Here is a 57,671-nt window from a genome sequence, read left to right on the forward strand (position 1 = left end):
CATCACCAGTTGCAGCAGTGCCGATGTCGTCGGCGCCAGGCCATGCGGGCAGGCTTCCGGCGCACGCGGCAGCAAAAGCACGACATCGGCGGCGCGCGCCAGCGCCGATGTCTCACCGGACGTGATTGCAATGAGCGGGATGGAGAAGCGCCTGGAATAGGCGACGATGCCCATCATCTCCTTGCTTTCGCCCGACCATGACATGGCGATGATGGCATCGTCCCTGGCGATCATGCCGAGATCGCCGTGATTGGCTTCAGCGGGGTGGACGAAAAAGGCCGGCGTTCCGGTCGAGGCCAGGGTCGCGGCGATCTTCGAGCCGATATGGCCGCTTTTGCCGACGCCGGTGACGATGACCCGGCCTTCGATCCTCGAGATCATGTCGACCGCTTCGGCAAAGGGCTTCGCCAGCCCGTTTTCGAGCGCCTCGGCCAGCGCTGCCACTCCCGCCTGTTCGGTCGCCACCGTTCTTAGCGCCGAAGCGATCGAGGCCTGTCTGTCCAACGGCTTCTTGTCGAGGGATCGCGCATCCATGGCCGATGCGATTAGCGCTTTGTGCCGCGCCTGTCCAACGGAAATGCCTCCCGCGACCGTCTGGGACAGCGGTCCGAATGAACGAAGCGCAAGGTCACGAATGTCGAGGCCTGGAACAATGAGCGCCTGGAAAAGCAATCGCCCTCCGCCTCAACCCTCCGTTAACCATCCCCATTTACGGTTCGGTAAGTATGGCGCGCGCTCGCGCCGCGCAAGCAGTGGTGGCGATGTCCGGGGCCCAGTCAGAAAAGACGAGAAGGCGAAAGAGCAAGGCTGCCTGCGCCTTGCTGCTGGCGACCAGCATCTTCGGCCTGCTGCGACCGACGCTGTCCTTCGCCCAGGAAACGGAGCTGCGCGGCGAGGTCTCGGAATCGGCGATCCTGTCCGACCAGCAGCGCAAGGCGAGACTGGCCGCCATAGCCGGTCAGGGTCAACAGCAGCCGGCCCCCCCCGGTCAGGACGACACGCGGTCGCGCACCTATCTGCCCGCCAGCGCCGGCGCTGCTCCTGACGATAGCGGTGCCGCCTCGCCCACTGGCAGCATCTTCGACCCGCCGGCGGCCGGTGACGACGTGACCGCCGACAATCCGCCTCCGCCCAAACCACGCCGGCCATCGGCCACCGGGCAGGCCAATGCGGACAAGGCCGCCGACAGGGCGAAGACAAAGAAAAAGAACACCACCGCGACGACCGACGCGACCACGACCGCCAGCACGGCCGACGATGCCGACGCCACCGTCACCGGCACCGGCACCGGCACCGGCACCGACCAGGAGACCGCCAACCGCCGCGCCGTCACGATCGACAGCGTCGACCGGCAGCAGCTCGATCCGGGCGCCGAACGCACCGCTTCCATCGAAGGGCAGAAGAAGAAAATCGAGGACGATCCGTTCACCGCTCCAGGCATCAAATGGGGCTCGTTCGTCATAAGGCCGACGCTGGAGCAGGGCCTGACCGCCACCTCGAACGGCGATTCCAGCAGTGCCGGCAAAGCGGCGCTGCTGTCCGAGACGGCACTGCGCTTTTCCGCCGCCTCCGACTGGCGCGAGAACTCCGCGACCATTGATGGTTATGGCCTCTTCCGCGAGACCGTCTCGGGCTACCCGGTTCACAATGAGCAAGGCCGCATCGAAGGCCAGCTCAATGTCGACCTCGACAACGAGCAACGCGCCGTCGCCAAGCTCGGTTACGAGGCCGTGCCGGAATCGGCCTCGTCGCCCGACGCCATTGCAGGCGTCAGCAAGCAACCGCTGCGCCAGACCATCGACGGCAGCCTCGGCATCGAAAAGGACGTCGGCAAGGCGCAATACACTTTGACCGGCGCGGTCTCGCACGACTTCTATGGCGACGCCAAGCTTTCTGACGACACCTCGCTGTCGCAGAAGGATCGTAACTCCACGCTTTATACGGCGACCTTGCGCACCGGCTACGAAATCTCCCCTGCCCTTACGCCTTTCACCGAAATCGAACTCGGGCGCAGGGCCTATGATCAACGCTTCGACAATGAAGGCTTCGAGCGTTCATCAACGCGGCTTGGTGCCCGCGCCGGCCTCGAGCTCGACATGGGCGAGAAGCTCGCCGGCGAGTTCTCGGCCGGCTGGCTGCGGGAAGCGATCGACGACGACCGCCTGGGGGCGATCGCGGGTGCCACCGTGGACGCCGACCTGAAATGGTCGCCCGAACGCGGCACCACGATCGGCCTGACCGGGCGGACCACGGTCGAGCCCACGACCACCGCAGGTGAAAGCGGCGACATCCTCTATTCCGGCCGCCTCACGGCCGAACGCCAGATCCGCGCCAACCTGACCGGCAATGCCGCGCTGGGCCTGGACTGGCGCGATTATATCGGCATAGACGGCCATGACAGGGTGCTGAGCGCCGAAGCCGGGCTGACATGGTGGCTGAACCGCTATGCCGGCCTCACCACCCGCGCCAGGACCGAGAAGCTCACCAGCAACCTGCCTGGCCGCGACTACACCGCCAACAGCATCTATCTCGGCTTGAAGGTGCAGCGGTAAGCGCGGGCCGCTAAGCTGCGTGCCGCATCCGAGACATCGGCCAGACAGCGCCTCCCTTAAAGCGCCGCCACAACGTGCTCCGAAGGCGCCATCTCGTCGAGAAGCCTGCGGATAACGCCGGCCATGCTCTGGTTCATGTCGTTGCGCCAGAGCGCGAAGGCCACATTGGCCTCGACGAACCCTTCCGGCGATCCGCAATCGAAGGTGCGGCCCTGAAAGTGGTAGCCGTAGAAGGGCTGCTGCTTCTCCAGCTTCAGCATTGCGTCCGTGAGCTGGATCTCGTTTCCGGCGCCCTTCTCCTGGCCTTCGAGGATTTTGAAAATCTCGGGCTGCAATATGTAGCGGCCATTGATGTAGAGATTGGAGGGCGCGGTGCCGGTCTTCGGCTTTTCCACCATCTCGGTGATGCGGAAGCCATGATGGGTGGCTTCGCCCCGGCCGACGATGCCGTATTTATGGGTCTCGGCGGGATCGCATTCCTGAACCGCGATGATGTTGTTGCCGGTCTCGGCATAGAGGTCGACCATGTCCCTCATGCAGCTCTTTTCCGACTGCATGATCATGTCGGGCAACAAGAGCGCGAACGGCTCGTCGCCGACCAGTTCGCGCGCGCACCAGACGGCATGGCCAAGTCCGAGCGGCACCTGCTGGCGAGTGAAGCTGGTCTGTCCCGGCCCGGGCTGCAGCCGCTGCAACCTGGCGAGCTGGTCGTCCTTGCCACGCTGGGCGAGCGTGTCATAGAGCTCGAACTGGATATCGAAATGATCCTCGATGACCGCCTTGTTGCGCCCGGTGACGAAGATGAAATGCTCGATGCCTGCCTCGCGCGCCTCGTCCACCACGTATTGGATGACGGGCCGGTCGACGACGGTAAGCATTTCCTTGGGGACGGCCTTGGTGGCCGGGAGAAACCGCGTGCCGAGACCTGCGACCGGGAAAACTGCCTTGCGAACTCTCTTCATGCCTTCAATTATCCGTTTGCAGGCCGGCTCCGCAATCCCGCCCCGCGACATTTTCACGCCGGAATTGAGGATTATCGGGCGGATGAAGGGAAACTTGCACCGGTAGAAGCATCGAGGCGCCTTTTCGTTCCAGGGGCGGCCTATGGTAAACCAATTCCTAACCTGGTTCGGCGATGAATGGTCTTTCCCAAGACGGAGAAGGAGGAAAAGATGTCCGTTCGCAATGCCGCAAAGCGTTTCACCAGCGTCATGACGGCCGCCAGCCTCTCGCTCGCCATGCTGATGCCTGCCGGGCCGGCCTTCGCCGATGCCGGCTTCCGGCAATGGGTCGCCGGCTTCCGCGCCACCGCGGTGCAGGGGGGCGTTTCCGGCGCCGTCTATGACCGCGCCTTCAGGGGCATCGACGAACCCGATCCGGTGGTGCTGGAAAAAGCCCGAACCCAGCCGGAATTCACCGCACCCGCCTGGGATTATTTCGACAACCGCGTCCACGACCAGTCGGTCGCGGTCGGCCAGCAGATGGCCAGGAAATGGAAGCCGTGGCTGGACAGGATCGAGGCGAGGTTCGGCGTTGACCGCAACGTCCTGCTGGCCATCTGGTCGATGGAATCCAACTATGGCGAGATCCTCAAGCGCGACGACATCATGCGCAATGTCGTCCGCTCGCTGGCGACCCTGGCCTATGGCGATCAGAAGCGGTCGAAATATGCCCGCACGCAACTGGTCGCCGCACTGAAGATCCTCCAGACCGGCGACATCGACGAGAGCCACCTCATGGGCTCCTGGGCGGGCGCCATGGGCCAGACCCAGTTCATCCCGACCAGCTACCAGCACTATGCGGTGGACATGGACGGCAACGGCAAGCGCGACATCTGGAATTCCATTCCCGATGCCTTGGCGACATCAGCCAATCTGCTCAAGAAGAATGGCTGGCAGGCCGGCAAGACCTGGGGCTACGAGGTGGCCTTGCCGGCCGGCAAGCTGCCTGCAGGCTCCAGGACGCTGGCGCAATGGCAGGCGCTCGGCGTGGTCAGGGCGAGCGGCAAGCCGTTCAGGAACCTCAGCGACAAGGCGACGTTGAAAGTACCGGATGGCCGCGGCGGTCCCGCCTTCCTGATGATCAGGAATTTCTCGGTCATCAAGGCTTACAACAATGCCGACAAATACGCGCTTGCCGTTGGCCTTCTTGCCGACGAGATCGCCGGTTCCACCGGCCTCGTACAGGACTGGAAACGGCCTTTCACCAAGCTGACGTTCGAGGAAAGGCAGGAATTGCAGAAGCGGCTTTCCCAGCACGGCCTTTATGATGGCAAATTCGACGGCAAGATCGGCGACGGGTCGAAGTCGGCCATCATGGCCTATCAGGCAAAGGTCGGCTTGACCCAGGACGGCTATCCGAGCATGGAAGTGCTCAAATGGCTCAGGCAAAAATAGGGCCTGTCATGAACTGAGGAGGAGCGATTGGCTTGGGCTGCGCGCATCGGGACGTTCATTCCCCGCATGCTGGTGCTGTTCCTGGCCGTCGCCGTGCTCGCCGTCGCCATGGCAGGCGCCTTCCATGCGCCCGCCATGGCGCAGGAGCAGCAAAGCCGCGGCTGGTCATTGCGTGACCTTCTGTTCCCGCGCCGCAGCGAGCGGATCGAGCCGCCGCTGGACATCCAGAAACCAAGGCCCAGGCCCAAGGCAAAAAAGCCGCGCGCGCCGCGTCCGCCCGCGGAACCGGAAATCCCGATCGCCGAAAAGGCGCCGGACGCCCGGGTCGTCCTGGTGGTCGGCGATTTCATGGCGGCCGGGCTCGCCGAAGGTCTAGACACCGCCTTTGCCGAGAATACCGGCGTCAGGATCGTCGTTCGCTCCAATGGCTCGTCGGGCTTCGTGCGCGATGATTTCTACAATTGGCCGGAACAGATCAAATCATTGATAGAGACCGAAAAGCCCGCCGCCGTGGTCGTGATGCTGGGTTCCAACGACCGCCAGCCGATGAAGGTGGGGGATGTGCGCGAGCAGCCCCTTTCCGAGACCTGGACCAAGGAATACGAGCGCCGCACCGAAGCGTTCGGCAAGGCCATCGCCACGGCCAAGGTGCCTTTCCTGTGGGTCGGCATGCCGGCGTTCAGGGTTTCGAAGATGACATCCGACATGCTCGCCTTCAACGACATCTACCGTCAGGCGGCCGAAAGCCATGGCGGCGAATTTGTCGATATCTGGGATGGATTCGTCGATGAGAACGGCGCCTTCGTCACTAGTGGCCCCGACATCAACGGCCAGCCCGTGCGGCTGCGCTCCGATGACGGCATCAACATGTCGAAGGCCGGCAAGCGCAAGCTCGCCTTCTATACCGAAAAGCCGCTGATGAAGGTCCTGGGCCTGGCCGCGCCGGGAAGCGTCGCCCCGACCGCTGCTCCTGCCGGCGCGCCGGTCGAGGCGCCGGCGCCGGCCGCCGCTCCCATCGTCATTGACCGCACCGCGCCGATGCTGCTCAGCGATCCGGCGCTCGACGGCGGCACGGAACTGCTCGGCGCCGGACCGCCCGCGAAGGCCAACCCGGGCCTGCCCGGCGAAAAACTGGTGGTCGAGGGCAAGGCGCCGGTGGCTTCGCCCGGCCGCGCCGACGATTTCGCCTGGCCGCCGAAGACAAATCCGGCAGCCGCGGCCGCCAGGGCTGGCACGACGACGGCCATCACTCCTTAGCAACGCGGAGGGGCCCGAAACCGTTTTCGGAACTCGCTGCTGCGAGTCATATGATGGCGTTTTCGAGAACCGGAGCGGAGCGTACTTTGGGGTACGTGAGCACCGGAAGCGCAGAAACGCCTTCAGATGGCCGCAGGAGTAGAGTTTCCAAACGGTCTCAGCGGGGCAGGACGCTCGAACCCATCAATGCCTCGTCGATCGAACGCGCCGCCTGGCGACCCTCGCGGATGGCCCAGACCACCAGCGACTGGCCGCGGCGCACGTCACCCGCGGCATAGAGCCTGTCGACGCTGGTCCGGTAGTCGCGGTCATTGGCCTCGACATTGCGGGAGCGTCGGCTGTCGGTGACGATCTTCATATCCCCTTCGAGCTCCGACACCACGCCGGCCATGGCCGGCCCGGCAAAGCCGATGGCGATGAAGGCGAGATCGGCGCGGATGACGAACTCGGTGCCGACGATCGGTCGGCGCTTATCGTCGACCTCGCAGCATTTGACACCGGTCAGCTGGCCTTCCTCGCCGATGAATTCGAGTGTCGCCACCTGGAATTCGCGCTCGGCGCCCTCGGCCTGCGAGGAGGAGGTGCGCATCTTGGTCGCCCAGTAGGGCCAGACGGCGAGCTTGTCTTCCTTCTCCGGCGGCTGCGGACGGATGTCGAGCTGCGTGACGCGCACGGCGCCTTGGCGGAAGGCGGTGCCGACGCAGTCGGAAGCGGTATCGCCGCCGCCGACGACGACGACATGCTGGCCGCTGGCGATGATCGGGTGCGACGGCCACGCCACCGACTGGATCGGCTCGCCGCCGACACGCCGGTTCTGCTGCACCAGGTAAGGCATCGCGTCATAGACGCCGCCGAGATCGTCACCGGGGATGTTGGCCGCACGCGGGGTCTCGGATCCGCCGCAATAGAGCACCGCGTCATGCTCGGCGAGCAGTTCGGCCACGGGCTTGTCGATGCCGACATTGACGCCGCAATGGAAGGTCACGCCTTCGCCCTGCATCTGCTCGATGCGGCGATCGATATAGTGCTTCTCGATCTTGAAGTCGGGAATGCCATAGCGCATCAGCCCGCCTGGCCGGCTTTCGCGTTCGTAGACATGGACATCATGGCCGGCGCGGCCGAGCTGCTGGGCGGCGGCCATGCCGGCCGGGCCGGAGCCGATGACGGCGACGCGCTTGCCCGTCTTCCTCTCCGGCGGATAGGGCCTGATATGGCCGGTCTCGTAGGCCTTGTCGGCGATCGCCTGCTCGACCGTCTTGATGGCCACCGGAATGTCCTCGAGGTTCAGCGTGCAGGCTTCCTCGCAAGGCGCGGGGCAGATGCGGCCGGTGAATTCGGGGAAATTGTTGGTCGAATGCAGGTTGCGGATCGCATTGTCCCAGTCCCTGTTATAGACGAGGTCGTTCCAGTCCGGGATCTGGTTGTGGATCGGGCAGCCGGTCGGCCCGTGACAGAACGGGATGCCGCAGTCCATGCAGCGCGCGGCCTGTTTCTCGACCTCCTTGTCCGACATCGGCAGCGTAAACTCGCGGAAATGCCGGATGCGGTCGGAGGCCGGCTGGTACTTGTGCACCTGCCGGTCGATCTCGAGAAAGCCTGTTACCTTGCCCATAGTCCAGTTCCTGCTGTCCAGATGGTGCGGTTTTCGCCGCACCCGTTAACCTCTTCAGGCAGCCGTGGCAACCTTCCGCGAGAGGTCAAATTATCAGTGACATGGAGCCGGGAAGCCTGGGCTTCCCGGCCTTTGCGAAGATCTATTCGGCCGCCACGCTCATGCGCATGCGTTCCATCTCGATCAGCGCGCGGCGGTATTCGACCGGCATGATCTTGCGGAATTTCGGCCGGAACCCCGCCCAATTGTCGAGGATCTCGCGGCCGCGCACCGAACCCGTATAGTGCACGTGGTTCGAGATCAGCTGATAGAGCCGCTCCTCGTCATGGCTGGTCATGTCACCCGAGACGTCGACGCGGCCCTTGTGGTCGAGGTCGCCGCCATGGTGCAGCAGCTTTTCCATCAGGTCGTCTTCTTCCGGCACCGGCTCCAGCTCGACCATGGCCATGTTGCAGCGCTCGGCGAAATCGCCCGCCTCGTCCAGCACATAGGCAACGCCGCCCGACATGCCGGCGGCGAAGTTGCGGCCGGTCTTGCCGATGACGACGACGATGCCGCCGGTCATGTATTCGCAGCCATGGTCGCCGACGCCCTCGACGACGGTGACGACGCCCGAGTTGCGCACCGCGAAGCGCTCGCCGGCGACACCGGCGAAATAGGCCTCGCCATCGGTAGCGCCATAGAGCACCGTGTTCCCGACGATGATGGACTCGGCCGCGACGATCTTGGCTTCATCCGGCGGCCGGATGACGATGCGGCCGCCCGACAGGCCCTTGCCGACATAGTCGTTGCCGGCGCCGACCAGCTCGAAGGAGATGCCGCGCGCCAGGAAGGCGCCGAAGGACTGGCCGGCGGTGCCGGTCAGCTTCACCTGGATCGTATCCTCGCGCAGGCCCTTGTGCCTGAAGCGCTTGGCCACCTCGCCCGACAGCATGGCGCCCGCCGAACGATCGACATTGCGGATGTCGACCTCGATCTTGACCGGCTGCTTGGCCTCCAGTGCCGGCTTGGCCAGCTCGATCAGCTTGCGGTCGAGCACGTCGTCGATCGGGTGCTTCTGCCGCTCGGTCCAGTGCACCGCCTCATGTGGCGCATCGGGCTTGTAGAACATCTTCGAGAAGTCGAGCCCGCGCGCCTTCCAATGCTGGATCACGTCGCGCTTTTCCAGGAGATCGGCGTCGCCGATGATCTGGTCGATATGGGTGAAGCCCATTTCGGCAAGCAGTCCGCGCACCTCTTCAGCGACATAGAAGAAGAAGTTGATGACGTGCTCGGGCGTGCCCTTGAAGCGCTTGCGCAGCACCGGATCCTGCGTCGCCACGCCGACCGGGCAGGTGTTGAGATGGCATTTGCGCATCATGATGCAGCCGGCCGCGATCAACGGCGCGGTCGAGAAGCCGAACTCGTCGGCGCCGAGCAGCGCGCCGATGATGACGTCGCGGCCCGTGCGCAATCCGCCATCGACCTGCAGCGCCACGCGCGACCTGAGACCGTTGAGCACCAGCGTCTGGTGCGTCTCGGCAAGGCCCATCTCCCACGGGCTGCCGGCATGCTTGAGCGACGTCAGCGGCGAGGCACCCGTGCCGCCATCGTAGCCCGAGATGGTGATGTGGTCGGCGCGCGCCTTGGCGACGCCCGCCGCGACCGTGCCGACCCCGACCTCCGACACCAGCTTGACCGAAATGTCGGCCGCCGGGTTGACGTTCTTCAGATCGTAGATCAGCTGCGCCAGATCCTCGATCGAATAGATGTCGTGATGCGGCGGCGGCGAGATCAGGCCGACGCCGGGCGTCGAGTGCCGGACCTTGGCGATGGTGGCGTCGACCTTGTGGCCGGGCAACTGGCCGCCCTCGCCGGGCTTGGCGCCTTGCGCCACCTTGATCTGCATGACGTCGGAGTTGACGAGATATTCGGCCGTCACGCCGAACCGTCCGGAAGCGATCTGCTTGATCGCCGAACGTTCGGGGTTCTTGCCGCCGCCGGGCAGCGGCAGATAGCGGTCTGCCTCTTCGCCGCCCTCGCCAGTGTTCGACTTGCCGCCGATGGCGTTCATGGCGCGCGCCAGCGTCGTATGCGCTTCCCTGGAGATCGAGCCGAACGACATCGCGCCGGTCGAGAAACGCTTGACGATCTCGGCCGCCGGCATGACGTCGTCGAGACGGACCTTCTTGCGGCCGGTATCTTCCGCCAGCTTGATCTTGAACAGGCCACGAATGGTCTGCGCGCGCGCCGTCTCGCTGTCGATCTGCGCGGAATACTCCTTGAAGGTCTCCCAAGACCCCTGACGCACGGCATGCTGCAAGGTGGCGACCGCGTCGGGCGACCACATATGCGCCTCGCCGCGCATGCGGAACAGGTATTCGCCGCCGACATCCAGGCTGTTGCGCAGCACCGGATCGTTGCCGAAACCATCCGTATGACGCCTGAACGTCTCCTCGGCGATCTCGTCCAGCCCGACGCCTTCGATCAGCGTGGCGGTGCCGGTGAAATACTTCTCCACGAAATCGGTCTTCAGCCCGATCGCGTCGAAGATCTGCGCGCCGCAATAGGACTGGTAGGTCGAGATGCCCATCTTCGACATCACCTTGAGGATGCCCTTGCCGATGGACTTGATGTAGCGCGACACGACTTCGTAGGCGTCGACCTCTTCAGGCAGTTCGCCGCGCTTGTGCATGTCGAGCAGCGTGTCGAAGGCGAGATAGGGATTGATCGCTTCGGCGCCGTAACCGGCGAGGCAGCAGAAATGATGCACTTCGCGCGGCTCGCCGGATTCCACGACGAGCCCGACCGAAGTACGCAGCCCCTTGCGGATCAGATGATGATGCACCGCGGCCGTGGCCAGAAGCGCGGGAATGGCGATGCGGTCCGGCCCGAGCTGGCGGTCGGACAGGATGATGATGTTGTAGCCGCCGGCGACCGCCGCTTCCGCCCGCTCGCAGAGGCGATCGATGGCGCCCTGCATGCCGGCCGCGCCCTCGATCGAGGCATAGGTGATGTCGATCGTCTTGGTGTCGAACCGATCCTCGGTGTGGCCGATGGAGCGGATCTTTTCGAGATCGCCATTGGTCAGGATCGGCTGGCGCACTTCCAGCCGCTTGCGGCGCGAACTGCCGACCAGGTCGAAAATGTTGGGCCGCGGGCCGATGAAGGACACCAGGCTCATCACCAGTTCCTCGCGGATCGGATCGATCGGCGGATTGGTGACCTGGGCGAAGTTCTGCTTGAAATAGGTGTAGAGCAGCTTCGATCTGTCCGACATTGCCGAGATCGGCGTGTCGGTGCCCATCGAACCGACGGCTTCCTGGCCTGTGGTGGCCATCGGCGACATCAAGAGCTTGGTGTCTTCCTGGGTGTAGCCGAACGCCTGCTGGCGGTCGAGCAGGCTGACATCCTTGCGCAGCGCGCGCGGCTCGACCGGCTTCAGGTCCTCCAGGATGAGCTGCGTATTGGCGAGCCAGGTCTTGTAGGGATGCCTGGTGGCGATCTCCGACTTGATCTCCTCGTCGGAAACGATGCGGCCCTTGGCAAGATCGATCAAGAGCATGCGGCCGGGCTGCAGCCGCCACTTCTGGACGATCTTTTCCTCCGGCACAGGCAGCGCGCCGGCCTCCGACGCCATGATGACCCGGTCGTCGTCGGTGACGATGTAGCGCGCTGGCCGCAAGCCGTTGCGGTCGAGCGTGGCGCCGATCTGGCGCCCGTCGGTGAAGGCGACCGCGGCGGGCCCGTCCCACGGCTCCATCAGCGCCGCGTGGTATTCGTAGAAGGCCTTGCGGTCGGCGTCCATGAGCTTGTTGCCGGCCCAGGCTTCCGGGATCAGCATCATCATGGCGTGGCTGAGGCTGTATCCGCCCTGGAACAGGAACTCGAGCGCATTGTCGAAACATGCGGTGTCGGACTGGCCCTCATAGGAGATCGGCCAGAGCTTGGAGATGTTGTTGCCGAACAGCTCCGAATCCACCGACGCCTGGCGCGCCGCCATCCAGTTGTTGTTGCCGCGCACGGTGTTGATCTCGCCATTGTGCGCGACCATGCGATAGGGATGCGCCAGCTTCCACGAGGGGAAGGTGTTGGTGGAGAAGCGCTGGTGGACCAGGATCAGCGCCGTTTCGAAGCGCGGATCGGACAGGTCCTTGTAATAGGCTCCGACCTGATAGGCCAGGAACATGCCCTTGTAGACGATGGTGCGCGCCGACAGCGACACGCAGTAGGCGCCGATGTCCTTGTTGTCGTTCTCGGCGTAGATGCGGCCCGATATGACCTTGCGCAGCAGATAGAGCCTGGCCTCGTACTCCTCGTCGTCGGGAATGTCGGCCGTGCGTCCGATGAAGACCTGCCGGTGGAACGGCTCGGATGCCACGATATCCGGGGCCTTGGAGAGCGACGAATTGTCGACCGGCACGTCACGGAAGCCGAGCAGCGGCAGCCCCTCGGACTGCGCCGATTCGGCAATGATGTCCTCGACATGGGCGCGCAGCGCGGCATCCTGCGGCATGAACCAATGGCCGACGCCATACTGCCCCGCCGGCGGCAGCTCGACGCCCTGCGCGGCCATCTCCTCGCGGAAGAAGCCGTCGGGAATCTGCACCAGCACGCCCGCGCCGTCGCCCATCAGCGGATCGGCGCCGACGGCGCCGCGATGCGTCAGGTTTTCGAGCATGGAAAGCCCGTCCTCGACGATCGTGTGCGACTTCGCGCCCTTCATGTTGACGATGAAGCCGACACCGCAGGCATCGTGCTCGTTGCGCGGATCGTAAAGGCCCTGGGCGGTCAAACCGGTGCGGCGGGTATTGGCCAGGGTTTTGACGGCTGCCGCTTTCGTCTGCGCGGCCTTGCCGTTCGTCGCAGCGTGCGTCAATTCCGTCATCGTCCTGTCCTCCATTCCGCGTCCTTGCGGGCGCTGGTTTGCCTCGGGAAGCGCATTGCTTCCCCTTCATCCTTACGGCACGTCTTGCGAAATCCTTGTCGAACCATGCGGCTCGCCGCGCGGTTCGCATCCGGTATCGTACAGGCCAGAGCACGGCCGTCCACCTGTCGCTCGCGGCAAAAGCCGGAGAGGCTTAGAATACGCCAATCCAGCCTGTTTTGCGCGACAAAATAAGACAGCACTACTGTCCTAAATTTTTATGGCAGAAAAGCCGGGCGCATACAAGACCGATTCACAAAAAACTTCGGCGTTCCGCGACACAAAGTTTCGTGAAATACCCGCTAAACGCAAGCTTCCGTCCCTGCCGGTTTTCGGCAGTTCGCTGGCTTTACCCGTTTTCTGGCGTCTGGCCCTTGCGAGCCAGCCATGAAACCGGTCAAGGTTGCAGCGATTTTCCCAGCACAGGCAGATGCATGTTCTTCGCTTCCGACAATTGGGCAGGCGCCCACCCCAACATCGCCTCCGGCCTCTCGGCCCACGCCGGCGGCTTTTCCACTGCCTATGGCGATGGCGCGCTCGACCAGGCCGTCTGCCAGCGCTTCAGCGAAATCTTCGAACGCGAGGTTGCGGTGTTCTTCGTGGCCACCGGCACCGCCGCCAATTCGCTGGCGCTGACCGCCTACAACAAGCCCGGCGGCATTTCCTTCGCTCATCGCGAATCCCATGTCATCGAAGATGAGTGCGGCGCACCGGAATATTTCTCCGGCGGCTCGCGGCTGCATGCCGTCGATGGCGCGCTGGGCCGGATCGATCCGCACAATCTGGAAACGGCGATCGGCCGTTTCGCCGGCGAGGTGGTCCATTGGGGCCGGCCGATGGCGGTCTCGATCACCCAGTCGACGGAGGTCGGCACGGTCTACGGCCTGCATGACATCGCCGCGATCTCGGCCATCGCGCGGCAACATTCCGTGCCATTGCATATGGACGGCGCCCGCTTTGCCAATGCACTGGTCGCGCTCGACACGACGCCCGCCGAAATGACCTGGAAAAGTGGCGTCGACATACTGTCTTTCGGCGGCACCAAGAACGGCTGCTGGTGCGCCGAGGCGATCGTGCTGTTCGATCTCGAGCGTGCCCGGGAATTGGCCTTCCTGCGCAAGCGCGCCGCCCAGCTGTTTTCCAAATCGCGCTTTATCGCGGCACAGTTCGAGGCTTATTTCCGCGACGGCCTGTGGCTCGACACCGCCAGGCACGCCAATGCCATGGCTGCCCGCCTTGCCGCGGCGATCGAGGATTCCGAGACGGCGAAACTGGCTTGGCTGCCGCAAGCGAACGAGGTTTTCGCGGTGATGAAAAAGGCTGAAGCCGACAGGCTGCAGGCGGCGGGTGCTGTTTTCTACGACTGGCACAAGCCGCATGGCTTCGAAGGCCATATCGGCGAGGACGAATTGCTCTATCGCTTCGTCACCAGTTTTGCGACGACGTCAGAGGAAGTCGACCGCTTTGGCCAGTTGATCGCCGGGTAATTGCTGTTCCCGGCAAATAAAAAAGAAGCGGCGCCTTTCGGCGCCGCTTCCGTCTCGGGAGGAGACTTAGGGATTACGCAGCGGTCTTGGCCTCGATCTGCTTGGCCTTGGCCGGAGCCGAAGTGATCGCGATCTTGCGCGGCTTCAGTTCCTCGGGGATGTTGCGCTTCAGGTCGACAAAGAGCAGGCCGTTCTTCAGCGTGGCGCCCACGACCTCGACGTGGTCGGCAAGCTGGAAGCGGCGCTCGAAGGCCCTGGAGGCAATGCCGCGATAGAGCAGTTCGGAACCCTCGCCGGTGCCCTCATCCTTGCGCTCGCCTTTCACGGTCAGCACATTGCGGTGGGCCTCGATCGAGATCTCCTCGTCCGAGAAGCCGGCGACAGCCATCGAGATGCGGTAGGCATCCTCACCGGTGCGCTCGATGTTGTAGGGCGGATAGGTCTGCGCGCCATCGGGCTGCGCAAGGGAATCAAGCATGGTGAAGAGACGGTCGAAGCCGACGGTCGAGCGATAGAGCGGGGAAAAATCAACGTGACGCATGGTGTGTTCTCCTGTTGAGCAACAAGGCTTGCGTTTGGCCGGTGCGAAACCCGTGAGCGGCGTTCCGGTTTGACCAGCGGCCCCGACATTGGCGGCCGCAACCCACATTTGGGGAGCGGGCAAAGCCATTTCAAGATTTTGCCTCCCGGCAAAAATCGAGGATGAACGGCAGATGAACCGGCGCTTTTGCGCGCGTTCAGACAGCCGCCGCTAGACTGCTCTCGACATCAAGGACAAGCGGCGCCGGATTTGCATGGACCGGGCGCCGCGACGAGGCCGAACCGGGTGCAACGTCCCTTCCTCCCGGATCGACAGGGGCCGGAAGCGCGCTCATAGCGGCTTCCGGCCTTCCCTGTTGCCGATCCGACGCCTCCCGGAATTCCTTTGCTTTTGGCCCATGGACGGCTATCAACCTTGGCGAGGCCGGCCACGACAGGCAGGCATGCGAGACGCCGAGCACGAAGCGCCGAATGACGGATCTCCTTTTTCACGAAATTCCCCTTTTTCATGAAACTGAGGGCAACCCGCGACCGGAAAACGCCACCGGCGGCTTTTTTACGGCACGCGACGGCAAGAAGATACGCTATGGCCTGTTCGCCGCGGTCGCCCGCCCGATGAAGGGCACCGTGGTGCTGCTGTCCGGCCGCAACGAGTGCATCGAGAAATATTTCGAAACCATTCGCGATCTTGCGGCGCGCGGTTTTGGCGTCGCCACGCTTGACTGGCGCGGCCAAGGCGGCTCCGACCGGCTGATCCGCGATCGCCAGCGCGGCTATATCAGGTCCTTCCGCGACCACACGGCCGACCTTGAACAGTTCTTCGAGGAGATCGTGCTGCCGGACTGCCGCGGGCCGTACTACATTCTTGCCCATTCGGCCGGCGCCGTGATCACGCTGCTTGCTTCGCCCTCCATGGTCAACCGCGTGCGGCGCATGGTGCTGATCGCGCCGTTCTTCACCTTGCCCGACCTGCCGGTCTCGATCCGGACGGTCCGCCGCGTCTGTTCGCTGTTTTGTGCCCTGGGCCTTGGCCGGCTTTACGCCGCCTGGGGGCCGCGGCCGAAGGTTACCGCTCCCTTCGACACCAACAAGGTAACGACGGATCCGGAACGCTACCGCCGCAACACCAAGATCTACGAGGATCACCCGCAACTGGCGCTTGGCGGCCCGACGATCCGCTGGCTGAGAGCGGCTGCCGAAGCCGCGGAAGCGGTAAGCGATCCCGAATTCATGGCCCGCATCCGGGTCCCCCTGCTGGTCATCGCCGCCGGTGCCGATCAGGTCGTCTCGACCAAGGCCGTGGAAGCCTATGCCAGGCGTCTGCGCCTCGGCTCGCTGCTCATGATCGACGGCGCGCGTCACGAGATCCTGCAGGAGGCCGACATCTACCGCGAGCAATTCCTCGCCGCCTTCGACGCTTTCATTCCCGGCAGCGACGACCCGACGGCCTGATGGCGCGTATTGCCGAGACCGGAGCCGGTCCGGCGCCGGCTCATGCCTGGTTGGCGAAATTCCATAATCCGGTTGGCCCCCCAGGTCGCTCGCTATCCGCTGACAACGCCCGTTCCCAGCGCCCGCGTCTTGCGCGATCAATGTCGGACGATGATCGCGCCGACGCCTCGGCAATTCTAACGGCTACGCCTGCCTCCTGCTCAACCGGAGGCAACTTGACGCCAGTTCCCGTTCGGGGCCCGAGCGCTAGTTACCGTCCGCAGAGGTCAGTCGACGGATCGGGAGGAGCGGCCATGAACGCATCGGACACGCTGCCACGCCAGGGGCATCGCCTGCTGCAGCTCGGCATCGCCCTCCTGCTGTTTTCGTCAGTCGAAGGGTTCGCCATCCCATCCCTCGCCGCACCGCGGCTCGGATTGTCGGTTCACACGCTCGGTGCCTTGCAAGGCGTCCTGCTGCTGGTTTTGGGTCTCGTCTGGTCCAGGCTCAATCTCGGCGTCGCGATGTCGCGGATTGCGTTCTGGTTCCTGATCTATTCAGCCTTGGCCGTCCTGGCAGCCTATGTGATGGCCAGCCTCTGGGGAGCCGGCAACGAGACGATGCCGCTGGCGGCAGGAGCCGCGCATGGAAGCGCCTTTCAGGAGTACGCGATCAAAGCCATCGCCTATTCGTCCGCGCCGACCGGCCTCATCGCTTTCGCGCTCATTCTATGGGGCCTGCGTCTCTCGGACGCCTAAAGCGCATCGCGGCGAAACGGATGCTCAGCCGCGCAGGGCCGCCATCGCCGCCGCATGGAGTTCGGGCGTCGCCGCCGCCAATATGTCGCCGCCATTCTCGGCCGGCCCGCCGTCGAAGGTAGTGACCACGCCGCCCGCCTTCTCGATGATGGGGATCAGCGCCACGATGTCATAGGGCTTCAGTCCGGGATCAGCGACGATGTCGACGCTTCCCGCGGCGACCATGGCGAAGGCATAGCAATCGGTGCCATAGCGGGCGAGTTGTACCTGCTTCTCGAACTGGTCATAGCGCAGGCGTGCCTCGCCCTGGAACAGCGCCGGCGTCGTGGTGAACAGCGTTGCTTCAGCAAGGCTCGTCGTCTTGCGTGTGACCAGTTTGCGCGGCCCGCCCGGCCCCTCATAATGGGAGCCGGAGGCGTTGGCGTAGAAGAGCTCGCCGGTGAAGGGCTGCGACATCAATCCGGCAACGGCATCGCCCTCCACCGTCAATCCGACCAGCGTCCCCCACACCGGCAGGCCGGAGATGAAAGCGCGCGTGCCGTCGATCGGATCGATTACCCAGACATGCCTGCTGGAAATGTTCTCGCTTCCGTGTTCCTCGCCGAGAATGCCATGGTCCGGATATTGCGCCGATATCAGCGCCCGGATGGCGCGCTCGGCTTCGCGATCGGCTTCGGTGACCGGATCGAAGCTGCCCTTTTCCTTGTTGGCGACCGCACCCTGGCTGCGGAAGCGCGGCAAGGTTTCCGCCGCCGCCGCTTGCGCGATGCGGCGCATGAAATCGATGCTGATGTCCAACTGATTCTCCCGCATTGCAGCATGGCCGAGCCCACGTGTGCCGCCAGTTCCGCGCCAAGACAAGGGTGTTCCAGGATTTTTCACCGCGCCGACTGTTGCCAGAATAACACGCCGGCGCCACCGAAGCGCAATTTCCACATCACTCTGAATTAAAAAAGCCGGTAGGTCGCTTGACATTTGTGCAGCGCACCATACCCTTGATCTCGGACAGGGTTTCCTGTCCATGCCCTCCTTGGGCGTTTCCTCCCTAGACTTCGACCGTATCGTGCGAACGATGCGGTCTTTTTTTCGCCGCCAGTTCCAATCCCCGCCAATCCCGATCCATGTCGCCCAGAACTATGCGGCGGTTGTGGATGGCGCCATCTAATGAAACCGGGCTCTGTTCACTCCGCGGCCAGCGGCAGATCCATGAAATGGTGGTCGGGCATGGCCATCAGGTCGGCCGAAAATCGCGCCAGGTCGTCGGCCAGCGCATCGAAGCCCGCCGCTTTCTCGAATGTCCGCTCATTCATGTAGAGCCCGCGATTGACCTCGATCTGCAGCGCATGGAGATGGCGCGCCGGGCGACCGTAGTGTTCGGTGATGAAGCCGCCGGCATAGGGCTTGTTGTGGGCGACGGTATAGCCCATGGTGTTGAGCAGGCCGATTGCGGTCTCGGTCAATGCCGCGGTGGCCGAGATGCCGAAGCGGTCACCAATGATGAAATCGGGCCGCAGGCCGTTGTCGCCGACGCGGATGCTCGCCGGCATCGAGTGACAGTCGATCAGCACGGCAAAGCCGAAACGCGCGTGGGTTCGCGTCAACAGCCGTTTCAGCGTCTCATGATAGGGTTTGTAGACCGCCTCTATGCGGGCAACCGCTTCGGCCAGCGGCAGGCGGCCGGAGTAGATGTCGAGGCCTTCACCGACCAGCTTCGGAACGGTGCCGAGCCCGCCGGCCACGCGTGCGGAACGGATGTTGCAGAAGGATGGCACCGGCTCGGCGAACATGCGCGGATCGAGTTCCCACGGCTCGCGGTTGACGTCGAGATAGGCACGCGGGAAATTAGCCGCGAGCATCGGCGCGCCAAGCGCCACCGCGCCGCCGAACAGCTCGTCGACATAGCAGTCCTCGGACCGGCGAATGGCGTTGCGGTCCAGCCTTGCCATGGCGAGGAAGCGCTCCGGATAATGGCGCCCGCTGTGGGGTGAGTTGAAGAGGAAGGGGACGCGCTGCTCGGCGCCCGACCGGATTTCGAAGGGGGGAACGACCGAAAAATCCTCGGCTGCCGTCTTCAATTTGAACGAACCCGAAAACACCAATGCATCATGGGATGAAAATGCCACCTTGACGGCCGCATGTCCAGCATTTCGGCGCCGGCACCGCCTTTGCGAATGCGGATTATGCCGCGCCTCGTTCACTTGATGTTTACCCTCGCCTCCTCATATACAGGATGGTTAACGGCCCTGCCTTTCGGCAGAGTCCGGGCGGGTGATTCGGACGGGATATCATGGCACGCATTCTTCTGGCGGAAGACGACGACGATATGCGTCGCTTCCTCGTCAAGGCGCTGGAGCGCGCCGGTTACCAGGTCAGCGACTTCGACAACGGCGCCAGTGCCTATGAGCGGCTGCGCGAGGAACCGTTCTCGCTGCTTTTGACCGATATCGTCATGCCGGAGATGGACGGCATCGAGCTGGCCCGCCGCGCCACCGAGATCGATCCCGACCTCAAGGTCATGTTCATCACCGGTTTCGCCGCCGTTGCGCTGAACCCGGATTCCAAGGCGCCGAAAGACGCCAAGGTGCTGTCGAAGCCGTTCCATCTGCGCGACCTCGTCAACGAGGTCGAGAAGATGCTGCAGGCGGCCTGAGCCGTTTTTGCCCAAGGCATCGGCGACTATCGGCCGGTGCGGCAAAACGGAGCCTTCTTTCCCTTTTCCTGCTATTGACGCGCCGGATCAAAAATGGTGTATGCGCGGCTTCGGATGGGCGTGTAGCTCAGCGGGAGAGCACTGCATTGACATTGCAGGGGTCACAGGTTCAATCCCTGTCACGCCCACCATCCTTTCAAAGACTTAGCTTCTTGGGCCGATTGGCACAGAAACGGCACAAAACGCCCACTGAGCTCCTGAATGGTGCCCTTGAGTATTCCGATGCGGCCGATCCGTGACAGCTTGTGTGTTGCGCCCGATATCGCGCGGATCAAGAAAAAGCCGAACGGAACAACCAGCGCCGTGAGAGATTAGGCGGCACGCTTCCCTCCGCCCTCCGTCGGCTCAATAGCCCCGTCTGCGCTCGCGGGGCGGGGTTTCTGCGTTTTGGGCATCTACCTCCAATTGCCGACCGAATCGCTCTTTCGGGTGACTTTCTTAAAGGAGTGAACTGTTCAAATCTGGAGTCTCTCTAAGCGGGAGGAACGGATGGGCAGCGATTTCGAGGCCGCACGACGACACCTGAAGCGCGCGCGTCAGTGCCTTCATGGCGATGATCACGTGAGCAGAGAAACGGTTGAGAGAATCGATGAAATGATCATAGCCCTGGCCGCGGAGGAGTGCTCTTCGTTTGGCTCCCTCTTCCCCTTCGGCCATCGAACGACGCGGAACTCTGAGGCCGCCTCGTCCAAGGCATAGCTCTACCTGCCGAAGGCAAACACTCGCGGTCCGTCGAGGCCCCGCTGGCTCCGGCCGGCCGGCTCTTCTGTAGACTTGATGAAAAGGCCGGAGCCAACAACCGCTCCGGCCCTATTCCGTCGTCAGTCATTGCAGCTGTCGTCGGCCTTTGCCGCCGCGGTCTTGCCGCCATGCTGCTGCGCCTCGATATCCTGCTGCGATGTTGCGAGATTCTTGTCACCGCCGCCTTCCGCCCCTGCCAACGGCATTGTGCTGCCATCCTTGGCGGCCGGTTTGCCGGCACTATCCTTGGCCTTCGGAGTTTCCAAGGGCGCGTGGGTACCATCTTTCGAAATACCGGCTGTCTGTTGGGTGTCGGCGCCCGTGTTGGCAGCCGACTTGTCCGGACATGCCGCGATTGCAGAGCCCGCAGAAAACGACACCGCAAGCGCGATTACTAAAGCCATTTTCATCATGCTCGTCCTTCTGTTTGAGTGCCCTGCGGGTGAAACTAACGGCGCTTTTCTTTGTTCCGGGCCGGGCCGTATGTCGTCATCGACGCACCACAACCGGCACGTTGATGCCACGGCGACGGCGCCAGATACTCCACGGAAGCGTTCGCCGACTCCCTTGTTATGCGGCCGAAGGGATACTCACCAGGAGTGAATGATGAAACGACTTCTTCTCGCTTCCGTCGTAATGATTCTTTCCGGCGGCCTTGCCCTGGCGCAATCGACCAATACGACGTCGAGCGGCTCCTCCTCCACGACGACAACGATGCCGACGGATCAGAACACGGACTCGACCACGACCAAGTCGACCAACTCCAACTCCGCCAAGGATTGCGCACCGGGCCAACAGACAGGCAGCGCCAAGGAGTCAGCTCCCGGTCAGCAGGATACCAGCGCCAAGTCCGCGGCCCCTGGCCAGATGGAAATGACGACGGAAGGTTGCTGACCGCATTGCCGCTGATGTCTCGACTCGCAACCTTGGCCTCCAGGTGCCTCGCGTCAGTTGGAACCACCTGCTGGGCTGATAGCCCGTCGGCTTCGGCCGGCGGGCGTCCAATGAATGCGGCTGTGGACTCGGTGACCCCCTACGCAAACGTGACCAAGTTCTCTGAAAAGTGACTGACGATTGTTCGCCTCGACGCGATAACGTTCCTCGACATCAGGAGGAACGCCTTGAAGCTCAATTCGCAGCAGAAGAAAACCGTCCTTGCCTCATTCCTGGGCTGGACGCTCGACGCTTTCGATTTCTTCCTTCTGACATTCCTGCTCACCGACATTGCGTCTGAATTCCAGACCGACCTCCCGGCGGTGTCAAAGGCGCTTTTCCTGACCCTTGCGACGCGCTTCATTGGCGCGTTCTTCTTCGGCACGTTGGCAGACAAATTCGGGCGCAAGCCCATCCTGATGCTCAACATCGTCAGTTATTCCGTGATCGGCGCTTTGGCCGCCTTCTCGCCCAATCTCGGCATATTCCTGGCGCTGCGCGCACTGTTCGGCATCGCCATGGGCGGCGAATGGGGACTTGGCTCCTCGCTTGCCATGGAATCCATCCCGCCCAGCGCCCGCGGCATGGTCTCGGGCATCCTGCAATGCGGCTATCCGGCCGGCTACCTCCTGGCGGCGGTCGTCTATGGCCTGCTCTATCACCAGACGATCGGCGGCTACACGATCGGCTGGCGCGCCATGTTCCTGCTCAGTTTCATCCCGGCCCTGATCGTCCTTTTCATCCGCTCGCATGTTCCGGAATCGCCGGCCTTCGTCGAGGCGCGGAAGACCGCGAGGCCCGGCATGCTGGAGACACTGCAAAAGCACTGGGGCGTCGCCCTCTATGCGGTCGTGCTGATGATGTTCTTCAACTTCTTCAGCCACGGCACGCAGGATCTCTACCCGACATTCCTGAAGAAGCAGCATGGTTTCGACCCGCACACGGTGAGCTGGATCACCATCGTCGCCAACATCGGCGCCATCGTCGGCGGTCTGGCGTTCGGGGCGCTGTCCGAGAAGATCGGCCGCGTCAATGCGATCACGCTCGCCTGCCTGATTGCCTTGCCGTCCATCCCGCTATGGGCCTACAGCTCGACGCCCTTCATGCTGGCCATCGGCGCCTTCGTCATGCAGGTCGCGGTCCAGGGCGCCTGGGGCGTCATTCCGGTGCACCTCAACGAGCTCTCGCCCGGCGCGGTGCGCGCGACCCTGCCCGGCTTCATCTACCAGGCCGGCAATCTCGCGGCCTCCTATGGCGGTCCCTATCAGGCGGGCATAGCCGAGGCTCCCGGAGGCAGCTATGGCTACGCGTTGGCGCTGTTCGCCGGCGTGGTCGCCGTCTGCATCATCATCGTCATCCGCTTCAGTCCGGAACGGCGCGGCCAGGTGATGACCGTGCTGGACCACGACGTCAGCCGAGTCTGAGCGCCACGACGCCGGCGACTATGCTGAGCGCGGCGGCGCCGCGCCAGCCCGTCATCTTCTCGCCGAGCGCGAACACCGAGATCACCATGGCGAACAGGATGGAGGTCTCGCGCAGCGATGCCACCGAGGCGATCGGCGCCTTGGTCATAGCCCACATGACGATCCAGTAGGCAGCGCCGCTGAGCACGCCGGTGAACAGCCCCGCTTTCCAGTCGCGCGCCAGCACCGGCAAGGCCCGCGGGCCACGGAAGATCAGGCACAGCACCAGCGCTCCAAGCGCATCGCACACGAACAGCCAGGCGGCATAGCTCTGCGCCGTGGCCGCCAGCCGCGCCCCGCTGCCGTCGGACAGTGTGTAGCTGGCGATGAAGATCGAGGTCCCCAGCGCAAAGCCGACCGCGCGCAGGTTCAATCGTTCCAGATGCGCGCCGCCGCGAAACGACATCACCAGCGTGCCGGCCGACAGCAAAAGGATACCCAGAATGGCGAGCGGCGCCGGCACTTCGGCGACCACGAACATACCGCCAAGCGCCGCCAGCAAGGGCGCGGTGCCGCGCGCCAGAGGATAGGTCTGGGCGAAGTCGCCAGCCTGGTAAGCGCCGATCAGGAAGGTCCGGTAGCCCATGTGGAAGACGACGGAGGCAATGATATAGAGCCAGACCTCTGCCCTCGGCACCTCGACGAAGGGAAGTGCGAAAAGCGCGGCAAATCCCATGCCAAGCGTCATCAGGGTGATCGACAGGAAGCGGTCGAGATGGACCTTGACCAGCGCATTCCAGATCGCGTGCATGGCGGCTGCGGCAAGCACCGCGAAGAAGACGAAAAGCGTCATTTGGGGCTCATCCGCCTCCGGGGCCGGCGGGCGTTTCGAGATCGATGTCGATCCTGACCGGAAAATGATCGGAAGCCACTTCGCCAATGTCCGAGCTGACCGAGCGCACACGACCGGCAAACAGGCCGCCGACGAAGCAATGATCGAGCCGGCGCTTTGCCAGCCTGCCGTCGATGATCTTCTCATGCGTGTGGAAGTCATCCGCCGGTTCAATCGCCACGGCAGCGGCATCGACGAACCCATCCAGATAGGCGGCACCGCGATGATAGGGCGTGCCGCCGACGATGCGGCGGTATTCGGCGCTGCCCGGCTCCATGTTGAAATCGCCCATCCAGATCGCCGCCAGCGGGTTCTCCGGCTCTGGCTCGCCATTGCTCCAATTGCGCGCCGGCTCGTCGTCGGCGCCGCTCCACGGCCCGCCATCGGAGGGCGCCCGGCGATGCTCGGCAAGCAGATAGTCGATCTGCTCGAGCCGTTCTTCAGCCGCGACATGGGCGAGATGCAATGAAAGCACCCGCACCGGACCCGCCGGCGTGCGGATCATGCATTCGAGCGCCGCGTTGCGGGTGTTGAGCGGCCGCAGTGTGCGGCGCATCGGCAGCGCATGCAGCCGCGACCAGACGATCGGCAGCTTCGACAGCACCATGGTGCCGAACTGCCGGCGCCGGTTGACGATGCGGCCGTCGCGCTGTTCGCTGGCGTCCATGTCGAAGGCCGGGCCGTAGACCCAGTGATAGTCCGGCAGCAGCCGCGAAAGCAGCTCTGGCTGGTCGTCGAAATTGCTGCGCTGCCAGTGCCGCTCGACCTCCTGCAAGGCGATGACATCGGCGCCGGCAACAATGCGCGCGGCGCGCGCCGGATCGTAGAGGCCGTCGCTGCCGAACCCGTATTGGATATTGTAGCTGACCAGCTTCATTGCTCATCCGGCTCAGTTTGGTGACGGCAGTACCGTTTCGACGGCGACCTTGCAATGGACCGCCGCGGCGGCCCGGCTGGGCCACGACGCAAAAGCCCCTCGCCTCGCCTAGGTCGTCAGCGGCTGGAACCGTCCCGCCGGGGAAGCCGCCAGCTCCGACCAGTCGATTTCTTCCTCCAGCCGGTGATAGGCCTCGTCACCGATCGTCCCGTTGCGGCGAAGTTCTTCCAGCGCGTCGCGCTGGCGCTTGATGGCATAGAGCCGCAGCCGGTCGTACTCGGTTGCTGCCTGGGCGTCGTCGGGGTTCTTGGCGACCTTGCGCTGTGCGGCATACTGCTCGCGCACCGCCGCCGCCGCGGTCGAGGTCTTGCCGCTCAATATGTCGAGGGCCGCCTGCATGATGGCGACACGGGCCTGCGCGACCTCGCGGTCTATGGTCTCGTCCGGTTCGAGACGAAGCAGGCGCAGCAACGGCTTCAGGCTCATGCCTTGCAGGACAAGCGTGCCCAGCACCACGCAAAAGGCGGTGAGCACGATCGGATCGCGGCCGGGGAAGTTCGCCGGCAATGCGAAGGCAGCCGCCAGCGTCACCAGGCCGCGCATGCCGCACCAGCCGATCAGCACCCCGCCGCGAAACGACGGCACCTCTTGCCGCTGCTCCGCATTGCCGAAGCGGGCAAGCCCTCGGATCACGGCGCCGCAGCCCAGCACCCAGGCAAGGCGGGAAACGATGACGACGGCCAGGATCGTCCCTGCAAACAGGAACGCCTCGGACTGTCCCTGCTCGGCCAGGCGACCGACGATCAGCCGCGCCTGCAGGCCCATCAGCACGAAAGCCAGCACGTTGAGCACGAACACCGCCGTCTCCCAGACGGAATAGGAGCTGACGCGCTTTCTGGCCGACATGCGCCGCGGTGCGGTGCGCGCGATAGTCATGGCATAGACGACGATGGTGATGATGGCCGAGAGCCCCAGCCTGTCAGCCAGGATCCAGACGCCGAACGTCCCGGCGAACTGCACGACGGTGCCGCTCGCCGCATCTTCGATGCGTCCAAGCATCGCCTGGGACAGGCGGCCGAGCAGATAGCCCGCGGCCAGGCTGCCGATGGTCGACAGCAGGACCATCGGAACGGCACTGCCCAAAAGAACGGGACCGGCGGCGGCAGTGATCGCGATGCGATAGATCAAAAGCGCGGTGGCGTCATTGAGCAGGCTTTCGCCCTGAAGGATGGCCGTGATGCGGTGCGGCACTTTGAACTGCCCGAGCACGGCGCTCGCGGCAACCGCGTCCGGCGGCGCCACGATGGCGCCGAGGGCTATGGCGGCGGCGATCGGCAGGCCGGCCATTTTCCAGCCGACCAGGGCCACGACGGCGGTCGTGAAAACGACCGCGCCAAGCGCCAACAGCACAAGCGGCAGCCTGTAGCGGTTAAGATCGCGCAGCGATGTGTCGTAGGCCGCGTCGAGCAGCACCGGCGCAATGAACAGCGCAAGCGCCAGTTCCGGATCGATCTCGATCGTCGGCGCGCCGGGCAGGAAGCCAAGGCCGGCACCCGCCAGCGCCAGCAAGGCGGGGTAAGGAACCTGCAGGCGCCGCGACAGCGCCGTCAGCGCAACGGCGATCAGCAGGAGGACAAGGGTGAGCTCAAATAGCGCCATGGCTCATCGTAGCGGCGAAGCAGAGCTCTTGGCAGTGGCAAAGCGGCAAGATGCTGTTGATTGTCCAGCAGGGGAGGATCGTCCGGCAACTGGACCGGTGACCGGATCGGCAGGGCGCTCCGGCCGCGTCAGTGCAGCACCAGCAGGTCGCCCGACGAGAAGGAAATCTCCGCCTTCTCGCCGACGGCCGGCGGTGGCGTCGTCGAACTGTTGAACGTGTCGAGCGAGACGGTGTTGCCGCCGATGCCGACCCGGACCCGGATCACCGAGCCGAGAAAGTGCACTTCGGAAATCTCGCCGGACAGGCTTGAATCGCGACCGGGCTGGCGGCCGAGCGAAATGGCTTCCGGCCGCAGCGCCAATGACAGCGTATCGCCGGACTTCGAGCCGTTGAGCCTGCCCTTGAGCGAGACTTCCTCGGTGTTGACACGAACCTTGCCCGACGCCGCGTCGGTGACGGTGCCTTCCAGCACGTTCAGCGTGCCGACGAAATTGGCGACGAACTTGGTTGCCGGCCGGTTGTAGATCTCGAACGGCGTGCCGACCTGCTCGGCCTTGCCGCCATACATCACCGCGATGCGGTCGGAGATCGACAGCGCCTCTTCCTGGTCATGGGTGACGAAGATGGTGGTGATGCCGAGCTTCTTCTGGATCGAGCGGATTTCCTCGCGCAGCGAGACGCGCACCTTGGCATCAAGCGCCGACAGCGGCTCGTCGAGCAGCAAGAGCTTCGGCTTCGGTGCGATGGCGCGGGCCAGCGCGATGCGCTGCTGCTGGCCGCCCGAGAGCTGATAAGGATAGCGGTCGGCCATCTGCGGCAGCTTGATGATGCCCAGCATTTCGGCGACACGGGCATCGATATCCGCCCTGGACATGCCGGCGACTTTCAGTCCGAAGCCGATGTTCTGCGCCACGGTCAGATTCGGGAACAGGGCATAGGCCTGGAACACCATGCCGACATTGCGCTGGTTCGGCTTCAACCTGGTGATGTCCTTGCTGCCGACGACGATCTTGCCGGCCGACGGCTCCTCGAAGCCGGCGACCATGCGCAGCACCGTCGTCTTGCCGCAGCCTGACGGGCCGAGGAATGAGACGAACTCGCCCGGTTCGACGTCGAGATTGAAATCCTCGACAACGGTGGTGGCGCCGAAGGATTTTCGCACATGCTGGATGGAGAGGAATGGCTCGGCCATGGCTTTTTCTTTCGGGTCAGTTCGGACGATTAGCCGATTTCGGCGCGAAGCGCGACAGGATCTGGATCAGCGACATGCAGCCCCAGGTGATGACGAAGGCGATGATGGCAAGGGCCGCCGGCTCATAGGCGCGGTTGGCCCCGACATTCTGCAGATACGGGCCGAAAGCCGGCCGGTTCAGCAAGCTCGCCATCGTAAACTCGCCGATGACGATGGCGAATGTCAGGAAGGCGCCGGACAACACCGCAATCAGCACATTGGGAAGGATGACGCGGGTGATGATCGTGCCCCAGCCGGCCCCGAGGATCTGGGCCGCTTCCGTCAACGTCCGCACGTCGATGGTTCTGAGCCCCGTATCGACGGCACGATACATATAGGGCAGCGCCAAGGTCGCATAGCCGATGACCAGCAAGGCATTGGTTCCCATATCGGACCCGAGGAACGGCAAGGGTGAATTCGAGCCGTACATCCTGATATAGCCGAAGACGATGACGATGGCCGGAATGACCAACGGCAAAAGCGTGATGAACTCGACGATCGGCCTGAGCTGCGGCAGCCGCAATCGGATCCAGTAGGCTGCCGGCACCACGATCAGCACACCCAGAATGATGGTGAAGATGGCGGCGACCACCGAATACAGGAAGGTCGCCTGGAAACGCGCGTCGCCGAGCACGATCCGATAGGCGTCGAAGGAATAGGCGCCGCGCCGCATGCGCATCGAAAATTCCACCGTCGCGATCAGCGGGATGAAGAAATAGGCCGCGCCGAGGATGAAGACCACCCAGGCCCAGAATTTGCCCGACTTCATTTCAGCCACCTCTCGGAACGGGTCCGGAACCAAATGTAGAAGACATTGGCCAGGCCGGTGATGACGATCATGCCGAAGGCGATCGCGTAGCCGAGATGGGCATTGTGCAGCACGTCGCCGCGGATTTGCGCGTAGAGCAGGATCGGCACGATGTTGAGCGACGAGCCGGTCAGCGCATAGGCGGTGGCGATCGCCCCGAAGGCGTTGGCGAAAAGCAGGATCACGGTGCCGAGAAAACTCGGCCAGATCACAGGGATGACCACGATGCGCCAATATTGCGCGGTGGTCGCGCCAAGCGTGGCGGCAGCTTCACCCCATTCCTTCTTCAAACCATCGATTGCCGGCGTGATGATGACCACCATCAGCGGTATCTGGAAATAGACATAGGTCAGCGTCAGGCCCCAGAAGGACAGGATGTTGAAGCCGTGGGCATAGATGTTGAGGCCGAACACGGTGTTCAGGATCACCGTGGCAAGACCGAGCCGGCCGAGCGTGGCGAGGAAGGCGAAGGCCAGCGGCACGCCGGCGAAATTGGAGGCAACGCCGGAAAAGGTCAGGGTCGCCGAGCGTATCCAGTCCGGCAGCCCGCCGCGCACGATGGCGATGGCGATGGCCAGGCCCGCGAAAGCACCGATCAGCGCCGAGGCCAGGCTAACCTTGATCGATATCCAGTAAGCGGCAACGATCGACGGCTGCGCCAGAGCGACGATGTTTTCGAGCGTGAATTCGCCGGCATCATTCTGGAACGCGCCCAGCATCAGATAGAGCGTGGGCAAAATCAGGAACATGATGGCGAAGATGAAGAACGGTGCGACGCCGAGCCATTGCGTCGGCAATCGCAATGCGCGTGCCTCCGCGGGCGGCGCGGTCTTGCCTGCGGCATCGTGATTGGAAAGCGAGAGATCGGTCATGCGCCGGCTACCGTCTTCGAGGGGGAACCGGGCGGCCGCGAAGCCGCCCGGTGGATTTCAACTGTTACTTGACGTTGGCACCGACAACGGAGTCCCAGTTCTTGGTGACGGCTTCCTTGGCCTTGCCCTGCTCGTCCAGCGTCGGGAACACCGCCGAAGCATAGGCTTCCGCCGGCGGCAGCTTGGCCAGCACGTCCGCCGGGATCTTGCCGTTCTTGGCGAGATCGTTGAAGCGGATCGGGTGGCAATAGCCCTTGAGCCAGCCGATCTGGCCTTCGTCTGAATAGAGGTATTCCATCCAGAGCTTGGCTGCGTTCGGATGCGGCGCATAGGCGCTGATCGCCTGCACGTAGACGCCGGCGACGACGCCGGTCTTCGGCACGACGACGTCGACCGGCGGGTTGCCCTTCAGCGTGTCGCGGCCGGCGAGCGCGTTGTAGTCCCAGTTGATCAGAATCGGGGTCTGACCCTGGGCGAGTGTCGCCGGCTTGCCGATGACCGGTACGAAGTTGCCGGCGGCATTGAGCTTCTTGAAGAAGTCGAGGCCGGCGGTGCCCGCGGCTTCGCCAGCCGCGGCTCCACTCGAAAGACCAGCGGCATAGACCGCCTGGATGGCCTGGTTCGAAGCGCGCGGATCACCGGCGAGAGCCACCGAATTGGCGAATTCCGGCTTCAGCAGATCGGCCCAGTCAACAGGCGATTCCTTGACCAGATCCTTGTTCACCATCATCGCCAGAACGCCGTAGTAATCACCGTACCAGGCGCCGTCGGCATCCTTGGCGCTGTCGGGGATCGAGTCCCAGGTCGACACCTTGTAGGGCATCAGCAGGCCGTCGGCCTTGGCGGTCGGGCCGAAGGACAGGCCGACGTCGATGACGTCGGGCGCCTGCGGGCCCTTATTGTCCTTGTTGGCCTTGATCGCCTCGACCTCGTCGCCCGAACCGGCGTCGGGATTGAGCTCGTTGATGGTGATTTCCGGATATTTCGCCTTGAACCCGGCGATGACGTCGCCGTAACCGCACCAGTCATGCGGCAGCGCGATGGTGGTAAGCTGGCCTTCCGCCTTCGCGGCCTTGACGAGATCGTCCAGCGGAGCCGCGGACGAAATCACCGTCGACGCAAACAGCGCCGCGGCCGAAAGGGAAAGCACTTTCCCCGTGAATTTGAACATGTGTTCTCTCCGTTGAACTGACGCCGTTGGACGCCTGCGATGCGGTATCGTTTTCGTGTGACAGCCAGATGAAAGCTTTATGAAACCCCACCGCTGGCAGCACGAAAGTTAACTCCTTTTAATCGACTGTAGCAATTAGCCACCACTTAATTTTCCGGCTAATTACTTTTGCCTTGCACTTCACCCCTTTCCCCTTGGTTGCCCCTGATTTTCCAGATCAACTTTACCCTGAAAGCGGTATCACACCGTCCCAGCGATTGCATTTTCGAGCAGCGTCAGCGCTGCTTTCTTGGTCAGCTTGACCGGGTTGCCGCCGGCTGTCGGATCGACCACCGCCATATCGGCGATCAAGGCCTTGCGCTTCTTGTCCATGTCGAGCCCCTTGATCAGGCCTGGCAGCGCATGCGGCACCTTCAATTCCTTGCGAAGCTTGATGACAGCCTTGGCGAAGCCGTCGAAGCCGCCTCTTATGCCGCAATAGGCGGCGAGCCGCGCGATGCGGTCCTCGATCGCCTCGCGATTGAAGGCGAGCACATAGGGCATGAAAACCGCATTGGTCATGCCGTGATGGGTGTCGTAGAGCGCCCCGATGGGATGCGACAGCGAATGGATCGCCCCCAGCCCCTTCTGGAAGGCTGCCGCGCCCATCGCCGCGGCGCTCATCATGTTGGCGCGGGCGACCAGATCCCTGCCGTTGGCATAGGCCTTTGGCAGGTTCTCGAAAACAAGCCTGATGCCTTCCACGGCGATGCCGTCGGCCATCGGATGGTAGCCCGGCGCGCAATAAGCCTCGAGGCAATGGGCCAGCGCGTCCATGCCGGTGCCGGCGGTGATGAAGCCCGGCATGCCGACCGACAGTTCCGGATCGGCAATGACGATCGCTGGCAGCAGCTTCGGATGGAAGATGACCTTCTTGGTGTGGGTCGCCTCATTGGTGATGACGCCGGCGCGGCCGACTTCGGAGCCGGTGCCGGCGGTGGTCGGCACCGCTATGATCGGCGCGATCGCGTCCGAGTTGGCGCGTGTCCACCAGTCGCCGATGTCCTCGAAATCCCAGACCGGCCGCGTCTGTCCCGCCTGGAAGGCGATCAGCTTGCCAAGGTCGAGCGCCGAGCCGCCGCCGAAGGCAATGACGCCGTCATGCTTGCCCTTCTTGAACACCGCGATGCCGGCGGTGAGATTGGAATCGACCGGATTCGGCTTCACTTCGGAGAAAACGCCGTAGGGCACTTTTGCGTCATCGAGGATTTTCAGCGTCGAAGCGACGACCGGCAGTTTCGCCAGCCCCGGATCGGTGACGAAGAGCGGCCGCTTGATGCCGGTGGCGGCGAGCACCTCGGGCAATTCCTTGATGCGCCCGGCGCCGAAGCGAACGGTGGTGGGGTAGTTCCATTTGGAGATCAGCTTGGACATGTTTGTCTTTCAAAAAATCAGATGGCTTCGCGCAGGTGGAAGGATTTCGGCCGGGTCAGGTTGTCGTAGCCGATGGCGGACAAGCCGGCCCCCTTGCCGGTGTCCTTGACGCCGGTCCAGACCAGCGCCGGGTCGAGGTAGTCGCAGCGGTTCATGAACACCGTGCCGGTCTCGACGCGGTCGCCGATCGCCACCGCATGCTCGGTGTCGCGCGTCCAGATCGAGGCGGTCAGGCCGTAGGGGCTGTCGTTCATCAGCGCGATCGCCTCCTCGTCGTTGCGCACCTTCATGATGCCGACGATCGGGCCAAAACTTTCCTCGCGCATGACGCTCATCTGATGGTCGACGCCGGTCAGCACCTCCGGCGCGAGATAGGGCGAGCCGGCCTTGTCTTGAGCCACCTTCATGTTGATATGCGCCTTGGCGCCCTTGCGCAGCGCCTCGGCCTTCTGCTCGCGGATCAAGTCGGCGAAACGGGCCTGCGCCATCGGCCCCATCGTCGTCGCCTGTTCGAGCGGGTTGCCGACGACATAGTGTTTCGTCTCGGCGATGAAGCCTGCGACGAATTCGTCATAGACCTTCTCATGCACATAGACGCGCTCGATGCCGCAGCAGCACTGGCCGGAATTGTAGAAGGCGCCATCGACCAGATTGGCGACTGCATGGTCAATCTTGGCGTCGGGCAGCACATAGGCAGGATCCTTGCCGCCAAGCTCCAACCCGAGCGTCATGAAGGTGCCGGCCGCTGCCTTTTCGATGGCGCGGCCGCCGGCGACCGAGCCGGTGAAATTGACGTGGTCGATCTTGCCCGAGCCAAGCAATTTTTCTGTCTGCGCGTGGTTCAGCACGATGTTCTGGAACACGCCCTTGGGCAGGCCGGCTTTGTCGAAAGCCTGTTGGAAACGCTCGCCGACAAGCAGCGTCTGCGCGGCGTGTTTGAGGATGACGGTGTTGCCGGCCATCAGCGCCGGCACGATCGTGTTGACCGCGGTGAGGTAAGGATAGTTCCACGGCGCGATCACCATGACCACGCCGAGCGGATCCTTCTTCACATAGCGGCGGAACCCGTCCTTCGGATTGGAAGCCGGGACCGATTTCAGCGCCGCCTCGGCGATTTCGACCATATGGCTGGTGCGTTCCTTGACGCCGCCGAACTCGCCGCCATAGCGCACCGGACGCCCCATCTGCCAGGCGATCTCCGGCACGATCTCGTCGGTCATGGCAACCAACGCCTCGAGCATCGCCAGCATGTACTTGCCGCGCTCGGCGATCGGAGTCTGCGCCCACTTCTCCTGCGCTGCCTTGGCGCGCTCGACAGCGGCATTGACCGCCTGGTCGGTGGCGATCGGACGCTCGGCATAGACCGAACCATCGATAGGGGATTTGAGTTTCACGATTTCCAAGAAGATATCTCCATATCGAAAGGCAAAGCGTCAGCAGGCAAGGGCGCGAACATGCCCCGCTCTCGCATAATCCAGTATCGACTGATCGCGCGTCACGAGCGTCAGATCGAACGCCCGTGCCGTCGCGATCAATATTCTATCTGCCGGATCGCCGTGAAGCGATCCGGGCAAGAAGGACGATTCAATCAACAAGCCCGGCGAAAGAGCCTCCACCTTGATGCCTGGCGTGGCGATCACTTCCCCAAAAATGCTTGTTGGCGACTTTGCTGCCGCCAACCGGCCCTTGGCGCTCAGCAGGCCCAGTTCCCAGGCCGAAATGGGGGAAACCCGGATCTTCTCGTCAACAGCCGCGGCGGTATTGATCGCAATCTTGGCTTCCGGCCTGATCGGCTCGTTCAGCGCTATCCATATGATCGCGCACGTGTCGAGCAGCAACCTATGCGTCACGGCTGCACATCAGGCTCAAAAGCCGGCCTAGTGTAATCATGCCCTGGGCAAAGCGTAACCTTGCCTGTCCATATGCCGAAGAGCGGATGGTCGATATTTTCCCGTGGAAGTTCGTAGCTAGCCTGCGCTGGCTCCGCCATTCCCGGAGGAGTCTTGTCCATGGTAGCCATGTTCGGCTTTCGATAGCCCTCGGGCCATCCCTCCAGTTTAAAATCCACGCGTTCGTTCGCAAGGTCGACATGGGACGCCCGATAGTTTGCGCGCAACCAGGCGCGTGCCTGGCTGTGCCCGTTCGGGCTGTTCGCCCACCATTCCTGCCGCTGTCGCGCCGACGGCGGCAAGCGGCCGCCTATTATTTGCTCAATCTCCGCGAAGCTCATGGACATATGGCCTTGGCCCGAGAACAGAAGATGCTCGAAAAGCGGATGGTATTTGGTTCCTTCGGTCATCGCATAAATCTAGTTCAATCCGCGTTTCCGATCAAGGTAAGGGTAGTAACTTACTATCTTTCTAGTATCGCTCGAACCCTCTGTGCAGTTCCCAATCCGTAATGCGGCGGTCGTATTCGAACTGCTCCCATTTGGCGGTGTGGACGTAGTGTTCGAGCACGTCCTCGCCGAGCGCCTGTTTCAGCATCTTGGACTTGGCCAGCGTGTCGGTGGCGTCGCGCAGCGTCTTCGGGATCTCCGGCAGGCGCGAGGCCTGATAGGCGTCGCCGACGAAGGGCTTTTGCAGCTCCAGCTTCTCGTCGATGCCGGCAAGGCCGGCGGCGATCAACGCCGCGAAGGCGAGATAGGGGTTCAAGTCGGCGCCGCCGATGCGGCATTCCATCCGGATGCCCTTGGTGCCTTCGCCGCACAGGCGGAAGCCGGCGGTGCGATTGTCTTCGCTCCACATGATCTTGGTCGGCGCGAACGTTCCGGCCTGGAAGCGCTTATAGGAATTGATGTAGGGCGCCAGGAACCAGGTGAACTCCTTGGCGTATTTGAGTTGGCCCGCCGCCCACTGCTGGCCGAGGCTCGACAGCGTCCAGTCGGCTTGTCTGTCGAAGAAAAGCGGCGTCTTGCCGTCGGCGCTCCACAGCGAATTGTGGATGTGGCTGGAATTGCCGGCGAGCCCGTAATTGTACTTGGCCATGAAGGAAATCGCCTTGCCTTCGGATTCGGCGATCTCCTTGGCGCCGTTCTTCAAGATGACGTGCCGATCGGCCATGTCGAGGGCCTCGGCATAGCGCACATTGATCTCTTCCTGCCCCGGCCCCCACTCGCCCTTCGAGTTCTCGATCGGGATGCCTGCCGCTTCCATCTCGTTGCGAAGCCGTCGCATGACGCCTTCTTCCTTGGTGGTGATGCCGATCTGATAGTCGCCGATATAGGGCGAGGCGGTGTCGAGGCCCTGCCAGTGCTTCTTGCGGGCGGAATCGTAGGTCTCGCTGAAGAGGTAGAATTCGAGTTCGGAGGCGAAATAGCCGATATAGCCCCGCTCCGTCAGCCGCTTGACCTGCTTCTTCAGGATGGCGCGCGGGGAATGCGGCAGGTCGTCATGGGTGTGGTGATCGAGCACGTCGCAGATCACGAGCGCTGTCTTTTCCAGCCACGGAATGCGCCGCAGCGTCGCGAGGTCGGGCTTCATGACGAAATCGCCATAGCCCTTCGACCAGCTTGCCGCCTTATAGCCGGGCACCGGCTCCATATCGATGTCGGCGGCCAGGAGATAGTTGCAGCCATGCGTCTCGTCATGCGCGGAATCCACGAAGTACTGGGCCAGGAACCGTTTTCCCGCCAGCCGTCCCTGCATATCGACGATGCAGGCCAGCACCGTGTCGATCTCCCCGCCGGAAACCGCTTTCTTCAACTGATCGAACGAGAAATTTCCGGCCATTCCTTTGGCGCTCCAGTGCTTGTCATTTTGGGCTTGTCGATTTCGAAGGGTCGAAGCCATGGCCGGCGATGCGCCGGCCATGGCTGTGAGATGCTGGCCTCAGTGGCCGGTTTCGCCGACGGCCTGCTCAGCCGCCTTGATCGCCGCTTGGCGCGCCGCGATGATGTCGCCGAGCGGCGGACCCTGGAAGCGGTTGCGCTCGAAGGCAAACCAGACGATCGCGGTCAGGATGAAGAAGCCGACGGTGATGTAGAGCGCCCAGTCGTTCGGCGGCTGGATGCCAATGACGAAGATCAGGATCATCGACACGATCGACAGGACCGCAAACAGCATGAACACGCCGCGCCCCATGTTCCACGGTCCCATCTTGTCCCATTTGGGCGTGCCCCAGGCCAGCATGCCGAGCACGATCGGCACGGTGAAGGACAGGAACAGGAAGATGACGGTGCAGGACACCACGATGGTGTAGGCCGAGGTGCCGGCGACCGAAACCAGCGTCGAACCCCAGACGAACAGCACCGACAGGATCGATGCCGTCCAGATCGCCGCCACCGGCGTGCGGTAGGTCGGACTGACCTTGGCCAGTGCCGACGAACCCGGCAGGCCGCCGTCACGCGAGAAGGCGAAGATCATGCGCGAGGCTGAGGTGACGGTGGCGAGGCCGCACAGCAGCTGAGCGATGAACACGACGAGGTAGACGAACTCCTTGAGGCCAGGGCTGACGCGCTGGTCGAAGGCCCAGAAGAACACGTTCCAGCCTTGCTTGGCGGCATCGTCCATGTTCGGGATCATCAGCACGAACGCGGCCAGGAACAGATAGCCGAACACGGCCGACCAGATCACCGACATGACCATGGCGCGCGGCACCGAGCTGGCCGCCTTGATGGTCTCCTCGGACGTATGCGCCGAGGCGTCGTAACCGGTGATGGTGTAGATCGGCAGCAGGAGGCCGAGCGCGAACACCCAGGCATTCGAAACCGACGGCCAGACGCCGCCTCCGGCATCGCCGGAGTAGTTATGGAAGGTAAACAGCCGGCTGAAATCCCAGGTTTCGGCGGAGAGCAGGCAGACCACCGCGATCAGGATCGAGCCGAAGAAGATGAGATAGCCCGAGAAGTCGGTGAGCTTGGCCGTCAGCTTGATGCCGAGATGGTTGATCAGCGCCTGGGCGCCGGTGATGATGACCAGAAAGATCATCTGGTTGGTCAGCGTGCCTTCGATGCCGAGCGCCGGTCCGAAGGCGCCGATGAAGAACGTCCAGGTGCCGACATTGATGGCGCCGAGCACGGTGATCAGGCCGAGCAGGTTGAGCCAGGCCGTGACCCAGCCGGTGCCGCGGTTGCCCAGGATCGAGCCCCAATGATAGAGCCCGCCGGCCGTCGGATAGGCCGAGCTGATCTGCGACATGGCGACGGCGAACGTCAACGAGACGAAGCAGCCGACCAGCCAGCCGATGCCGATGCCGATGCCGCCGGCGCCCGACGTTGCCTGCGCCAGCGAATTGATGCCGCCCGACAGGATGCAGATGATGGAGAAGGAAACGGCGAAATTCGAAAAGCGGCTGAGGCGCCGCTCCAGTTCCTGGGCGTAGCCCATGCTGTGGAGGACCTTGACGTCCTCCGCCTTGTCAACTTCGGTATATCCAGGTGCTGCCATTTTTAGTCCCCTTGCGTTCTCAGCTGGCCGATTGAACTGACTTTCCCGTTGCGTGTTCCCTGGCGCCCCTGGTCTCCTCGGGTTCCAGATCCGAAAAGATGCCTGTGAGCAAATCCGCCCATTTCCGCTGCCCGGTCTCGCCGGAGATTTCATCGTTGCGGATTTCGATCATCGCGCAGGGCAGCCCGCGCAGGCGCGCATGGCGTTCCAGCGTGAAATAGACGCGGTCGGCCGGCGAATAGGGTTCGTTGACGCCGACGGTGATGCCGGCAAGGTGCCGCAGCGCCGATATCAGCGGCGCTGCCAGCCGGCGGTCGTCATCGTGGATGATGCCGATATGCCAGGGCCGGTCTCGGCCTTTGTAGACCGGCGTGAAGGAATGCACCGATACCAGCCGCGTCTCCTGGCCGCGCGCCAGCCTGTCTTCGACAATATGCTCGATGGCGTTATGAAACGGCTGCCAGGACAGGGCGACCCGCGCCGCGCGCTGCTTTTCCGACAGGCCGGTGTTGCCCGGTATGGCCGTGGTTTCGCTGACCGGCGGCACCAGGTCCGGCGCGTCAAGCGGCCGGTTGCAGTCGATGACGAGACGCGAAATGCAGGTTTCGACCAGCGTCGCATCGAGCGCCTGCGCCATGCGCAGCGCAACGGGCAGCGCGCCCGGGTCCCAGGCGATGTGACGCGACAGGTCCTCGGCGGTGAGGCCGAGCGTGCCGAATTCGGCGGGCAGGAAATTGGAGGCGTGGTCGCAGGTGAGCACGAAGGGACTCGATCCGCCCGGGTTGGTCACCCTTACGGCATCAGGCGATGCAAGGCTGGCGGGCCGTGCTTTCTCCATAGTCTGCGGTCCCCGGGGAGCGCTGTATCGTATGTTACGTATTTTGCCTCATTGCGTCCCTATGGATGATTTCATACAGTTTGCCCGGCTTTGTCAAATGCGATTTGGGGAAAACACCGTCGGCCGGGCCATGGATGGGAAAGATGATTTCCAGTATTGCCGAATTGATCGCCGACCGCATCGGCACAATGCCGGCCGGCGAGCGGCGCGCGGCCCAGACGCTGATAGCGAGCTATCCGATGATCGGTCTGAAGACTGTCGCCGAATTCTCGTCCGCGGCCGGCGTGTCCTCGCCGACGATCCTGCGTTTCGTCGCCAGGCTCGGCTTCCAGAACTATCCGGAGTTCCAGTCGAGCCTGCAGGACGAACTGGCGGCGCAATTGCAGTCCCCTGCGACCCGCACGCTCAATCCGCCCTTGCCCGGCGGCACGGCGTCGCCGATGCTGGAGGCAACGCTCGACAATATGCGCGAGACGTTCCGGCACCTGTCCGACAAGCAGCTTGCCGACATCGCGTCCCGCCTCGCAGAGCGTCGCGGCAAGACATTCCTGATCGGCGGCCGCTTCACCGATCCGCTGGCGCGCTACATGGCCGCCCACCTTGCCATCATCCAGCCTGACGTCATTCACCTCGCCGGTCAGGAAAGCATGTGGCGCGACAGGCTGATCGACATGGGCAAGCGCGACGTGCTGGTCATTTTCGACATCAGGCGCTACCAGGACAGCCTCATCCGCTTCGCCGAGAAGGCGCATCAGCGTGGCGTGCAGATCGTGTTGTTCACCGACCAGTGGCTGTCGCCGATCGCCCGCTTCGCCCGTCACGTCATCGCCGGGCGAACCGCCGTGCCTTCGGCGTGGGACTCCTCGGCGGCGCTCTTCGTCGTCGCCGAAACGCTGATCGGCGCCGTCACAAGGCAACTCGAGGCCGACGGCGCCCGGCGCATCCGCGAGATGGAAGGCCTGCGTTGATGCAGCCCGGGATAAGTCTGGAACGATTTCGGTCCGAAACTGGCGTCGGGGCGGCATAGCCAGCGTTGTAATCTCGAAAGCCCGGCTCGAAGTGAACTAAAAAATCAAAACGGCACGAACACCGGCAACGTTACGCATATTTAATGTGCGCGGACACTGAAGAATTGTCATAAAGGCACGATATCGGGGGCTTGCTTCTTGCCTTAGAATAGCCCCGCTGCGTCTGCTTATTTCGGGAAACCGGTGGACGGAAGGATTGTTTTGCCAACCGGAGTGCCGATGGCCGCCTGGAAACAGATACTTTTCGCCCTTGTGGTGCTGGTGGTGGCGGTTGCCGCCTGGCTGCGCTTTTTCCCGGGCGCGCCGGACGTGCTGGCGCGCTGGGGAATAGACTGGGCCTACGCGGCAACGCCTCCGGCTGAAACCGGCGCCGGCACGAAATCCGCTGGCGGCGAGCGAGCCCGTCAGGTCAACGTCGTCGTCGTGCCCGCTATTTCCGCGACCATAAACGATCGGCTCCAGGCCATCGGCACCGGCCGCGCCAATGCGTCGGTGACGGTCAACCCCTACTCCTCCGGCCGTCTCGCCGAATTGCTGGTTTCGTCCGGCACCCATGTCGACAAGGGACAGGTCATCGCGACCCTTGATTCCGAAACCGAAGTGATCGCCCAGGACCGTGCCCGGCTCGCGCTTCAGGACGCACAGGCCAAGCTCGACCGGGTCAGGTCGCTGCGCGCCTCCAATGCGGCGACACCGGTCGCCGTCGCCGATGCCGAAGTGGTGCTGGCCGGTGCCAAGCTGGCGCTACAGGATGCGGAACTGGCACTGCACCGCCGGTCTGTTCTCGCCCCGATCTCCGGCACGGTCGGGATCCTGCCGATCTCCGCCGGCAATTATGTGACCAACCAGTCGGCGATCGCCACGCTCGACGACCGTTCCTCGATCCTTGTCGATTTCCTGGTGCCGGAACGCTTCGCGGCCGCCGTCAAGATCGGCGCGCAATTGTCGGCGACGCCGATCGCCAATCCCGGCAACAGCTATACCGGCACGGTTTCGGCCATCGACAACCACATCGACGAGAACAGCCGTACGCTTCTGGTCAAGGCGACGATCGCCAACCCGGCCGATTCGCTGCGCGCCGGCATGTCGTTCGCCATCACCATGAAATTCCCCGGCGAGACCTATCCCGCCGTCAGCCCGCTGGCGATCCTGTGGGGCTCGGAGGGCGCTTACGTCTGGGCGGTCGAGAACGGCAAGGCCAAGCGGGTGCCGGTGCGCATCATCCAGCGCAACACCGAAACCGTGTTGATCGACGCGGAACTGGACAGTGGCGACATGGTGGTGACCGAAGGCACCCAGAGCGTCAGCGAGGGAGGCGAAGTCCGCATCGCCCGCGGAGAGCAGCGCGCCGCGAACGCGGCCGAAGGCTCATGACCGGAGCCGTCAACGCCGCCAGCGAGACCGGCTTTACCGCCCTGTTCATCCGCAGGCCGGTCATGGCCTTGGTGCTGAATGTCCTCATCGCGGTCGCCGGCCTCGCCGCCTTCTATGGCGTCGAGATCCGCGAACTGCCTGATGTCGACCGCGCCGTCGTCACCGTTTCCACGACTTTCGAAGGCGCGGCGGCCGAAACGGTCGATCGCGAACTGACCGACACGATCGAGGGAGCTGTTGCCCGCGTTTCCGGCGTCAAGTCGATCTCTTCGACCTCCTCCTTCGGCTCGAGCCGCGTCACCATCGAATTCAACGACGGCGTCGACCTCAATGTCGGGGCCTCGGATGTGCGGGATGCCGTCGGCCGCGTCGCCAACCAGATGCCGGAGACGGCCGATCCGCCGCGCATCGTCAAGGCCGACGCCAACTCCGACCCCGTGATGCGCCTGGCCGTCACCTCCGACACCATGTCGGTGCAGGACATGACCGTCGTGGTCCAGGACCAGATCGAGGACGAACTGGCCGCCGTCCCAGGCGTCGCGGACGTCCAGGTCTATGGCGACCGCGACAAGATCTTCCGCATCGACGTCGATCAGAACAAGCTCGCCAGCCTGGGCTTCACCGTCGCCGACCTCAGGACCGCCCTTGCCTCGGTCGCCTTCGATTCACCCGCCGGCTCGATCACCACGACCAATCAGGACCTGATCGTTCGCACCACGGCCGATGTGACGACGCCGGAAGAATTCGAGAACATCATCATTGGCGGCACGACGCGCATCCGCGATGTCGCCACCGTCACGCTCGGCCCTGACATCGGCCAGACCACGTTGCGTTCGGACGGCAAGACCGGCATCGGCATCGGCATCATCCGCCAGGCGGAATCGAACACGCTGGACATCTCCACCGGCGTCAAGGCCGCGGTCGAGAAATTGCAGGCAAACCTGCCGCAAGGCATGTCGATCAAGGTCACAAGCGACGACGCGGTGTTCGTCAACGGCGCCGTGCACGAGGTGGAGATCGCGCTCGCGCTTTCCGTCTCCATCGTTCTGGTCGTCATCTATGCCTTTCTTCTCGACTGGCGCGCCACGCTCATTCCGGGCCTGTCGATGCCCGTCGCCATGATCGGCACCATTGCCGCAATCTATCTCGCTGGTTTCTCGATCAACATCCTGACGCTGCTGGCCCTGGTGCTGGCGACGGGGCTTGTCGTCGATGACGCGATCGTCGTTTTGGAAAACATCGTGCGGCGGCGCAATCAAGGCATGGGGCCGCGTGCCGCTGCCGTGCTCGGCGCACAGGAGGTGTTCTTCGCCGTCATCGCCACCACGCTGACGCTGGTTGCCGTCTTCGTGCCGATCTCCTTCCTGCCGGGCCAGACCGGCGGCCTGTTCCGCGAATTCGGCTTCGTGCTCGCCATGTCGGTGCTGTTGTCCTGCGTGGTCGCGCTGACGCTTTGCCCCATGCTTGCCTCGCGCATGCTGTCCACTGCTGCCCTCCACCACGAGGGCGGCAACGGCGTCGGCGCACGCATCGGCGGCGCGCTGAACGCGGCCTACCGGCGCAGCCTGCATGTCTGCCTCGACGCGCCGTGGATCGTGGTGCTGGTGGCGCTGCTGTTCGCCGGCACCGCATTCGCGCTGTTCGGCACCATCCGCCAGGAATTGACGCCGACCGAGGATCGCGCGGTCGTGCTGCTTCGCATCAGCGCCCCGCAAGGCGTCAGCCTCGACTACACGACGCAGCAGATGCAGAAGATCGAAAAACTGATCCAGCCGCTGCGTGATTCCGGCGAAATCGTCAGCACTTTCGAGAGCGCCGGCCAGAACGGCGCCTATAATTCAGGCTTCATGGTGATGACGCTGGCGCCCTGGGACGAGCGCAGCCGCAGCCAGCAGGAGATCATGGCCGAGATCAGCCAACTCACCCGCCAGGTGCCCAGTGTGCGTATCTTCCCGGTGCAGCCCAACAGCCTCGGCATCCGTGGCGCCGGCAACGGCCTGCAGTTCGCGCTGGTCGGCAACGACCGCAAGGCGCTCGGCGACGCGGCCGTCAAGATCATCGCCGAGATGCAGAAGGATCCGCGTTTCCAGACACCCCGTCTTTCCATCGACCCGACGCAACCGCAGCTCTCCGTCGCCATCGACCGCGAGCGCGCCTCCGATCTCGGCATCGACATCACCGGGCTGGCCAACACCATGCAGGCCATGCTCGACGGCAACGACGTCGTCGATGTCTACATCGCCGACCGCAGCTACGGGGTGAAGCTGGTTTCGACCACCAACCCGATCAACGATCCGACCGACCTGGAGAACGTCTTCCTAAAGACGGCTGACGGCCGTTTCGTGCCGATGTCGACCATAGCCACGCTGACCGAGCGTGCCGTGCCGCCCTCGCTGTCGCGCGAGCAGCAGCAGCCGTCGGTGGCGATCACGTCCAACCTCGGCGGCGATTTCGCCCTCGGCTCGGCCCTTACGCGCGCCGAGGAGATCGCAACGCCGCTTCTGCCGCCGGGCAGCCGCATCGTGCCGTTGGCCGAGGCGGCGACGCTGGGTGAGACAAACAGCGCCATGGTCACCATCTTCGGTTTTGCCCTGGTCATCATCCTGCTGGTGCTTGCCGCGCAATTCGAGAGCTTCGTCAGCGCCATCATCATCATGGCGACAGTGCCGCTCGGCCTCGCCTGCGCCATCTTCGCGCTTCTGCTCTCGGGCACCAGCCTCAACGCCTACAGCCAGATAGGCTTGGTGCTGCTGGTCGGCGTCATGGCCAAGAACGGCATCCTGATCGTCGAATTCGCAAACCAGCTGCGCGATCGCGGACTGGGGGTGCGCGAGTCGATCGAACAGGCCTCGACCATTCGCTTGCGCCCGGTGATGATGACAATGATCTGCACCGTGCTCGGCGGCGTGCCGCTGGTGCTGGCGGCGGGCGCCGGCGCCGAGGCCCGTATCGCGCTCGGCTGGGTGATCGTCGGCGGACTGGGGCTGGCCACCGTCTCGACGCTGTTCCTGACCCCCGTCGCCTATCTCTTGCTCGGCCGCTTCGTCACGCCGAAGACCCACGAGGAGGCGCGGCTGAAGCGCGAACTCGAGGAAGCCGCCTACACCGATGTGGAGCCGGCTGAATAGGGAAATTCCAGGAGACCGTGTGGCGGGTCCGGAATTTTCGTGGGGAAACAGCCTGCTATTTCAAGAGACGGCCCTCGATCGACCAGCGCGCGGCGAGGAAATTCAGCACCGCCGCCACAACCACCCCGCCGATCTTTGCCGGCCACACGCCGACGACGCCGGCGAACAGCGCGATCGCAAGGCTGGAGACACCAAGCGAAATCAGCGCGCCGAGCGAGGCGAAGCGAAGAAAGGCATGATGCAGCCGGATGGCCGGATCGCGCTCGAACGACCAGAAGCCGTTGGCCGCGAAGGAGAAGGTGACGGCAATGAACCAGGACGCAACGTTGGCGGGCAGCGGCGGCACGTGCAGCTTGAGCAGCAGAAAGAAACCGGCAAGGTCGATGGCCGTGTTCACCAGGCCGACAATGGCGAAGCGGATAATCTTGTTGCCGGTCGAACGCCGGGACTGATCGGCACTCATGCTGTGCCGTCCATGATGCCGACACGCGCGCGAGCCAGGTTTGCGCCGAAATGATCGGAGGCGAGAACCGCGAATTCGACTTCGCGCACATCTTGCATCGGGTCGCGTGCACGCAACGTCTCGTCGACATGCCCGGGATGGCACATGAACAGTCCCTCTTCCGGCAGGCTTTCAACGGCGGTTTGCAGGGCGGGCGCGAACTTTTCCGGCTGCCGCCAGTCATAGATGCCGGCGAGCGGCGCCCTCACGGTGAAGCCGGCGCGCCGCATGGATCGGTTGAAACCAGTTGCCAGGGCGGCGATCGCCGCAATTTTCGATGCCGCCGCTCCGCTGCCGGCCAGTGCCGGCGCGCCGCGCAGCCACGGTCTGCCGGCATCTCCGGCGAAACGCCCCCGCAGCCATTTGCGCACGACAGGCAGGAAATGCACATGCTGGTGGCCGTCGATGAAATCGGGCCGGTGTCCGAGCGCCTCGACGAAGCGGCCAAATTGGGCGTCGAGCTCGGCATGGACGTCGCAGGTCTCGATGCTGCCGCGCAGGATCGGCAATGCCAGCGAGCGGAGCGGCGGCAGCCGGCCTTCCGGCGCCAGGCTCGACGGGCCGGTCACGGCCGGCTGGTCCGTCAAGGTCAGATGCAGGCCGACGGCGACCCGGCCGCACAGCGGCTTGATGCGTTCCGCCTCCCCCGGCCATTCCGCGAAACCGGTCATGCAACCGGTGCCCGTTAGCCGCCCGCGATCGAGCAGGTCGAGGATCGCCGCCGAGACGCCGGGCGCCAGGCCGTAATCGTCGGCGATCAGGCGGATGCCGCGCATCATGCCCCGGAAACGCCCGGCGCCGACCTGGCGGGAACATCGCTGCGCACGATATCGCGCACGATGTAGACCGGGCGGTCCTTGCTTTCGCTGAGCGTGACCCAGACATATTCACCGATCAGCCCGAGAAGTGTCAGGTTGAGGCCGCCGAGCAACACCACGGCGACCAGCAGGCTCGGATAGCCTGGAACGGCAATGCCGTAGAACAGCACCTCGAAGAGCACTTTCGCGCCATAGACCGCGCCGGCAAACGCCGCAAGCAGTCCGCTGAGGCTGATCAGGCGCAGCGGAATCACCGAAAAGGACGTAAACCCCTCTAGCGAAAAGGCGATCAGGTTGAGCCGGCTCCATTTCGACTTGCCGCTGGCGCGGTTTTCCGGCGAATAGGATATGGCCTTCTGGCGGAAGCCGGCCCAGGCGAACAGGCCCTTGTTGAAGCGCCTTTTGTCGCGCAGGCTGGTCAATGCGCGCGCCACGGTGCCGCGCATGACGCGAAAGTCGCCTGCATTCTCGGGAATATCGAACCGCTGGCTGCTGTTGATCAGGCTGTAGAACAGTTTCGCCAACTGGCTGCGCCGCCAGCTTGCCCCGCGCCGGTCGTTCTGCGCGTAGACGACGTCGACGTCCGGATTCTCAGCCAGCTCGACGATCATCTTCAGGCTGGTCTCCAGGGAGTGCTGCAGATCCGCGTCCATGACAAGCACCATGTCGCCCCGCGAGTGGTCGAGGCCGGCGAGCACGGCGACCTCCTTGCCGAAATTGCGGCTGAGGCGCACGATTTCCCAGGATCCCGAAAGTGCCTGCGAAAACCGCCCGGCGCTATCGTCCCGGCTGCCGTCGTCGACCAGGATCTTGTGGACTTGCATGCCGAAGCGGCTCGACACCGCCGCCTCGAGCGCGTCGAGCAATGCCGCGAAAGCCGTCGCCGATTGCGCCTCGTTGAAGAACGGCGCCACGATATCGAGTCTCGGGCGCATCTCAGCCATGGGCGACAGGCTCCACATTCACCAATTTTTGTCGCGCCTTGGCCCAGAACCACCATATCAGGAAGCAGGCGATGAAAGTGACCGTGATCGGCCGAAACCAGGGATAGAGAAAGTCATGCATGTGGCGCTCGACACCGGTCAAACCTGTCAGGAATAAAGTCATGGACAGCACGCAGGCCAGGACGCCACCTTTTTCTTCGCGCCACAACAGGGCAATGGCAAGGCCGGCGGGTACCGCGATCATCGCATAGGTGTTGGGCTCGACGCGCGGGTTGAAGACGCACATGTAGAAGGCGGCCGCCAGGAAGATCGCGAGTCCGGCCGCTCCTTGTTCGAGCTTGCGGTCGAACCAGAGCACGATCGAGAGCGTCAGCAAGCCGATCACGACGCGCACCGCCGTGGCAGCCGAATCCGGAACGGGCAGCCCCATCTCGATAAAGGGCGCGGTGAAATCGGTAGGAACAAAATGGCTGGTCTTGTCGACGGCCATCGACGTCAGCATGCGGGCGAAATCGCCATACTGCTCGTTCAGGTAGCCGGCGGGAGCGAAAGCGTAGGGGATGGCGAGCACGAACAGCACCGCGAGCACCAGCACCGGTATCAGCCGCGGGCGCAACGCCCCCACCAACAGCAGCATGATGATCGCGGTCGGCTTGGCCGTTATGGCAAGCGAGGCCCAGAAAAAGGTCTCCGCACGCCGTCCTTCCAGTGCCGACAGGGTCAAGAGCCAGCAGGCGCCGGTCAGCAGGATTGTCGCCTGGCCGTTGCGAATGGCGCCCAGTGTCATCGGCAAAGCGAGAAAGAGGCCGAAGGAAAGCAGCCAGGTCTGCTCCTGTCCGCCCAGCTTGCGCACCTGCCGCGCCGCGGCAAGGGTGAGAACGGCGAAACCGAGGGCATGCCAGACCAGCCCGCCAAGATGCGGTCCCAGATTCAAGAACGGAATATAGAGCGCGGCGAAGGCGGGCGTGTAAAGGTATCCCATCTCGGACTCGAGGTCGTAGAGCGGCCGGCCGGCGAGAAACTCCACACTGCCATATCTGTAGGCGTGCAATACGGTGCGCGCATCGGGCGACCACAGGACCAGGCCAAGCACGACCGCGAATGCCCCGATCCACAGGCCAAGCCCCAGGCGGTCGAAAACCGGTTTGGAAATCCTCACCAAGCACCCCACACCAATCCGGAACAGGCCCGGTCCGGCACTGTCCCAGCGTTCATTGGCGGCGGCATATCACGGACAAAGCGGGGTGGCATAGGGGGATCGAACGGCGTGGCCGCCGATGACATTGAACGATCGCAGCCAACAAACCACCCTCTTTCCGGCCCTCGAAGGTTATAGCAGCTGTGCTCTCGATGAACCGGAATGCAGCTCAACCGCACACCCCCTGCTTTACGGCCGAATGAACACCTTGCCATTGGGCCTGGCCAGTTCCGCCGGCACGCGCGCCATCGCCTCGGCCAGCGGCACCACAGCCGTCACGTCGGTCGTCCAGCGCCCGTCGGAAAAGCGCTTCTGCGCCTCGAGGATCGCAGGACCGCGGCGATCCTTATGCTGCCGCATCCATTCGCTCAGCCAGAAGCCCTCTATGTGCTTGTGCTGGAAAATCAGCTGGCCGGGTTCGCGGATGATCGTGGCCTCGGGATCGAGCCGTCCATAGATGATCCAGCGCGAGCGCTTCGGCATGGCGTTAAAGATGGCCGAGGCCAGTGGCCCGGTCACCGCATCGAGAAAGATGCGCGGCTGTTCGGCCTTTATCACCTCGCGCAGCGAGGCTTCGAAATCGGGCGACTTCTCGTTGAGCACATGGGCGGCGCCGATTTCCTTCAGCAGCGCGATCTCCTCGTCGCGGCGCACGGTGACGATAGGCCGGAATCCTTCCTCACTGGCCAGCCCGATGATCAGCTTGCAGAGCTGGCTGGCGCCGGCGGTCATGATGAAGGCCCTTTCGCCTTCTCGGCTGACGATGTCGAACATGGCGAGCGCGGTAAGCGGATTGACGATCATGGCAGCCCCATCCTCGTCGCGCACGGTGTCGAGGAGCGGAATGCAGGCGGCGGCTTCGGCAATGGCATAGTCGGCCCATGAGCCCCAATTGGAGAGCCCGGTGGCGAAGGCAACGCGCTTGCCGACGAGGCTCTTGGGATAGGGCTCGTCGCCGCCGGCAACGACCACGCCGACGCCTTCGAAGCCGGCCGGCCGGCCCTTGAGCCGCGGCTGGCCGTATTGGCCCTTGATGAAGGCGACATCGGACGGATTGATCGACGCAAGGCTGACCTTGATCAGCACTTGCGTCGGCCCAGGTGCCGGCACTGCGATACTGCCTGGCTTGAGATAGGGCTCCATCGCCTCCAGCACGCTGCCGCTCGGCGCCCTGGTGTAGCCGTCGCCGACCAGGAGCAGGGCCTTCATTTCGGAGGGTATGGCCATTGGTGGCTGCTCCTTGGTTGTCGACGCAAGACGATGAGATGCCGGCCGGCTCAAACCTTTTCCTGCGTGTATTTCCTCAATTCAGCCCGCGCCACCTGGCGGCGATGCACGGCATCCGGCCCGTCGGCGAGGCGCAGCGTTCTGAGATGCGTCCACGAGCGCGCCAGCGGCGTGTCCTGGCTGATGCCTTGCGCGCCGAACATCTGCACCGCCTCGTCGGTGACCTTCAGAGCCATGCGTGGCGCGACCACCTTGATCTGACTGATCCAGGGCGCGGCGGCGCGCGCGTCGCCCTGGTCGATCATCCACGCCGCCTTGAGGCAGAGCAGGCGGGCCATCTCGATCTCCATCCGGCACTCGGCGATGATATCGAAATTGGCGCCGAGTTTCGCCAGTGGCTGGCCGAACGCTTCACGGCGGACCGAACGCTGGCACAGCAGCTCCAGCGCCATCTCGGCCTGGCCGATGGCCCGCATGCAGTGATGGATGCGGCCGGGGCCGAGGCGGCCTTGCGCGATCTCGAAACCCCTGCCCTCGCCGAGGATCAGGTTCGACGCCGGCACCAGCACATTGTCGAAGCGAAGATGCATGTGGCCGTGCGGCGCGTCGTCGTCGCCGTAGACCTGCATTGGACGCAGCTTGCTGACACCCTTGGTGTCCGCCGGCACGAGGATCATCGAATGCCGCCTGTGCTTCGGCTCTCCATCGGAGGTCTTCACCATGACGATATAGATGGCGCAGCGGGGATCGCCGGCACCAGAGGCCCACCATTTCTCGCCGTTCAGCACATAGCCGTCGCCGCGCCGTTCGCAGCGCATCGAAATGTTGGTGGCATCCGACGAGGCTACGTCCGGCTCGGTCATCAGATAGGCCGAGCGGATCTTTCCGTCGAGAAGCGGCTCCAGCCAGGCGTTCTTGTGCTCCGCCGAGCCGTAGCGCTCCAGCACCTCCATGTTGCCGGTGTCGGGCGCCGAGCAGTTGAAGGTCTCGGCGCCGAGATGCGCCTTGCCCATCTCCTCGGCCAGATAGGCGTATTCGACGGTGGAAAGACCGTAGCCGCGTTCCGAGCCGGTCAGCCAGAAATTCCAAAGGCCGCGCTCTCTTGCGGTCGTCTTCAGCCCTTCGAGGATCTCGGTCTGGCGCCGCGTGTATGTCCAGCGGTCGCCCGCCTTGCCGACTTCGCCGAGGAATTCCTTGTCGAGCGGCATGATCTCGTCGCGCACCATGGCCGCGACGCGCGCGTGGATCGGCCTCAGCCGCTCCGTCATGCCGAGATTCATCTCCGTCATCGGTTGCTAACCCTTCGTTCAGGCCGGGCATTTTGTCAGTGGCAAGGATGACCGTACTTCGGATAGCCTTGTCAACGCGAACGCTTTCCCCGATCCGCCGATGAAAGGCGCAGGAGTTCGATGAGCTATCTCGACGATCTTTTTTCGGTGGCCGGCAAGACCGCGCTGGTCACGGGCGCGGCGACCGGCATCGGCCGCATGGCGGCGACGGGCCTCGTCAAGGCCGGCGCAACGGTGATGATCGCCTCGCGCAAGGGCGAGGACTGCATCAAGGTCGCCGAGGAATTGAACGGGTTTGGCGCGCCGGGCCGGGCGGAAGGCTTTGCCGGAGACGTTTCCAGCGAGGCCGGCATTGCCGCCTTGGTCGGCGAGGTCAAGACGCGGGCCGAACGGCTGCATATCCTGGTCAACAATGCCGGCGTGTCCTGGGGAGCGCCGCTGGAGAGCTTCCCCTATCATGCCTGGGCCAAGGTGTTCGGCGTCAACGTCACCGCCGTCTTCCACCTGACCCGCGAACTGCTGCCGCTGCTCGAAGCCGCCGCCAGCGACGAGGATCCAGCCCGGGTGATCAATCTGGGCTCCGTGATGGGCACGCAGCCGCTGGCCGACGACGCCTACTCCTACACCGCCTCCAAAGCGGCCGTTCATCACCTGACGCGCACCCTGGCGCTGGAATTCGCCGGCCGCCGCATCACCGTCAACGCCTTTGCCCCTGGGCCCTTCCAGAGCCGGATGACGGCGTTTGCCACCGCCACTGAGGAACAGGCCAGGTATGTCGGCAGCCACGTTCCGATCGGCCGTATCGGCGCCCCGGATGACATTGCCGGCGCAACGCTCTATTTGTGCAGCCGTGCAGGCAGCTATGTCACCGGCGCCATCCTGCCGATTGACGGCGGACAGTCGGTGCAGCATGGGCTGACCCTGTTCAAGGAATGACATGTCCGGCCGGGGAAGCCGGGGATGAAACTGGAGGACATCCGCGTGGAACCGATCAGTCTCGATGTGCTTCTGGCCAGCGTCGGCAAGGAGGTGGGCGTCTCGCCATGGCGGGTGGTCACGCAGCGCATGATCGACCAGTTCGCAGACGCCACCGACGACCACCAGTTCATTCATTGCGATCCGGAGCGGGCCAAGCGCGAGACGCCGTTCGGCGGCACCATCGCGCATGGCTTCCTGTCGCTGTCGCTGTTGTCGGCAATGACCTTCGAGACCATGCCGCCGCTGGAAAACGGCAAGATGGGCGTCAACCACGGCTTCGATTCGCTGCGCTTCCTGGCGCCGGTGAAGACCGGCGCGCGCATCCGCACCCGTTTCGTGCTGGCCGACGTCAAGGTCAGACCCTCGGGCTGGGTGCAGACGGCCCATGACGTGACGATCGAGATCGAGGGCTCGAAGAAACCGGCGCTCACCGCCCGCTGGCTGACGCTGACCCTGATCGAACGCCAGCCAGAGACCGCATGAGCGACCCGAACGCGCTCGACCAGGCAGCGCTTTCGCCCTATCTCGAGGCGCGGATCCCCGGTTTTGCCGGACTTTCCTCCGTCGAAAAATTCAAATCCGGCCAATCCAACCCGACCTATCTGCTGACGGCGGCCAGCGGCCGCTACGTGCTGCGCGCCAAGCCGCCGGGGCAGTTGCTGAAATCCGCACATCAGGTCGACCGTGAATTCAGGGTAATGAGCGCCCTTTCGGGCACCGCCGTGCCGGTGCCGCGGATGCTGCATCTCTCGGCCGAGAACTCGCCGATCGGCCGCATGTTCTACATCATGGATTTCATCGACGGCCGCATCTTCTGGAATCCGGCACTGCCGGAAGCGCGCGACAATGGCGAGCGCGCGGCCATTTACGATGCCATGAACGCCACGCTTGCCGCCCTGCACGACGTCGATATCGAGGCCGTGGGTCTCGGCGACTTCGGCCGGCCGGGCAATTATTTCGAGCGCCAGCTGGCGCGCTGGACCAGCCAGTACCGCGCCTCGGAGACCGGTGCCATTGCCGACATGGACCGGCTGATCGACTGGCTGGAGACGCACATGCCCGCCGACGATGGCCGTGTCTCGCTGGTGCATGGCGACTATCGGCTGGACAACCTGATATTCGCGCCGGACCGGCCGAAGGTGATGGCGGTGCTCGACTGGGAACTGTCCACATCAGGCCATCCATTTGCCGATATCGCCTACCAGTGCATGCAATGGCGCCTGCCGCATAGCTCGGGCTTTCGCGGCCTGGGCGGTATCGACCGCGCCGCGCTCGGACTGCCTTCGGAAGAGGACTATGTCGCCACCTATTGCCGGCGGCGCGGGCTCACCGGCATCGGCGACTGGACGTTCTTCCTCGCCTTCTCCTTCTTCCGGCTGGCCGCGATCTGCCAGGGCGTCTACAAGCGCGCGCTGGACGGCAATGCCTCGAACCCGGAAAAGGCCAGGACCTATGGCGAGGCGGTGAAACTGCTTTCGCACCTCGCCGCGAAACTGATCGACCGAAACTGATCGACGAGAAATAATCGATGGGCCGCTTCGACGGAAAAACGGTGTTGATCACGGGTGCCGCGGGCGGGCTTGGCCGCGGCGCGGCCAAAGCTTTTGCCGCCGAAGGCGCGCGGCTGGTCCTCTCCGACCTCGATGAACCAACCTTGAGGAGCTTTGCCGAAACGCTCGATGCCGAGACGGCGGTCCTGGCCGGCAACATCGCCGACGAGGCGCTGTCGCAGGCGCTGGTGGCTCTGGCGGTCGAAAGATTCGGCCGGCTGGATGTCGCAGTCAACAATGCCGGCATCGTGCAGAGTTTCGTGCGTTTGCCGCAGGTCGCCTCGGAGGAGGCGCGCCGGGTGATCGAAATCGATCTGCTCGGCGTCTTCTATGCCATGAAGCACCAGATCCCGCAGATGGAGCGGCAGTTCAAGGCGGACGGCAAGGGCGGCGCCATCGTCAACATCGCCTCCGCCGCCGGACTGGGTGGCGCGCCGAAGCTTTCGATCTATGCCGCCGCCAAGCACGGTGTGGTCGGGCTGACCCGGTCGGCGGCAATTGAATACGCCAGCAAGGGCCTGCGCATCAACGCGGTCTGTCCGGCGCACACGAGAACGGCGATGGTCGACAGTTTCGTGCGCGTCTCCGGCGCTCCGGAAGCCGACGCCCTGGCCGAACTGACGCGCGGCGTGCCGATGAGGAGGGTGGCCGAAGTGGATGAGATCACCACGGTGATCCTGTTCGCCGCCGACCCCGCCAACTCCTTCATGACCGGCCACACATTGGCCGTCGACGGCGGCGTCGGCGCCATCTGACGCCTGCCGCCTGGGAACCTGCGACGGGAACCAGCGACGCCCTTGTCCGTTTCCGTACAGCGTATATAATTCAGTTGGCCACCCAACCAGCAGAGGCAGGCGATATTGCCGGTGAGCGCCCAGACACGCCGCGAGAAACAAAAGGCCGAACAGCGTTCCGAACTTGTGGAGGCCGCGCACAAGCTCGTGCAGGAGGAAGGCTATGAGGGCCTGACCATCCGCAAGCTGGCCAAGCGCGTCGGCTACGCGCCGATGTCGGTCTATTCCTATTTCGCCGACAAGCAGGACATATTGTTCGCGCTGGCCGAGGATGCGTTCGAGACGCTTGCCCGGCGCATCGAGGAGCATCCTTCCGACGATCCGATCGAGGCGCTGCAAGCAGTGATGACGGAATACGCCGCATTCGGGCTTGGCAATCCCAATGAATACCGCACCGTCTTCATGACCGAAAAGACCAAGCTGCCGGCAGGCCGGAGCTACGAGGACATGGAAGAAAGCAACCCGGCGATGAAGGTGCTGATCAGCAGGGTCGAGGCCTGCGTCGCCGCGGGGAAGTTGCAGGGTGATCCGCGCGCCATTGCTACCATGCTGTGGGCGGTCGGCCACGGCACCATCTCGCTGCTGATCACCTTCCCCTTCTACCCCTTCGGTGATCCGCAGGCTTTCGTGAAACGGATGTGCGATTTCACCCTTGCCACGCTCAGCACGCAGAACGTGCCCCCGCTGACCGAGACACCGGTCAACTGCTGAACGATATCTCCTTGCGTATCCACGCTTCATCGACGCTCCGCGTTTAACGTGCCAAGCGGGGCGGATTTTCTTGGTTAACAAAAATTTCCGTACGTGTACGATTCTGGCTTGAACTCCGCGATCGGTGGGCGTATTTGTACGGAATACCGTACACGTACGAGAACAAATTCACCCATCGAACCCGGAGACGGACAATGAAAAAGACCCTCCTCACCCTCGCTGCCGTGCTGGCACTTTCGGGCTCGGCCCTTGCCGCCAACACGACACACCCGGTCAAGCACGTGCCCGCCGCGACCTGCGTCGACACCAAGGCCAATGTGAAGCTCGATTGCGCATCGACCGGCTCGCTCGAGAAAAAGGGCGTCACGGAAACCACCGCTGAAGGCAAGGGCCCGCGCCTCGGCATCAGCATCAATCCCTGGATCGTGCCGAGCGCGTTCTGATAGCGGCAACACACGCCTGGCCGGTGCAGCCGGCCAGATGTGATTCAGGCGATCGTGACCGGCAGTCTGGACGACGAACTCTCGAAGGCCGCGTCGATCAGCCTCTGCATGTCGGCGGCGCGACGGAAGGATGGATCGCCGTTCCTTCCCCTATCGAGCGCTTCGGCGAAACGCAGCGCGTTGCGCTTCACATCCGGCAGCGCCAGTGTCCGCCAACGTTGCTGGTCGATGTCCTCGCCCAGGCAGGCCGACAGGCGCGAAACCTTGCCGTCTGTTTTGACCTTGATGGCGCCCTTGGTGCCATGCATGGCCAGCGACAGGTCGTTGGCGTGGCCGGTCATGTAGCGGCTGGCGACGATCGTCGCGAGCGCCCCGCATTTGAACCGCGCCGTCATTGCGATACTGTCGTTGGCATCAAGCACATAATCGCCGATCCGATCGCCTTCGGCCTTGGGAAACGTCACCAGGTCGGCGTGCAGGGTGGCGATGTCCTGGTCGGCGCCATAGCTTGCGAAATCCAGAATGTGGATACCGACATCGCCGAGCACGCCCGTCGAGCCGTGCCGGTTGGACAGGCGCCACAGCCATTTGTCTTCGATGCGCCAGTCGCCCCATGACTTGCTGACCAGCCAGCTCTGTTTGTAGCTCGCCTCGACATGGCGCAATGCGCCGATCTCGCCGGCCTGCACCATGCGTCGCGCTTCCTCGATCGCCGCCGAGTTGCGGTAGGTCAGGTTGACCATGTTGACGACCCCGGCCGCCTCGGCCGCTTCCGTCATTGCAAGCGCGTCGGCATGGTTCGGCGCCAGCGGCTTTTCGCAAAAGACGTGTTTCCCCTGGGCAAGCAGCGCCAGCGTCGTGGCCTTGTGCACGCCATCCGGCGTCGCATTGATGGCCGCATCGAACGCACCCCAGCCGATCGCCGCTTCCAGGCTCTCGAAAGACTGGCTGATCTTGTTGGCGGCGGCGAACATCGCACCGCGGCCCGGCACCTGGTCGACGCAGGCGACGATTGTGCATCCTGGAATCCTGGCGAACTCCTCGACGTGATGTCCGGCAATGCCACCGGTGCCGAGCAGAAGGAGGCGGTGCATCTTCAACTCACGCCTAACTCAGGCCCTTGTCGCCGTCGGCATGCAGGCGCAGGCCCTTCTGGACGATCTTCTCCTTGGCCTGGTCTGTCGGCACGTTCGGCGCATTGATGATGCCGGACCATGCGGGTGCGGGATTGTGCGCCCAATGCACGGCGTTGCGCAGCACCTGCTGCACGCCTTCATTGTGGTAGATCGGGTAGGTCTCGTGGCCGGGCGAGAAATAGAAGATCCGTCCGGCGCCGCGCTGATAGGTCAGCCCCGACCGGAAGACTTCGCCGCCTTCGTACCAGGAGACGAACACTGTCTCCAGCGGCTCCGGCACCGCGAAGGGCTCGCCATACATCTCCGTCTCGCCGATCTCCAGGCACTCGCCGATACCTTGCGCGATCGGATGGCCGCGGTTGATGGCCCAGACGCGCTCGCGCTCGCCCGCTTCGCGCCATTTCAGCGAACAAGGCGTGCCCATCAGCCGCTTGAAGATCTTCGAATAGTGTCCGGAATGGAGCACGATCAGACCCATGCCTTCCCAGACCCGTTTCTGCACGCGCTCGACGATCTCGTCCTTGACCTCGCCATGGGCGGCATGGCCCCACCAGAGCAGGACATGGGTGGCAGCCAGCCGGCTTTCGCTCAAGCCGTGCTCCGGCTCCTGCAAGGTAGCGGTGGTCGCCTCGATGCCCTTATCCTGGTTGAGCGCGGCTGCAATGGTCCCATGCATGCCCAATGGATAAAGGCCGCGCACGGCGGCATTGGTCTGCTCGTGGACATTCTCGCCCCAGACGACGGCTTTTACCGGCATTTTACGATCTCCCAAAGCGCTTTGAATATCCCACTTGGCGCCGTCTTGGAAAGATGGCTCCTCAACCGAAACTGGGGAAATCAGCGCGGTTTGCGTCCGGGAACGGTCTTGGCTTTGCCCGGCCTTGCGGGGGCGCCGGGGATAGCCGTCCCCGTGATCGACACAGGATCGCTGGCCGGGAACGTATCCTCGAGGCCTTCCTCGAGTTCCTCTTCGGCGTCGGCCCCGTGATGCCGCTCATGCTCCAGGGAGCGCACGGCCGAGCTTTTCCCGGGCGACTTCGGCGTGGACTTCGATGGCATCGGCATTCTCCCTCGACCTGTTGCCGCAAACGGGCGCGGGCGGCAAACGTTCCGGGATCAGGCCGCCGCGTCGCGTGCTCCCTCGGAGAGGAAAGTAAAGACATAATCCGAGAAGGAACGCCAGCACTCGACCCGGAAAGCGTCTTGCGCCGTGCGCAGCAGAACAATCTCGGCCTTGCCGAGAATGGTACGCGAGGCGGCACCCACCGGGAAGGCTTCGAGCGACAGATCCTGCGGGCAGCCCGAATTGATTGCCGCGGCCGCGGCCGGACCGGCGACCGATATCGCAACGTTGCGATGCGAGATGCCGACAGCGGAATGCAAGGCGGAAATCTTTGCACAGTCGGCGAGCGGGTCTTTGCCGGCCTCGTCGATGATCATCCATTCATCCGGCCCAAGCCACAGCGCGGTGCGCCCGCCCTTCGACACGGACGTCTTCGGCTTTTTCGGCAAGGTCACGCCGAGCGCCTTCGACAGGGCGGCAAGCGACGCCTCCGGAGCGCGCAGCGAGATCCGTTCGGCCGGCGGCAGCACCTCTACCTTGACGCCGGCGGCGGAGATAGCGCGCCCGGCCAGCGCCGGACGGCGCTCGGCCGCCGGCGATGCGGCCGAAGCCGTCTTTTTCGCGACCGCCTTAGCCATTGAGGCGGCCTCCCGTTTCGTCGAAGAACACCATGTCGGAAACCTCCACTTCGATCGTCCCGCCAGGCATCGGCACGTAGAGCGTGTCGCCCGTGCGTGCGCGACCGCCGGCGACCAGCGCCAGAGCGATCGAGCGGCCGCAATTCTGCGACCAATAGCTCGACGTGACATGGCCGATCATCTTCATCGGGATCGCCTGCCTGGGATCCTCCACGATCTGCGCGCCTTCCTCCAGCACCACCTTGGGATCCTTGGTCTTGAGGCCGACCAGTTGCTTGCGGCCCTTGGCGACCAGGTCCCGCCGCGTCAGGCCGCGAATGCCGACGAAATCGGCCTTCTTCTTGCCGACGGCCCAGTCGAGGCCGGCATCATTGGGCGTCACCGTGCCGTCGGTGTCCTGGCCGACGATGATGTAGCCCTTCTCGGCGCGCAGCACGTGCATCGCCTCGGTGCCGTAGGCGGTGGCGCCATGCTTCTGGCCCTCGACCCACAGCGCTTCCCAGACGGCCTGGCCGTAATCGGCCGGCACATTGACCTCGAAGCCGCGCTCGCCGGTGAACGACATGCGGAACAGCCTTGTCGGCACGCCGCAGATCTTGCCCTCGCGCACCGACATGTGCGGGAGGGCCTCATCCGACATGTCGATGCCTTCGACCAGCGGCGCGATGATGTCGCGAGACTTCGGCCCCTGCACGGCGATGACAGCCCATTGCTCGGTGATCGAGGTCAGCCAGACATTGAGATGCGGGAACTCGGTCTGGAGATAGTCCTCCATGTGGTTCATGACGCGCGGCGCGCCGCCGGTCGTCGTCGTCACATGGAACCGGTCGGGCGCCAGCCTGCCGACGACGCCGTCATCATAGATGAAGCCATCCTCGCGCAGCATGATGCCGTAGCGGCAGCGGCCGGGCTCCAGCTTTTCCCACGGATTGGTGTAGAGCAGTTCCATGAACTTGGCCGCATCGGGACCGACCA

General features: G+C 63.8%; 51 protein-coding genes and 1 tRNA gene (2 of these 52 running past the window's edge). 19 read left to right on the top strand and 33 right to left on the bottom strand.

Translation table 11 applies throughout. The features are described from left to right. Positions 1 to 534, bottom strand: partial view of a KpsF/GutQ family sugar-phosphate isomerase gene (locus tag FJ949_RS13865; RefSeq protein ID WP_140496281.1) — the 5' portion only. Its footprint begins 468 nt before the window's first position; 534 of the gene's 1,002 nt are visible here — the first part of the coding sequence; its start codon is at positions 532 to 534; the stop codon falls past the left edge of the window. 227 nt (positions 535 to 761) lie between these two features. Here FJ949_RS13865 and FJ949_RS13870 point away from each other — a divergent pair, with 227 nt between their 5' ends. After that, the gene (locus FJ949_RS13870) at positions 762 to 2,552 is read left to right on the top strand and encodes an outer membrane beta-barrel protein (protein ID WP_181172117.1); all 1,791 of its coding nucleotides are present in this window, start codon (positions 762 to 764) and stop codon (positions 2,550 to 2,552) included. Positions 2,553 to 2,608: 56 nt separating this feature from the next. Here FJ949_RS13870 and galU read toward each other — a convergent pair whose 3' ends face one another. Beyond that, a complete protein-coding gene (galU, locus tag FJ949_RS13875) occupies positions 2,609 to 3,523 on the bottom strand; it encodes a UTP--glucose-1-phosphate uridylyltransferase GalU (RefSeq protein WP_181168598.1) in 915 nt (304 codons plus the stop codon). Positions 3,524 to 3,724: 201 nt separating this feature from the next. On the opposite strand from galU, the gene FJ949_RS13880 reads away from it, so the two are divergent. Continuing rightward, on the top strand, positions 3,725 to 4,948 hold the full coding sequence (locus FJ949_RS13880; protein ID WP_140496283.1) for a lytic murein transglycosylase: 1,224 nt from the start codon (positions 3,725 to 3,727) through the stop codon (positions 4,946 to 4,948). A gap of 27 nt (positions 4,949 to 4,975) precedes the next feature. Continuing rightward, positions 4,976 to 6,205 carry a DUF459 domain-containing protein gene (locus FJ949_RS13885; protein WP_140496284.1) on the top strand — a complete coding sequence of 410 codons (1,230 nt, stop codon included), beginning with the start codon at positions 4,976 to 4,978 and terminating at the stop codon, positions 6,203 to 6,205. Between the two features lie 157 nt (positions 6,206 to 6,362). Here FJ949_RS13885 and FJ949_RS13890 read toward each other — a convergent pair whose 3' ends face one another. Both FJ949_RS13890 and gltB read right to left on the bottom strand, forming a co-directional pair. Next, the gene (locus FJ949_RS13890; protein ID WP_140496285.1) at positions 6,363 to 7,817 is read right to left on the bottom strand and encodes a glutamate synthase subunit beta; all 1,455 of its coding nucleotides are present in this window, start codon (positions 7,815 to 7,817) and stop codon (positions 6,363 to 6,365) included. Between the two features lie 142 nt (positions 7,818 to 7,959). Next, the gene (gltB, locus tag FJ949_RS13895) at positions 7,960 to 12,684 is read right to left on the bottom strand and encodes a glutamate synthase large subunit (RefSeq protein WP_140496286.1); all 4,725 of its coding nucleotides are present in this window, start codon (positions 12,682 to 12,684) and stop codon (positions 7,960 to 7,962) included. Between the two features lie 473 nt (positions 12,685 to 13,157). Between gltB and FJ949_RS13900 the strand changes: the two genes are divergently transcribed. After that, a complete protein-coding gene (locus FJ949_RS13900) occupies positions 13,158 to 14,210 on the top strand; it encodes a low specificity L-threonine aldolase (protein ID WP_140496287.1) in 1,053 nt (350 codons plus the stop codon). A 73-nt stretch (positions 14,211 to 14,283) separates the two neighbouring features. On the opposite strand, the gene FJ949_RS13905 is transcribed toward FJ949_RS13900, so the two are convergent. Beyond that, entirely contained in the window at positions 14,284 to 14,751 is a 468-nt protein-coding gene (locus FJ949_RS13905) for an Hsp20 family protein (RefSeq protein ID WP_140496288.1), read from the bottom strand. Positions 14,752 to 15,221: 470 nt separating this feature from the next. On the opposite strand from FJ949_RS13905, the gene FJ949_RS13910 reads away from it, so the two are divergent. After that, positions 15,222 to 16,202, top strand: a complete 981-nt coding sequence (locus tag FJ949_RS13910; RefSeq protein WP_140496289.1) for an alpha/beta hydrolase — start codon at positions 15,222 to 15,224, stop codon at positions 16,200 to 16,202. Positions 16,203 to 16,495: 293 nt separating this feature from the next. Next, positions 16,496 to 16,939, top strand: a complete 444-nt coding sequence (locus FJ949_RS13915; RefSeq protein WP_140496290.1) for a hypothetical protein — start codon at positions 16,496 to 16,498, stop codon at positions 16,937 to 16,939. Between the two features lie 24 nt (positions 16,940 to 16,963). Here FJ949_RS13915 and hisN read toward each other — a convergent pair whose 3' ends face one another. Both hisN and FJ949_RS13925 read right to left on the bottom strand, forming a co-directional pair. Beyond that, positions 16,964 to 17,737 (bottom strand): histidinol-phosphatase, encoded by a 774-nt coding sequence (gene hisN, locus FJ949_RS13920; RefSeq protein WP_140496291.1) that lies wholly within the window; start codon positions 17,735 to 17,737, stop codon positions 16,964 to 16,966. Between the two features lie 383 nt (positions 17,738 to 18,120). After that, positions 18,121 to 19,062 (bottom strand): N-formylglutamate amidohydrolase, encoded by a 942-nt coding sequence (locus FJ949_RS13925; RefSeq protein ID WP_140496292.1) that lies wholly within the window; start codon positions 19,060 to 19,062, stop codon positions 18,121 to 18,123. A gap of 164 nt (positions 19,063 to 19,226) precedes the next feature. On the opposite strand from FJ949_RS13925, the gene FJ949_RS13930 reads away from it, so the two are divergent. Together FJ949_RS13930 and FJ949_RS13935 are read left to right on the top strand one after the other, a co-directional pair. Next, a complete protein-coding gene (locus tag FJ949_RS13930) occupies positions 19,227 to 19,589 on the top strand; it encodes a response regulator (RefSeq protein ID WP_006199474.1) in 363 nt (120 codons plus the stop codon). Between the two features lie 116 nt (positions 19,590 to 19,705). Further along, a tRNA-Val gene (locus FJ949_RS13935) sits at positions 19,706 to 19,780 on the top strand. A gap of 690 nt (positions 19,781 to 20,470) precedes the next feature. On the opposite strand, the gene FJ949_RS13945 is transcribed toward FJ949_RS13935, so the two are convergent. Beyond that, positions 20,471 to 20,803 (bottom strand): hypothetical protein, encoded by a 333-nt coding sequence (locus tag FJ949_RS13945; protein ID WP_140496294.1) that lies wholly within the window; start codon positions 20,801 to 20,803, stop codon positions 20,471 to 20,473. A gap of 193 nt (positions 20,804 to 20,996) precedes the next feature. Between FJ949_RS13945 and FJ949_RS13950 the strand changes: the two genes are divergently transcribed. After that, on the top strand, positions 20,997 to 21,284 hold the full coding sequence (locus FJ949_RS13950; protein ID WP_140496295.1) for a hypothetical protein: 288 nt from the start codon (positions 20,997 to 20,999) through the stop codon (positions 21,282 to 21,284). 227 nt (positions 21,285 to 21,511) lie between these two features. After that, the gene (locus FJ949_RS13955; RefSeq protein WP_140496296.1) at positions 21,512 to 22,747 is read left to right on the top strand and encodes an MFS transporter; all 1,236 of its coding nucleotides are present in this window, start codon (positions 21,512 to 21,514) and stop codon (positions 22,745 to 22,747) included. Here FJ949_RS13955 and FJ949_RS13960 read toward each other — a convergent pair. The 14 genes from FJ949_RS13960 to FJ949_RS14025 form a co-directional block, all read right to left on the bottom strand. Further along, complete coding sequence (locus FJ949_RS13960; protein WP_140496297.1) at positions 22,734 to 23,579, bottom strand: EamA family transporter; 846 nt, start codon at positions 23,577 to 23,579, stop codon at positions 22,734 to 22,736. The two genes, FJ949_RS13955 and FJ949_RS13960, sit on opposite strands and share 14 nt — an antisense overlap. A 7-nt stretch (positions 23,580 to 23,586) precedes the next feature. Next, a complete protein-coding gene (locus FJ949_RS13965; protein WP_140496298.1) occupies positions 23,587 to 24,495 on the bottom strand; it encodes an endonuclease/exonuclease/phosphatase family protein in 909 nt (302 codons plus the stop codon). A gap of 108 nt (positions 24,496 to 24,603) precedes the next feature. Further along, the gene (locus FJ949_RS13970; RefSeq protein WP_140496299.1) at positions 24,604 to 26,154 is read right to left on the bottom strand and encodes a sodium:proton antiporter; all 1,551 of its coding nucleotides are present in this window, start codon (positions 26,152 to 26,154) and stop codon (positions 24,604 to 24,606) included. A 128-nt stretch (positions 26,155 to 26,282) separates the two neighbouring features. Further along, positions 26,283 to 27,347, bottom strand: a complete 1,065-nt coding sequence (locus tag FJ949_RS13975; RefSeq protein WP_140496300.1) for an ABC transporter ATP-binding protein — start codon at positions 27,345 to 27,347, stop codon at positions 26,283 to 26,285. A gap of 16 nt (positions 27,348 to 27,363) precedes the next feature. Further along, positions 27,364 to 28,155, bottom strand: a complete 792-nt coding sequence (locus FJ949_RS13980) for an ABC transporter permease (protein ID WP_140496301.1) — start codon at positions 28,153 to 28,155, stop codon at positions 27,364 to 27,366. After that, positions 28,152 to 29,066 carry an ABC transporter permease subunit gene (locus FJ949_RS13985; protein ID WP_140496302.1) on the bottom strand — a complete coding sequence of 305 codons (915 nt, stop codon included), beginning with the start codon at positions 29,064 to 29,066 and terminating at the stop codon, positions 28,152 to 28,154. Before FJ949_RS13985 ends, FJ949_RS13980 begins: the two co-directional genes overlap by 4 nt. Before the next feature lie 64 nt (positions 29,067 to 29,130). Further along, a complete protein-coding gene (locus tag FJ949_RS13990; protein WP_140496303.1) occupies positions 29,131 to 30,237 on the bottom strand; it encodes an ABC transporter substrate-binding protein in 1,107 nt (368 codons plus the stop codon). Between the two features lie 240 nt (positions 30,238 to 30,477). Then, entirely contained in the window at positions 30,478 to 31,650 is a 1,173-nt protein-coding gene (locus FJ949_RS13995) for an iron-containing alcohol dehydrogenase (RefSeq protein WP_140496304.1), read from the bottom strand. A gap of 17 nt (positions 31,651 to 31,667) precedes the next feature. After that, entirely contained in the window at positions 31,668 to 33,053 is a 1,386-nt protein-coding gene (locus tag FJ949_RS14000) for an aldehyde dehydrogenase family protein (protein ID WP_140496305.1), read from the bottom strand. Positions 33,054 to 33,083: 30 nt separating this feature from the next. Beyond that, a complete protein-coding gene (locus tag FJ949_RS14005; protein ID WP_224646438.1) occupies positions 33,084 to 33,488 on the bottom strand; it encodes a type II toxin-antitoxin system VapC family toxin in 405 nt (134 codons plus the stop codon). A gap of 8 nt (positions 33,489 to 33,496) precedes the next feature. Beyond that, positions 33,497 to 33,949, bottom strand: coding sequence for a hypothetical protein (locus FJ949_RS14010; RefSeq protein WP_140496307.1), 453 nt, complete (start codon positions 33,947 to 33,949; stop codon positions 33,497 to 33,499). A 61-nt stretch (positions 33,950 to 34,010) separates the two neighbouring features. Next, positions 34,011 to 35,381 (bottom strand): glutamine synthetase family protein, encoded by a 1,371-nt coding sequence (locus tag FJ949_RS14015; RefSeq protein WP_140496308.1) that lies wholly within the window; start codon positions 35,379 to 35,381, stop codon positions 34,011 to 34,013. Positions 35,382 to 35,480: 99 nt separating this feature from the next. Continuing rightward, a complete protein-coding gene (locus FJ949_RS14020) occupies positions 35,481 to 37,037 on the bottom strand; it encodes an amino acid permease (protein ID WP_140496309.1) in 1,557 nt (518 codons plus the stop codon). A gap of 19 nt (positions 37,038 to 37,056) precedes the next feature. Then, the gene (locus FJ949_RS14025) at positions 37,057 to 37,875 is read right to left on the bottom strand and encodes an N-formylglutamate amidohydrolase (RefSeq protein WP_140496310.1); all 819 of its coding nucleotides are present in this window, start codon (positions 37,873 to 37,875) and stop codon (positions 37,057 to 37,059) included. Positions 37,876 to 38,018: 143 nt separating this feature from the next. On the opposite strand from FJ949_RS14025, the gene FJ949_RS14030 reads away from it, so the two are divergent. The 3 genes from FJ949_RS14030 to FJ949_RS14040 all read left to right on the top strand — a co-directional run bounded on the left by FJ949_RS14030 (position 38,019) and on the right by FJ949_RS14040 (position 43,405). Further along, on the top strand, positions 38,019 to 38,843 hold the full coding sequence (locus FJ949_RS14030; RefSeq protein WP_140496311.1) for a MurR/RpiR family transcriptional regulator: 825 nt from the start codon (positions 38,019 to 38,021) through the stop codon (positions 38,841 to 38,843). Between the two features lie 279 nt (positions 38,844 to 39,122). Further along, positions 39,123 to 40,277: an efflux RND transporter periplasmic adaptor subunit gene (locus tag FJ949_RS14035; protein WP_140496312.1), complete on the top strand. Its 1,155-nt coding sequence runs from the start codon at positions 39,123 to 39,125 to the stop codon at positions 40,275 to 40,277. Then, positions 40,274 to 43,405 (top strand): efflux RND transporter permease subunit, encoded by a 3,132-nt coding sequence (locus tag FJ949_RS14040; protein WP_140496313.1) that lies wholly within the window; start codon positions 40,274 to 40,276, stop codon positions 43,403 to 43,405. Before FJ949_RS14035 ends, FJ949_RS14040 begins: the two co-directional genes overlap by 4 nt. 55 nt (positions 43,406 to 43,460) lie before the next feature. Here the strand turns inward: FJ949_RS14040 and FJ949_RS14045 are convergent, their stop codons facing one another. The 6 genes from FJ949_RS14045 to FJ949_RS14070 form a co-directional block, all read right to left on the bottom strand. Further along, positions 43,461 to 43,868, bottom strand: a complete 408-nt coding sequence (locus tag FJ949_RS14045; RefSeq protein WP_140496314.1) for a GtrA family protein — start codon at positions 43,866 to 43,868, stop codon at positions 43,461 to 43,463. Next, entirely contained in the window at positions 43,865 to 44,686 is an 822-nt protein-coding gene (locus tag FJ949_RS14050) for a ChbG/HpnK family deacetylase (protein ID WP_140496315.1), read from the bottom strand. The genes FJ949_RS14045 and FJ949_RS14050 overlap by 4 nt, the downstream gene beginning before the upstream one ends. Next, positions 44,683 to 45,669, bottom strand: coding sequence for a glycosyltransferase family 2 protein (locus FJ949_RS14055; protein WP_140496316.1), 987 nt, complete (start codon positions 45,667 to 45,669; stop codon positions 44,683 to 44,685). Before FJ949_RS14055 ends, FJ949_RS14050 begins: the two co-directional genes overlap by 4 nt. Then, complete coding sequence (locus FJ949_RS14060) at positions 45,662 to 46,828, bottom strand: glycosyltransferase family 87 protein (RefSeq protein ID WP_140496317.1); 1,167 nt, start codon at positions 46,826 to 46,828, stop codon at positions 45,662 to 45,664. The genes FJ949_RS14055 and FJ949_RS14060 overlap by 8 nt, the downstream gene beginning before the upstream one ends. Before the next feature lie 228 nt (positions 46,829 to 47,056). After that, positions 47,057 to 48,094, bottom strand: a complete 1,038-nt coding sequence (locus tag FJ949_RS14065; RefSeq protein WP_140496318.1) for a zinc-binding dehydrogenase — start codon at positions 48,092 to 48,094, stop codon at positions 47,057 to 47,059. Positions 48,095 to 48,144: 50 nt separating this feature from the next. Continuing rightward, positions 48,145 to 49,383 (bottom strand): acyl-CoA dehydrogenase family protein, encoded by a 1,239-nt coding sequence (locus FJ949_RS14070; RefSeq protein WP_140496319.1) that lies wholly within the window; start codon positions 49,381 to 49,383, stop codon positions 48,145 to 48,147. 120 nt (positions 49,384 to 49,503) lie between these two features. Here FJ949_RS14070 and FJ949_RS14075 point away from each other — a divergent pair, with 120 nt between their 5' ends. The 6 genes from FJ949_RS14075 (at position 49,504) to FJ949_RS14100 (ending at position 53,859) form a co-directional block, all read left to right on the top strand. Next, positions 49,504 to 50,319 (top strand): SDR family oxidoreductase, encoded by an 816-nt coding sequence (locus tag FJ949_RS14075; protein ID WP_140496320.1) that lies wholly within the window; start codon positions 49,504 to 49,506, stop codon positions 50,317 to 50,319. A gap of 24 nt (positions 50,320 to 50,343) precedes the next feature. Then, positions 50,344 to 50,844 carry a MaoC family dehydratase gene (locus FJ949_RS14080; protein ID WP_263483366.1) on the top strand — a complete coding sequence of 167 codons (501 nt, stop codon included), beginning with the start codon at positions 50,344 to 50,346 and terminating at the stop codon, positions 50,842 to 50,844. Next, a complete protein-coding gene (locus tag FJ949_RS14085) occupies positions 50,841 to 51,872 on the top strand; it encodes a phosphotransferase family protein (protein ID WP_140496321.1) in 1,032 nt (343 codons plus the stop codon). The genes FJ949_RS14080 and FJ949_RS14085 overlap by 4 nt, the downstream gene beginning before the upstream one ends. Before the next feature lie 17 nt (positions 51,873 to 51,889). Continuing rightward, on the top strand, positions 51,890 to 52,666 hold the full coding sequence (locus FJ949_RS14090) for an SDR family oxidoreductase (protein ID WP_140496322.1): 777 nt from the start codon (positions 51,890 to 51,892) through the stop codon (positions 52,664 to 52,666). A gap of 105 nt (positions 52,667 to 52,771) precedes the next feature. Beyond that, entirely contained in the window at positions 52,772 to 53,416 is a 645-nt protein-coding gene (locus FJ949_RS14095; RefSeq protein ID WP_140496323.1) for a TetR/AcrR family transcriptional regulator, read from the top strand. A 194-nt stretch (positions 53,417 to 53,610) separates the two neighbouring features. Continuing rightward, positions 53,611 to 53,859, top strand: coding sequence for a DUF680 domain-containing protein (locus tag FJ949_RS14100; RefSeq protein WP_140496324.1), 249 nt, complete (start codon positions 53,611 to 53,613; stop codon positions 53,857 to 53,859). Between the two features lie 44 nt (positions 53,860 to 53,903). Here the strand turns inward: FJ949_RS14100 and FJ949_RS14105 are convergent, their stop codons facing one another. The 5 genes from FJ949_RS14105 to FJ949_RS14125 form a co-directional block, all read right to left on the bottom strand. After that, positions 53,904 to 54,953 (bottom strand): Gfo/Idh/MocA family oxidoreductase, encoded by a 1,050-nt coding sequence (locus tag FJ949_RS14105; RefSeq protein WP_140496325.1) that lies wholly within the window; start codon positions 54,951 to 54,953, stop codon positions 53,904 to 53,906. A gap of 13 nt (positions 54,954 to 54,966) precedes the next feature. Continuing rightward, complete coding sequence (locus tag FJ949_RS14110) at positions 54,967 to 55,752, bottom strand: ThuA domain-containing protein (RefSeq protein WP_140496326.1); 786 nt, start codon at positions 55,750 to 55,752, stop codon at positions 54,967 to 54,969. 80 nt (positions 55,753 to 55,832) lie between these two features. After that, positions 55,833 to 56,054 carry a hypothetical protein gene (locus tag FJ949_RS14115; protein WP_140496327.1) on the bottom strand — a complete coding sequence of 74 codons (222 nt, stop codon included), beginning with the start codon at positions 56,052 to 56,054 and terminating at the stop codon, positions 55,833 to 55,835. A 57-nt stretch (positions 56,055 to 56,111) separates the two neighbouring features. After that, a complete protein-coding gene (locus tag FJ949_RS14120; protein WP_140496328.1) occupies positions 56,112 to 56,696 on the bottom strand; it encodes a sarcosine oxidase subunit gamma in 585 nt (194 codons plus the stop codon). Next, positions 56,689 to 57,671, bottom strand: the final stretch of a protein-coding gene (locus tag FJ949_RS14125) for a sarcosine oxidase subunit alpha (RefSeq protein ID WP_140496329.1). It continues 2,011 nt past the right edge of the window; only the last 983 of its 2,994 coding nucleotides appear in the window; its start codon lies off the right edge, out of view; it ends in the stop codon at positions 56,689 to 56,691. The genes FJ949_RS14120 and FJ949_RS14125 overlap by 8 nt, the downstream gene beginning before the upstream one ends.

This window comes from Mesorhizobium sp. B2-4-1 (assembly GCF_006442185.1).
Taxonomy (GTDB): domain Bacteria; phylum Pseudomonadota; class Alphaproteobacteria; order Rhizobiales; family Rhizobiaceae; genus Mesorhizobium.

Bases quoted from the DNA above. Each gene is read 5' to 3' on its own strand.
- FJ949_RS13870 (WP_181172117.1), top strand. From the start codon at position 762: ATGTCCGGGGCCCAGTCAGAAAAGACGAGAAGGCGAAAGAGCAAGGCT.
- FJ949_RS13880 (WP_140496283.1), top strand. From the start codon at position 3,725: ATGTCCGTTCGCAATGCCGCAAAGCGTTTCACCAGCGTCATGACGGCC.
- FJ949_RS13890 (WP_140496285.1), bottom strand. From the start codon at position 7,817: ATGGGCAAGGTAACAGGCTTTCTCGAGATCGACCGGCAGGTGCACAAG.
- gltB (WP_140496286.1), bottom strand. From the start codon at position 12,684: ATGACGGAATTGACGCACGCTGCGACGAACGGCAAGGCCGCGCAGACG.
- FJ949_RS13900 (WP_140496287.1), top strand. From the start codon at position 13,158: ATGTTCTTCGCTTCCGACAATTGGGCAGGCGCCCACCCCAACATCGCC.
- FJ949_RS13905 (WP_140496288.1), bottom strand. From the start codon at position 14,751: ATGCGTCACGTTGATTTTTCCCCGCTCTATCGCTCGACCGTCGGCTTC.
- FJ949_RS13910 (WP_140496289.1), top strand. From the start codon at position 15,222: ATGACGGATCTCCTTTTTCACGAAATTCCCCTTTTTCATGAAACTGAG.
- FJ949_RS13915 (WP_140496290.1), top strand. From the start codon at position 16,496: ATGAACGCATCGGACACGCTGCCACGCCAGGGGCATCGCCTGCTGCAG.
- FJ949_RS13930 (WP_006199474.1), top strand. From the start codon at position 19,227: ATGGCACGCATTCTTCTGGCGGAAGACGACGACGATATGCGTCGCTTC.
- FJ949_RS13945 (WP_140496294.1), bottom strand. From the start codon at position 20,803: ATGATGAAAATGGCTTTAGTAATCGCGCTTGCGGTGTCGTTTTCTGCG.
- FJ949_RS13950 (WP_140496295.1), top strand. From the start codon at position 20,997: ATGAAACGACTTCTTCTCGCTTCCGTCGTAATGATTCTTTCCGGCGGC.
- FJ949_RS13960 (WP_140496297.1), bottom strand. From the start codon at position 23,579: ATGACGCTTTTCGTCTTCTTCGCGGTGCTTGCCGCAGCCGCCATGCAC.
- FJ949_RS13965 (WP_140496298.1), bottom strand. From the start codon at position 24,495: ATGAAGCTGGTCAGCTACAATATCCAATACGGGTTCGGCAGCGACGGC.
- FJ949_RS13970 (WP_140496299.1), bottom strand. From the start codon at position 26,154: ATGGCGCTATTTGAGCTCACCCTTGTCCTCCTGCTGATCGCCGTTGCG.
- FJ949_RS13975 (WP_140496300.1), bottom strand. From the start codon at position 27,347: ATGGCCGAGCCATTCCTCTCCATCCAGCATGTGCGAAAATCCTTCGGC.
- FJ949_RS13980 (WP_140496301.1), bottom strand. From the start codon at position 28,155: ATGAAGTCGGGCAAATTCTGGGCCTGGGTGGTCTTCATCCTCGGCGCG.
- FJ949_RS13985 (WP_140496302.1), bottom strand. From the start codon at position 29,066: ATGACCGATCTCTCGCTTTCCAATCACGATGCCGCAGGCAAGACCGCG.
- FJ949_RS13990 (WP_140496303.1), bottom strand. From the start codon at position 30,237: ATGTTCAAATTCACGGGGAAAGTGCTTTCCCTTTCGGCCGCGGCGCTG.
- FJ949_RS13995 (WP_140496304.1), bottom strand. From the start codon at position 31,650: ATGTCCAAGCTGATCTCCAAATGGAACTACCCCACCACCGTTCGCTTC.
- FJ949_RS14010 (WP_140496307.1), bottom strand. From the start codon at position 33,949: ATGACCGAAGGAACCAAATACCATCCGCTTTTCGAGCATCTTCTGTTC.
- FJ949_RS14015 (WP_140496308.1), bottom strand. From the start codon at position 35,381: ATGGCCGGAAATTTCTCGTTCGATCAGTTGAAGAAAGCGGTTTCCGGC.
- FJ949_RS14020 (WP_140496309.1), bottom strand. From the start codon at position 37,037: ATGGCAGCACCTGGATATACCGAAGTTGACAAGGCGGAGGACGTCAAG.
- FJ949_RS14025 (WP_140496310.1), bottom strand. From the start codon at position 37,875: ATGGAGAAAGCACGGCCCGCCAGCCTTGCATCGCCTGATGCCGTAAGG.
- FJ949_RS14030 (WP_140496311.1), top strand. From the start codon at position 38,019: ATGATTTCCAGTATTGCCGAATTGATCGCCGACCGCATCGGCACAATG.
- FJ949_RS14035 (WP_140496312.1), top strand. From the start codon at position 39,123: ATGGCCGCCTGGAAACAGATACTTTTCGCCCTTGTGGTGCTGGTGGTG.
- FJ949_RS14040 (WP_140496313.1), top strand. From the start codon at position 40,274: ATGACCGGAGCCGTCAACGCCGCCAGCGAGACCGGCTTTACCGCCCTG.
- FJ949_RS14045 (WP_140496314.1), bottom strand. From the start codon at position 43,868: ATGAGTGCCGATCAGTCCCGGCGTTCGACCGGCAACAAGATTATCCGC.
- FJ949_RS14050 (WP_140496315.1), bottom strand. From the start codon at position 44,686: ATGATGCGCGGCATCCGCCTGATCGCCGACGATTACGGCCTGGCGCCC.
- FJ949_RS14055 (WP_140496316.1), bottom strand. From the start codon at position 45,669: ATGGCTGAGATGCGCCCGAGACTCGATATCGTGGCGCCGTTCTTCAAC.
- FJ949_RS14065 (WP_140496318.1), bottom strand. From the start codon at position 48,094: ATGGCCATACCCTCCGAAATGAAGGCCCTGCTCCTGGTCGGCGACGGC.
- FJ949_RS14070 (WP_140496319.1), bottom strand. From the start codon at position 49,383: ATGACGGAGATGAATCTCGGCATGACGGAGCGGCTGAGGCCGATCCAC.
- FJ949_RS14075 (WP_140496320.1), top strand. From the start codon at position 49,504: ATGAGCTATCTCGACGATCTTTTTTCGGTGGCCGGCAAGACCGCGCTG.
- FJ949_RS14080 (WP_263483366.1), top strand. From the start codon at position 50,344: ATGAAACTGGAGGACATCCGCGTGGAACCGATCAGTCTCGATGTGCTT.
- FJ949_RS14085 (WP_140496321.1), top strand. From the start codon at position 50,841: ATGAGCGACCCGAACGCGCTCGACCAGGCAGCGCTTTCGCCCTATCTC.
- FJ949_RS14090 (WP_140496322.1), top strand. From the start codon at position 51,890: ATGGGCCGCTTCGACGGAAAAACGGTGTTGATCACGGGTGCCGCGGGC.
- FJ949_RS14100 (WP_140496324.1), top strand. From the start codon at position 53,611: ATGAAAAAGACCCTCCTCACCCTCGCTGCCGTGCTGGCACTTTCGGGC.
- FJ949_RS14105 (WP_140496325.1), bottom strand. From the start codon at position 54,953: ATGCACCGCCTCCTTCTGCTCGGCACCGGTGGCATTGCCGGACATCAC.
- FJ949_RS14110 (WP_140496326.1), bottom strand. From the start codon at position 55,752: ATGCCGGTAAAAGCCGTCGTCTGGGGCGAGAATGTCCACGAGCAGACC.
- FJ949_RS14115 (WP_140496327.1), bottom strand. From the start codon at position 56,054: ATGCCATCGAAGTCCACGCCGAAGTCGCCCGGGAAAAGCTCGGCCGTG.
- FJ949_RS14120 (WP_140496328.1), bottom strand. From the start codon at position 56,696: ATGGCTAAGGCGGTCGCGAAAAAGACGGCTTCGGCCGCATCGCCGGCG.